Origin of the sequence: Vibrio sp. Y29_XK_CS5 (assembly GCF_024181835.1) — a bacterium.
GTDB classification, from domain to species: Bacteria; Pseudomonadota; Gammaproteobacteria; order Enterobacterales; family Vibrionaceae; genus Vibrio; species Vibrio harveyi.
This window is the reverse complement of the sequence record NZ_JAMZAM010000002.1, coordinates 734,257-791,927: the sequence shown is the minus strand read 5'-3', so window position 1 is coordinate 791,927 and position 57,671 is coordinate 734,257. Positions and strand designations below refer to the sequence as shown.

The 57,671-nt window shown below is 44.5% G+C and carries 54 protein-coding genes (2 of these 54 only partly in view); 27 read left to right on the top strand and 27 right to left on the bottom strand.

The genetic code is table 11. From position 1 onward, the window contains the following. Positions 1–310 carry the 3' portion of a type II secretion system protein gene (locus NL647_RS13750; protein WP_253650278.1) on the top strand. 176 nt of this gene lie to the left of the window's left edge, so 310 of the gene's 486 nt are visible here — the last part of the coding sequence; its start codon lies beyond the left edge, outside the window; the stop codon is at positions 308–310. A 92-nt stretch (positions 311–402) separates the two neighbouring features. Next, complete coding sequence (locus NL647_RS13745) at positions 403–852, top strand: N-acetyltransferase (RefSeq protein WP_005451904.1); 450 nt, start codon at positions 403–405, stop codon at positions 850–852. A 159-nt stretch (positions 853–1,011) separates the two neighbouring features. Here the strand turns inward: NL647_RS13745 and NL647_RS13740 are convergent, their stop codons facing one another. Next, positions 1,012–1,410, bottom strand: a complete 399-nt coding sequence (locus tag NL647_RS13740) for a GFA family protein (RefSeq protein ID WP_005451902.1) — start codon at positions 1,408–1,410, stop codon at positions 1,012–1,014. A gap of 284 nt (positions 1,411–1,694) precedes the next feature. Here NL647_RS13740 and NL647_RS13735 point away from each other — a divergent pair, with 284 nt between their 5' ends. The 4 genes from NL647_RS13735 to NL647_RS13720 all read left to right on the top strand — a co-directional run bounded on the left by NL647_RS13735 (position 1,695) and on the right by NL647_RS13720 (position 5,865). Next, positions 1,695–2,669, top strand: coding sequence for a tripartite tricarboxylate transporter substrate binding protein (locus NL647_RS13735; RefSeq protein WP_009696966.1), 975 nt, complete (start codon positions 1,695–1,697; stop codon positions 2,667–2,669). A gap of 230 nt (positions 2,670–2,899) precedes the next feature. Further along, positions 2,900–3,394 carry a tripartite tricarboxylate transporter TctB family protein gene (locus NL647_RS13730; RefSeq protein WP_005451900.1) on the top strand — a complete coding sequence of 165 codons (495 nt, stop codon included), beginning with the start codon at positions 2,900–2,902 and terminating at the stop codon, positions 3,392–3,394. A gap of 20 nt (positions 3,395–3,414) precedes the next feature. Next, positions 3,415–4,941, top strand: a complete 1,527-nt coding sequence (locus NL647_RS13725) for a tripartite tricarboxylate transporter permease (RefSeq protein ID WP_005451899.1) — start codon at positions 3,415–3,417, stop codon at positions 4,939–4,941. 153 nt (positions 4,942–5,094) lie between these two features. Further along, positions 5,095–5,865, top strand: coding sequence for a sulfite exporter TauE/SafE family protein (locus tag NL647_RS13720; RefSeq protein WP_114092832.1), 771 nt, complete (start codon positions 5,095–5,097; stop codon positions 5,863–5,865). A gap of 97 nt (positions 5,866–5,962) precedes the next feature. On the opposite strand, the gene NL647_RS13715 is transcribed toward NL647_RS13720, so the two are convergent. The 5 genes from NL647_RS13715 to NL647_RS13695 all read right to left on the bottom strand — a co-directional run bounded on the left by NL647_RS13715 (position 5,963) and on the right by NL647_RS13695 (position 12,854). Continuing rightward, entirely contained in the window at positions 5,963–6,934 is a 972-nt protein-coding gene (locus NL647_RS13715) for a TAXI family TRAP transporter solute-binding subunit (protein ID WP_005451897.1), read from the bottom strand. Positions 6,935–7,146: 212 nt separating this feature from the next. Continuing rightward, positions 7,147–10,194 (bottom strand): efflux RND transporter permease subunit, encoded by a 3,048-nt coding sequence (locus NL647_RS13710; protein ID WP_253650277.1) that lies wholly within the window; start codon positions 10,192–10,194, stop codon positions 7,147–7,149. Then, the gene (locus NL647_RS13705) at positions 10,191–10,961 is read right to left on the bottom strand and encodes an efflux RND transporter periplasmic adaptor subunit (RefSeq protein ID WP_009696971.1); all 771 of its coding nucleotides are present in this window, start codon (positions 10,959–10,961) and stop codon (positions 10,191–10,193) included. Before NL647_RS13705 ends, NL647_RS13710 begins: the two co-directional genes overlap by 4 nt. Before the next feature lie 691 nt (positions 10,962–11,652). Further along, positions 11,653–12,219 (bottom strand): threonine transporter RhtB, encoded by a 567-nt coding sequence (locus NL647_RS13700; RefSeq protein WP_172580579.1) that lies wholly within the window; start codon positions 12,217–12,219, stop codon positions 11,653–11,655. After that, the gene (locus NL647_RS13695) at positions 12,219–12,854 is read right to left on the bottom strand and encodes a LysE family translocator (protein ID WP_253650276.1); all 636 of its coding nucleotides are present in this window, start codon (positions 12,852–12,854) and stop codon (positions 12,219–12,221) included. Before NL647_RS13695 ends, NL647_RS13700 begins: the two co-directional genes overlap by 1 nt. Before the next feature lie 403 nt (positions 12,855–13,257). Here NL647_RS13695 and NL647_RS13690 point away from each other — a divergent pair, with 403 nt between their 5' ends. The 8 genes from NL647_RS13690 (at position 13,258) to NL647_RS13655 (ending at position 21,633) form a co-directional block, all read left to right on the top strand. After that, on the top strand, positions 13,258–13,761 hold the full coding sequence (locus tag NL647_RS13690; RefSeq protein WP_223295806.1) for a hypothetical protein: 504 nt from the start codon (positions 13,258–13,260) through the stop codon (positions 13,759–13,761). 88 nt (positions 13,762–13,849) lie between these two features. Beyond that, positions 13,850–14,344 carry a hypothetical protein gene (locus NL647_RS13685; protein WP_005451888.1) on the top strand — a complete coding sequence of 165 codons (495 nt, stop codon included), beginning with the start codon at positions 13,850–13,852 and terminating at the stop codon, positions 14,342–14,344. Between the two features lie 76 nt (positions 14,345–14,420). Further along, a complete protein-coding gene (locus NL647_RS13680) occupies positions 14,421–15,125 on the top strand; it encodes a molecular chaperone (RefSeq protein WP_005451887.1) in 705 nt (234 codons plus the stop codon). 1 nt (position 15,126) lies between these two features. Next, the gene (locus NL647_RS13675) at positions 15,127–15,813 is read left to right on the top strand and encodes a fimbria/pilus periplasmic chaperone (RefSeq protein WP_009696975.1); all 687 of its coding nucleotides are present in this window, start codon (positions 15,127–15,129) and stop codon (positions 15,811–15,813) included. Next, positions 15,797–18,280 (top strand): fimbria/pilus outer membrane usher protein, encoded by a 2,484-nt coding sequence (locus NL647_RS13670; protein WP_253650275.1) that lies wholly within the window; start codon positions 15,797–15,799, stop codon positions 18,278–18,280. Before NL647_RS13675 ends, NL647_RS13670 begins: the two co-directional genes overlap by 17 nt. Beyond that, positions 18,270–19,142: a hypothetical protein gene (locus NL647_RS13665; RefSeq protein ID WP_114321313.1), complete on the top strand. Its 873-nt coding sequence runs from the start codon at positions 18,270–18,272 to the stop codon at positions 19,140–19,142. The genes NL647_RS13670 and NL647_RS13665 overlap by 11 nt, the downstream gene beginning before the upstream one ends. A gap of 107 nt (positions 19,143–19,249) precedes the next feature. Further along, positions 19,250–19,918 (top strand): response regulator transcription factor, encoded by a 669-nt coding sequence (locus tag NL647_RS13660; RefSeq protein WP_005451883.1) that lies wholly within the window; start codon positions 19,250–19,252, stop codon positions 19,916–19,918. A 236-nt stretch (positions 19,919–20,154) separates the two neighbouring features. Continuing rightward, a complete protein-coding gene (locus NL647_RS13655; RefSeq protein ID WP_005451882.1) occupies positions 20,155–21,633 on the top strand; it encodes a carboxypeptidase M32 in 1,479 nt (492 codons plus the stop codon). Positions 21,634–21,764: 131 nt separating this feature from the next. Here NL647_RS13655 and NL647_RS13650 read toward each other — a convergent pair whose 3' ends face one another. Further along, entirely contained in the window at positions 21,765–22,082 is a 318-nt protein-coding gene (locus NL647_RS13650; protein ID WP_253650274.1) for a DUF3861 domain-containing protein, read from the bottom strand. A 203-nt stretch (positions 22,083–22,285) separates the two neighbouring features. Between NL647_RS13650 and NL647_RS13645 the strand changes: the two genes are divergently transcribed. Then, positions 22,286–22,723, top strand: a complete 438-nt coding sequence (locus NL647_RS13645; RefSeq protein WP_017188109.1) for a MarR family winged helix-turn-helix transcriptional regulator — start codon at positions 22,286–22,288, stop codon at positions 22,721–22,723. A 91-nt stretch (positions 22,724–22,814) separates the two neighbouring features. Here the strand turns inward: NL647_RS13645 and NL647_RS13640 are convergent, their stop codons facing one another. From NL647_RS13640 to NL647_RS13625, 4 genes are all read right to left on the bottom strand, one after another. Beyond that, positions 22,815–23,387, bottom strand: coding sequence for a hypothetical protein (locus NL647_RS13640; RefSeq protein WP_049536141.1), 573 nt, complete (start codon positions 23,385–23,387; stop codon positions 22,815–22,817). A 49-nt stretch (positions 23,388–23,436) separates the two neighbouring features. Continuing rightward, positions 23,437–23,967, bottom strand: coding sequence for an RNA 2',3'-cyclic phosphodiesterase (thpR, locus tag NL647_RS13635; protein WP_050936429.1), 531 nt, complete (start codon positions 23,965–23,967; stop codon positions 23,437–23,439). Positions 23,968–24,071: 104 nt separating this feature from the next. Beyond that, the gene (locus NL647_RS13630; RefSeq protein WP_009696982.1) at positions 24,072–25,019 is read right to left on the bottom strand and encodes an LpxL/LpxP family Kdo(2)-lipid IV(A) lauroyl/palmitoleoyl acyltransferase; all 948 of its coding nucleotides are present in this window, start codon (positions 25,017–25,019) and stop codon (positions 24,072–24,074) included. 242 nt (positions 25,020–25,261) lie between these two features. Next, positions 25,262–26,200: a LysR family transcriptional regulator gene (locus NL647_RS13625; RefSeq protein ID WP_009696983.1), complete on the bottom strand. Its 939-nt coding sequence runs from the start codon at positions 26,198–26,200 to the stop codon at positions 25,262–25,264. A 466-nt stretch (positions 26,201–26,666) separates the two neighbouring features. On the opposite strand from NL647_RS13625, the gene NL647_RS13620 reads away from it, so the two are divergent. After that, a complete protein-coding gene (locus NL647_RS13620) occupies positions 26,667–27,296 on the top strand; it encodes a LysE family translocator (RefSeq protein ID WP_009698046.1) in 630 nt (209 codons plus the stop codon). A gap of 147 nt (positions 27,297–27,443) precedes the next feature. Here NL647_RS13620 and NL647_RS27140 read toward each other — a convergent pair whose 3' ends face one another. After that, positions 27,444–27,569, bottom strand: a complete 126-nt coding sequence (locus NL647_RS27140; protein WP_255211851.1) for a hypothetical protein — start codon at positions 27,567–27,569, stop codon at positions 27,444–27,446. A 341-nt stretch (positions 27,570–27,910) separates the two neighbouring features. Between NL647_RS27140 and NL647_RS13615 the strand changes: the two genes are divergently transcribed. Next, positions 27,911–29,338, top strand: coding sequence for an APC family permease (locus NL647_RS13615; RefSeq protein ID WP_005451870.1), 1,428 nt, complete (start codon positions 27,911–27,913; stop codon positions 29,336–29,338). 95 nt (positions 29,339–29,433) lie between these two features. Here the strand turns inward: NL647_RS13615 and NL647_RS13610 are convergent, their stop codons facing one another. The 3 genes from NL647_RS13610 to NL647_RS13600 form a co-directional block, all read right to left on the bottom strand. After that, entirely contained in the window at positions 29,434–29,787 is a 354-nt protein-coding gene (locus NL647_RS13610) for a multidrug efflux SMR transporter (RefSeq protein ID WP_009701012.1), read from the bottom strand. 132 nt (positions 29,788–29,919) lie between these two features. After that, positions 29,920–30,600: a hypothetical protein gene (locus NL647_RS13605; RefSeq protein ID WP_253650273.1), complete on the bottom strand. Its 681-nt coding sequence runs from the start codon at positions 30,598–30,600 to the stop codon at positions 29,920–29,922. Between the two features lie 306 nt (positions 30,601–30,906). Further along, positions 30,907–31,308, bottom strand: a complete 402-nt coding sequence (locus tag NL647_RS13600) for a hypothetical protein (RefSeq protein WP_009698050.1) — start codon at positions 31,306–31,308, stop codon at positions 30,907–30,909. Positions 31,309–31,885: 577 nt separating this feature from the next. Between NL647_RS13600 and metA the strand changes: the two genes are divergently transcribed. The 4 genes from metA to NL647_RS13580 all read left to right on the top strand — a co-directional run bounded on the left by metA (position 31,886) and on the right by NL647_RS13580 (position 35,978). Beyond that, a complete protein-coding gene (gene metA, locus NL647_RS13595; RefSeq protein ID WP_005451864.1) occupies positions 31,886–32,827 on the top strand; it encodes a homoserine O-succinyltransferase in 942 nt (313 codons plus the stop codon). Positions 32,828–32,975: 148 nt separating this feature from the next. Further along, positions 32,976–33,704 carry a type IV pilus biogenesis/stability protein PilW gene (pilW, locus tag NL647_RS13590; protein ID WP_009698053.1) on the top strand — a complete coding sequence of 243 codons (729 nt, stop codon included), beginning with the start codon at positions 32,976–32,978 and terminating at the stop codon, positions 33,702–33,704. Between the two features lie 305 nt (positions 33,705–34,009). Continuing rightward, positions 34,010–35,587, top strand: coding sequence for a S41 family peptidase (locus NL647_RS13585; protein WP_253650272.1), 1,578 nt, complete (start codon positions 34,010–34,012; stop codon positions 35,585–35,587). Then, entirely contained in the window at positions 35,571–35,978 is a 408-nt protein-coding gene (locus NL647_RS13580) for a hypothetical protein (RefSeq protein WP_239969307.1), read from the top strand. The genes NL647_RS13585 and NL647_RS13580 overlap by 17 nt, the downstream gene beginning before the upstream one ends. A gap of 91 nt (positions 35,979–36,069) precedes the next feature. Here NL647_RS13580 and NL647_RS13575 read toward each other — a convergent pair whose 3' ends face one another. From NL647_RS13575 to hrpA, 4 genes are all read right to left on the bottom strand, one after another. Next, positions 36,070–36,585: an outer membrane beta-barrel protein gene (locus NL647_RS13575; RefSeq protein ID WP_009698056.1), complete on the bottom strand. Its 516-nt coding sequence runs from the start codon at positions 36,583–36,585 to the stop codon at positions 36,070–36,072. Positions 36,586–36,780: 195 nt separating this feature from the next. Beyond that, positions 36,781–37,260, bottom strand: a complete 480-nt coding sequence (locus NL647_RS13570) for an outer membrane beta-barrel protein (protein ID WP_005451857.1) — start codon at positions 37,258–37,260, stop codon at positions 36,781–36,783. A 9-nt stretch (positions 37,261–37,269) separates the two neighbouring features. Then, complete coding sequence (locus NL647_RS13565) at positions 37,270–37,410, bottom strand: hypothetical protein (protein ID WP_009703578.1); 141 nt, start codon at positions 37,408–37,410, stop codon at positions 37,270–37,272. A gap of 63 nt (positions 37,411–37,473) precedes the next feature. Further along, a complete protein-coding gene (gene hrpA, locus NL647_RS13560; RefSeq protein WP_301339193.1) occupies positions 37,474–41,490 on the bottom strand; it encodes an ATP-dependent RNA helicase HrpA in 4,017 nt (1,338 codons plus the stop codon). Between the two features lie 196 nt (positions 41,491–41,686). On the opposite strand from hrpA, the gene NL647_RS13555 reads away from it, so the two are divergent. Then, positions 41,687–42,271 carry an FMN-dependent NADH-azoreductase gene (locus NL647_RS13555; RefSeq protein WP_253650271.1) on the top strand — a complete coding sequence of 195 codons (585 nt, stop codon included), beginning with the start codon at positions 41,687–41,689 and terminating at the stop codon, positions 42,269–42,271. Positions 42,272–42,326: 55 nt separating this feature from the next. Here NL647_RS13555 and NL647_RS13550 read toward each other — a convergent pair whose 3' ends face one another. The 6 genes from NL647_RS13550 to NL647_RS13525 all read right to left on the bottom strand — a co-directional run bounded on the left by NL647_RS13550 (position 42,327) and on the right by NL647_RS13525 (position 49,316). Next, positions 42,327–42,824: a 4Fe-4S binding protein gene (locus NL647_RS13550; RefSeq protein WP_253650270.1), complete on the bottom strand. Its 498-nt coding sequence runs from the start codon at positions 42,822–42,824 to the stop codon at positions 42,327–42,329. Beyond that, positions 42,811–43,422: a molecular chaperone gene (locus NL647_RS13545; protein ID WP_253650269.1), complete on the bottom strand. Its 612-nt coding sequence runs from the start codon at positions 43,420–43,422 to the stop codon at positions 42,811–42,813. Before NL647_RS13545 ends, NL647_RS13550 begins: the two co-directional genes overlap by 14 nt. Positions 43,423–43,552: 130 nt before the next feature. Next, a complete protein-coding gene (locus tag NL647_RS13540) occupies positions 43,553–44,404 on the bottom strand; it encodes a DmsC/YnfH family molybdoenzyme membrane anchor subunit (protein WP_253650268.1) in 852 nt (283 codons plus the stop codon). Further along, on the bottom strand, positions 44,404–45,033 hold the full coding sequence (locus tag NL647_RS13535; RefSeq protein WP_005433785.1) for a DMSO/selenate family reductase complex B subunit: 630 nt from the start codon (positions 45,031–45,033) through the stop codon (positions 44,404–44,406). The genes NL647_RS13540 and NL647_RS13535 overlap by 1 nt, the downstream gene beginning before the upstream one ends. Further along, complete coding sequence (locus tag NL647_RS13530) at positions 45,033–47,480, bottom strand: DmsA/YnfE/YnfF family dimethyl sulfoxide reductase (protein ID WP_253650267.1); 2,448 nt, start codon at positions 47,478–47,480, stop codon at positions 45,033–45,035. The genes NL647_RS13535 and NL647_RS13530 overlap by 1 nt, the downstream gene beginning before the upstream one ends. A gap of 522 nt (positions 47,481–48,002) precedes the next feature. Then, entirely contained in the window at positions 48,003–49,316 is a 1,314-nt protein-coding gene (locus tag NL647_RS13525; RefSeq protein WP_253650266.1) for a MipA/OmpV family protein, read from the bottom strand. Positions 49,317–49,606: 290 nt separating this feature from the next. Between NL647_RS13525 and NL647_RS13520 the strand changes: the two genes are divergently transcribed. From NL647_RS13520 to NL647_RS13510, 3 genes are all read left to right on the top strand, one after another. Further along, complete coding sequence (locus NL647_RS13520; RefSeq protein ID WP_005451841.1) at positions 49,607–49,957, top strand: hypothetical protein; 351 nt, start codon at positions 49,607–49,609, stop codon at positions 49,955–49,957. A gap of 22 nt (positions 49,958–49,979) precedes the next feature. After that, positions 49,980–51,920, top strand: coding sequence for an alkaline phosphatase D family protein (locus tag NL647_RS13515; protein WP_253650265.1), 1,941 nt, complete (start codon positions 49,980–49,982; stop codon positions 51,918–51,920). A gap of 143 nt (positions 51,921–52,063) precedes the next feature. Beyond that, positions 52,064–52,504 (top strand): TerB family tellurite resistance protein, encoded by a 441-nt coding sequence (locus NL647_RS13510; protein ID WP_253650264.1) that lies wholly within the window; start codon positions 52,064–52,066, stop codon positions 52,502–52,504. A 203-nt stretch (positions 52,505–52,707) separates the two neighbouring features. Here NL647_RS13510 and NL647_RS13505 read toward each other — a convergent pair whose 3' ends face one another. Together NL647_RS13505 and NL647_RS13500 are read right to left on the bottom strand one after the other, a co-directional pair. Beyond that, positions 52,708–53,238, bottom strand: coding sequence for a 3'-5' exonuclease (locus tag NL647_RS13505; protein WP_005451835.1), 531 nt, complete (start codon positions 53,236–53,238; stop codon positions 52,708–52,710). Between the two features lie 82 nt (positions 53,239–53,320). Beyond that, positions 53,321–54,862, bottom strand: a complete 1,542-nt coding sequence (locus NL647_RS13500) for a sensor domain-containing diguanylate cyclase (RefSeq protein WP_253650263.1) — start codon at positions 54,860–54,862, stop codon at positions 53,321–53,323. Between the two features lie 287 nt (positions 54,863–55,149). On the opposite strand from NL647_RS13500, the gene NL647_RS13495 reads away from it, so the two are divergent. After that, a complete protein-coding gene (locus NL647_RS13495) occupies positions 55,150–55,782 on the top strand; it encodes a DUF2760 domain-containing protein (RefSeq protein ID WP_005434042.1) in 633 nt (210 codons plus the stop codon). Further along, positions 55,782–57,671, top strand: partial view of an Hsp70 family protein gene (locus NL647_RS13490; protein WP_253650262.1) — the 5' portion only. The gene runs 75 nt beyond the window's last position; the window shows 1,890 of its 1,965 coding nt (coding positions 1–1,890); the start codon lies at positions 55,782–55,784; its stop codon lies off the right edge, out of view. Before NL647_RS13495 ends, NL647_RS13490 begins: the two co-directional genes overlap by 1 nt.

Here is a 57,671-nt window from a genome sequence, read left to right as displayed (position 1 = left end):
TAAGAGTCAAGGTGTCGCAGAAATGCCGTTAGCAAAACTGTCAGAACTGAACATTTATGTCAGATTGGGAACGCTAGCGTTGGATGACTTCAATGTAGAGAAAGCGATGGGCGTGCAAGGGTTGAACCTTGCCAATATCGGACCGACCGAGAAACCGTCATTACTTATTTACTTAGGCAAGGAAAAGTCACCTGAACAGATAAAAGAGTCAGGTTGTTTCCTCAGTATCAGCCGCCCATCTCACGGCGCTACGAGTCTAACTGCAACTACGAATAAGTTAACCATCACAAAGTTTTACGACTATTGCTAGAGCTCCATTTTAGAGAGATTAGATTACTACGAAATCTTATTCTTCAATCGGCGTATGCTAGCTAATGTCTTATATACCCTTAAGGTTTTATTATGATCGTCGTGAAAAAAGCAGGTGTCTCTGATGTCAAAAAGGTCTCTCCTCTTTACCTAAAATATCTTGAGTTTTATCAAGTCGATGTTTCAGGTAAAGACCCAGAGTCTTTTATCAAAGCTCGTATTGAGAATGAAGAATCAGTCGTGTACTACGCAACGGATGAAAGTGGGCGGACGCTCGGTTTTGCGCAGCTTTATCCACTCTTTTGTTCGCTAGAAATGCGTAAGATTTGGCTTCTGTACGATTTGTATGTGGATTCATCACAGAGAAAACGAGGGATTGGTGAACGCTTATTGGAACAAGCGGACCAACTGGCAAAAGAGACCGACTCTGCCTTTGTTATGTTAAGCACTGGTATTGATAATAAAACCGCACAATCCGTGTATGAAAAACACGGTTACGTACGAGATGTCGAGTTTTATAACTATGTTCACATGCTTAAGTAATCAAACGAGCACATGAGCAAAGAGCGAAAAGCCGAGTTAATACTCGGCTTTTAATGATCAACTTACACCACTTTGTACTTGCTGATAGACAATCAAAAATAAACCTGCAAATACCGCTACTGTCAGTAAAACCTTTAACCAGAGAAACTTCATTTTTATCTACTCTTCTGGCGCGTATTGGTCAAAAACTTCTTGAGCTGTCATTTTCTTGCTGTGTGGTTGCAGATCATAGTATGCGGGCTTCTCATCAGTGAAGATCTCTAAGCTTAATTTGAAATCTGGCTCATTAAATAATCCCGCAGAAAGAATATATTCATCTGTTGCCAACAAGTGGTAATAGATATTCGTGCCGCATTCACCACAAAAACCTCGTACTGCCCATTGGGATGATTGATAGCGTTTAGGCTCAGCACCGTTAAATGTCACACCGGGACCACAATGCACCGCATGCAGAGGCCCACTTGACCACTTTCGACACATATCGCAATGACAAAAGCTCACTTCATTGTGTTGAGGTGCGGTCACTTCAATAGCGCCACATAAACATGTTCCTTTCATCTCTATTCCTCCCTATTCAACCTCCATCATTATGGCGGTTTTAGACACTCCATTGATGTGACCAACCTAGTCTTTCACCACATTCTTTGATGAGTATATTTGCGTGAACTTTATGAACAAAACGTCGTTTATGCTCAATATTCTCTTTATCTACGCATTAGAGACATCACGTTAACACCTTATTAACCTTTAACTCATCACTAGCGAGTCACCCTACCTTGCTAGGAGAACAAATAATAAGACTCTTCAAAACAAGAGAGTCACCAACATAAGGAACGTGAAACATGTTAAAGGTACTCAAACCAACGCTCGCCGCATCCATCATTGCAGCCTCATTTTCTTTCCACGCTTTTGCTGCTGATGTTGAAAAAATCCACTTTCTAATCCCTGGTGGTGCTGGTGGTGGCTGGGATATGACGGCTCGTGGTACAGGTGATGTACTGGTTAAATCCGACATCGTTGAAAATGTCTCTTTCCAAAACCTCTCTGGTGGCGGTGGTGGTAAAGCCATTGCACACCTCATCGAAACCGCTGAGCGCCAACCTGATACGTTGATGGTGAACTCAACCCCAATCGTTGTTCGTTCACTGACGGGTATCTTCCCGCAATCTTTTCGAGATCTCACGCCAGTAGCTGCGACGATTGCTGATTACGGCGCTATCGTGACTTCCGCGGATTCGAAGTACAACACATGGGAAGATGTGGTCAAAGATTTCGAATCTAACCCACGTAAAGTAAAAATCGCCGGCGGTTCTGCTCGTGGCTCGATGGATCACCTTGTCGTCGCAGCTGCATTTAAAGGCGAAGGTTTTGACGCGCGTAAAGTTCGCTACATCGCGTATGACGCTGGCGGCAAAGCAATGGCAGCGCTTCTGTCTGGCGAAACACAATTGCTTTCAACCGGTCTTGGCGAAGTATTAGAGATGTCGAAATCTGGTCAGGTAAAAGTACTGGCGATTACGGCACCAAAACGTCTAGACGCTGCACCAAACATCCCTACCCTGAAAGAATATGGCAATGAGACTGTGTTCGCGAACTGGCGTGGCTTCTTTGCCGCTCCTGGCACAAGCCAAGCCAAGCTCGACGAATGGAACGCAGCTCTGACCAAAATGTACAAAACGGACGAATGGCAAGTTGTTCGTGACCGCAATGGTTGGATTGACAACTACAAAGCGGATAAAGAGTTCTTCGCGTTCCTAGAAGAGCAAGAGCAGCAAATGGGCGATCTAATGCGCGAATTAGGTTTCCTTAAAAAGTAATAACTCCCATCCGAGTTTGTGGGGTTAGCTATCCCTAGCCCCGTTGTATTTGCACTCTAATTTCACCGTATATGGGCATTGTCGATATTCGACAAGTAAAAACTCCTTTGTTTATTGATTGGTAAACACTAAGTAACTCGACTAGCAGCGATGCGCTTAATTGTTAATGACTTGGTCCTTCTTCATTAACGCCCATATACGGTCTTTTCCTGTTGTTCTAGGAGTTGGATATGTCTCATTCAACCAATATTTTTACCAAAGAGAACTTGCTGTGCCGCGATCGTGTTGGCGCGATGATCTTTTTGTTGTTTTGCCTATGCTATGGCTACCAAACTACGCAAATCCCTCTCTTTCCCGGGGATGAATACGAACCCTTCACGGCTCGCACTTTACCGACCATTCTGACCTACGTCGGGATTGGTTTAGCGCTAATGCTATTGGTCACTGGTCAGCCCGATAAACAAAGCGGCGCTGTGATGTCATTCAACTGGAAATTGCTTATCGCCTTTTTAGTTTTGATGGCGCTTTATGGTCTGGGTTTGACTTACATCGGCTTTGTATTAGCGACAGGATTCTTCCTGCTTGCGGGCTTTTACCTTCTTGGCGAACGACGTAAATCGGTGTTGTTTGGAGCCTCATTCCCGTTCGTTATCGCGTTTTACTTGTTGCTCACTCAAGGTCTGGATATCTACCTTGAGCCTGGTCTGATTTTCACCATCTGGTAGTCAAAAGAAAGGACTGAATTATGTTAGATGGAATTCTACAAGGTTTATCCACCGCCGTGATGCCAATGAACATCATGATGGTGATTGTTGGCTGTTTTGTTGGTACGTTTATCGGCATGCTACCGGGGCTTGGTCCTATTTCTGCCATCGCTCTGATGATTCCTATCACCTATGGTTTGGATCCATCTTCGGGTCTGATTCTGATGGCAGGTGTTTACTATGGTGCGGTATTTGGTGGTTCAACTTCCTCTATTCTTATCAACGCACCGGGTTGTTCTTCAACCGTAGTTACCGCGTTTGATGGCTACCCAATGGCGCAGAAAGGACAAGCAGGTAAAGCGCTTGCACTGGCGGCTTACTCTTCTTTCACTGGTGGCACGCTTTCAGCAATAATGCTACTTGTGGCGGCACCAGCATTGGCTAACGTCTCGTTAAGCTTCCAATCTTCTGACTACTTTGCGCTAATGCTTCTTGGCTTATCCGCAGTGGCTGCGTTCGCTGGCAAAGGACAAGTAATAAAAGCATGGATGATGACCATTCTAGGCTTGATGTTGTCTACAGTCGGCATTGATAAAGGCGTCGGTGTCGAACGCTTCACCTTTGGCCTAACGGATTTGATGGATGGCTTTAGCTTCCTATTGTTGGCGATGGCGACCTTTGCGCTTGGTGAAACGTTGATGGGTATTTTGAAGCCTTCTGAAGATACGCGTGATGAGGAACAAGATAAGCTGAGCAACATTGGCTCGATGAAAGTCACCAAGGAAGAAATCAAAGAAGTAGCGCCTGTTTCTATTCGCTCTTCAATCCTTGGCTTCTTTACAGGTGTTCTTCCGGGCGCAGGTGCAACCATCGCCGCCTTCTTAAGTTACGGCATGGAACGTAACCTTGCTCCAAAGGATAAAAAAGAGCAGTTTGGTAAAGGCAGCATCCGAGGTTTGGTCGCTCCGGAGTCAGCGAACAACGCGGCATCAAGTGGTTCTTTCGTTCCTCTTTTGACTCTTGGTATTCCGGGCTCTGGTACAACCGCAATCATGCTAGGAGCATTAATCGCTTACGGTATTCAACCAGGTCCTCGTCTGTTTGTTGAACATCCAGATGTGTTCTGGTCGGTAATTATCTCCATGTACTTCGGCAACATTGTGTTGGTTATTCTTAACCTACCGCTGATCCCATACATCTCAAAGCTGTTGGCAGTACCAAGAACCGTGTTGTTGCCGATGATTCTGTTCTTCTCCATTACGGGTGTGTATCTGGTTTCTTTCAACACCATGGACGTGTTTGTGATGTTACTTGTGGCAATGGCTGCCATCGCACTAAGGTTAGCAAACTTCCCTCTCGCACCGCTGTTGCTTGGCTTTATCCTTGGTGGATTAATGGAAGAGAACCTTCGTCGTGCATTGATGATTTCCGACGGTGAACTGAGCTTCTTATGGGAACGCCCAATCACACTGACATTCACAGTGCTTGCAGTATTGGTACTTGGCAGCCCACTGTTTGTAAAACTCTTTCAAAAGCTTAAAGCGCAACCAGTGAAAGTTGAGCAATAAGCATTCTATCTCTCCCTCAAGATAGACCTTTGAAACCAAGCCACCCTCTGCGGTGGCTTTTTCTTGGACTAATCGCTACTTTATTTCTTTGGGTGAGTTGCGTAGTGTTAACCGTTCAGAAACAAAAATTATAAGAACAAAAAAGGACTTTTTATGCTGCTGGAATTTGCTCTCTTGTTTGCTGCGGGCGTCGTTGGTGGGATCATGAACTCCGTCGCCGGTGGTGGTAGCTTCATTACCTTCCCTGCATTAATGGCGGTTGGCGTGCCTCCCATCATGGCGAACGCGACGAATACTTATGCTTCTTGCGCAGGTTACATCAGTGGTGCAGTCGGCTTTCGCGAAGAAATCATGAAGAACAAGCAAGAGCTGGCTTTCACTATCTCTTTCAGTTTGATTGGTGGCGCTGTCGGTGCTTATCTTCTGCTGAATACGCCAGAGTCTGTTTTTCTTGAAGCGATTCCATGGCTACTGTTATTCGCAACCGTACTGTTTTTAACTGGCTCACGCATGACTGCGTTGATTAAGTCTATGACCAAAGAGACCAAACACGCCGGCATTTTAGGCGTAATCGCTTTGAGCCTGCTTTTAGTTGGAGTTTCTGCTTACGGTGGTTTCTTTAACGCGGGACTAGGCGTGATCGTGTTGAGTTATTTAGTGGTTGCAGGACACCAAGATATCAACTTAATGAATGGGCTTAAGCTGCTGGTTTCGACCTGTGTTTCTCTGATTGCCATCGTAATTTTTGTTGCTAACGGTTCGATCGATTGGACCAAAGGCAGCGTTGTAATGGTTGGCACATTAGTTGGCGGCTACTTGGCAGCGCGAGTATCTCGCCAGTTGAATCCTAGTCATGTAAAAGGCTTCGTTGCCCTCTCTTCTATCGCGATTACCATTTACTTCTTCTTAGATGTATATGCCTAACTCAATACCACGATATAACCAAAGCCAAGCACTCATTGCTCACAAACAAAAACGCCATCGCAAACTACGATGGCGTTTTTATTAGTTTTAAGTGAAATTACTTAATCAAACCCACTTCTTTGTAGTACTTCTCAGCACCTGGATGAAGCGGCGCAGATAGACCATCTTTCACCATTTCTTCTTTCTTCAAGTTGGCGAATGCTGGGTGTAGACGGCGGAAATCATCAAAGTTTTCGAATACCGCTTTCACTACGTTGTAAACTACTTCGTCTGGCACGGCCGTTGAAGAAACAAACGTCGCACCTACACCAAAGGTTTGTACATCGCTTTCTGAACCGCGGTACATGCCACCCGGTACGTTTGCGATACGGTAGAAGCTGTTATCAGAAACCAACTTCTCAACTTGTGGACCGGCTACCGTTACGATATTGCTGTCACACGAGGTAGTTGCTTCTTTAATCGCACCACTTGGGTGACCGACTGTGTAAACCATCGCATCGATCTTGTTATCACACAGTGCTTTTGACTGTTCTGATGCTTTTAGTTCAGATACCAGCTTGAAATCATCATTCGTCCAACCGTACTCTTTCATTAGCACTTCCATGGTGCCGCGCTGACCAGAACCAGGGTTACCAATGTTCACTCGTTTGCCTTTTAGGTCATCAAACGTGTTGATGTTAGCGTCTTTACGAGCCACAACGGTGAACGGTTCTGGGTGTACAGAGAACACCGCACGAAGCTCTTTGAATGGTCCTTTATCTTCAAACTTGCTCGTACCGTTATAAGCATGGTATTGCCAGTCCGACTGCGCGATACCTAAATCCAACTCACCTGCGCGAATGGTATTGATGTTGTAGATAGAACCACCGGTACTTTCTACTGAACAACGGATGCCATGATCAGCACGTGATTTGTTCACCAAACGACAAATTGCACCACCCGTCGGGTAGTACACGCCAGTTACACCGCCCGTACCAATGGTTACGAACGTATCTTTAGCAGAAACTGAAAAACTTGTACTTAGTGCAGCCAGAGAAGCCGCGACAGCAATTTGCTTGAGCTTTAACATTGAACGTCCTTATTTTTTCCTTTGTTTATGGCTTGGTAAGTATAGCAATCGTTAACAAACTGATAACGTTTAAGATCACATCCTGAGAATTATCACCACGCAGCAAAAGGCATTGATCGGTAAGCAATTATGAACCGTGTTCGACTTTAGTTTTAGCCCAACCAAAAAGCCCGCAGAATTTAACTGCGGGCTGTCCGGAATTTCAATAGTACTTAGTCGGTCGCTAGGGTTCTCTCCTCGCTGCTGTCATTGACGGCGGATGCACTTTCATTTCCTTTCCTGTGTGTCCATAGGTAAATGGATGGGATCACGGTAAGCGTGACGATCATCGAGATCACGCAGCCCCAACCAACCACCAGCGCCATCGGTGACATGTAGTTATCGTAACCACCCAAGCCGTACGCAAGCGGGATAAGACCTGCAACGGTTGTGATTGTGGTTAAGGTGATTGGTCTCACTCGGCTTTGCGTTCCACGAATTACAAACTCCAGCAAGTTGGTATCGTTACATTCCGCTTCGTGTTCTTTGAAGTGCCAAATCAGCACCAAGCTGTTGTTTACCATAATACCAATCAAGGCAATCATCCCGATGATGGAGAAAAAGCTCAGCACCTGATTATGTAAGAACAGAATAAACAGCGCACCAGCGATGCCAAAAGGAATCACCGTCAACACAATTAAGGTTTCGCGCATTCGGTCAAAAAGAAGAATCAGAAGCAACGCAATGCCAATAAACGCCACACTAATCGCGATGACAAAGCCTTGCTGCGCTTCTTGTGTTTCTAAGATCTGCCCTGTCGCAATAATAGAGGCACCGCCGTATTCTTTATTGGCAAAGGCTTCTTGAACCGCAGCAAAAACGGCAACCGGATCAGTCACGGTCGAATCGACACCTGACGAGACACGAATCACTCGCTCTCCATTAAAGTGTTTGATTTGTGCTTCTGCATCGGCATTTCTCCATCGAACCAGCTCACTTAATGGCACCAGCTTGTTATTGCTGGCGCGAACCAAAATGTTATCCAGTTCTTTTAAGGATTTGTCGTCTTCTTCTAAAGCGACTCGGAAGTACACTTCTTCTTCACCATTAAAGATCCGCGTCACGCGTTGACCGTCAATCGCAAACTTAATGATATCCCCGACTTTGTTGGCACTGATGCCGTAGTACTTGAGCCAGTGATGTTGCAGCTCAGCTTGAATCTGTGGTGCTGGTGCATTTAAATCACGTCGTACTCGGCTCGTCCCTTCCAATGATTCAATGTACGCCGTCAAATCATTAGCAAGCTTTTCTCGCCCTTCATCCGTACCGCCAACGACACGCAAGTCCACTGGACGTCCTACCGGAGGACCGCCGCCATCAATATCGAACTCAATTTGAGCCAACCCTGTAATTTGCGTTGCTTTCTCTTCCCACTCTTCGACGATTTGCTCTGCGGTTCTTGTTCGGCTGTTTGGTGGTGTTAATGAAATCACCCAATAGCTATTTGGTGAGCTCACTTCGCCGTACCAATAATTCACCTCTTCAGTGCTTTTGATCAGCGCTTCGAGATGTTGTGTTTCTTTCCAGACGTCATCCAAATCTAACTCTGGATTCGATTCAGCACTGATTTCTATCAAATACGCGCCGTCTGTTGGGAAGAACAAGAAGCTCAAACTCTTATATGAAATCGCTCCTAAAGTCAGAATCACTACGGTAATACATGGCAGCGCTACTTTGCTGTTTCGAATGACAAGTTCAATTAAACGATTCAGTGCGCTTAAATCTAAAAATGGCTTTTTCTTTACCTGACTCTTCTTACTCAAAATGCCTTTTAAATGGGCAGGAATAAAGAACAGCGCGTCGATAAACGAAAAGCACAACGCAATAATGACCGTAAGCGGAATTACATAAACCAATTTACCGCTGTTTCCCGGTAAGAAGAGCAAAGGTATGAAGGCAATCATGGTCGATAAAATGCTTGCTAGGACCGCTGGGAATACACTCTTCACACCTTGCGAGACCGCCTTATCAACTGGATAACCTTCTTCAACTAGTGCCACGATTTTATCGCTCACCACCACGGCATCATCGACAATAATTCCGACAATCAAAATTAAGGCGGACATAGTGAACACATCCAGAATCTGCCCGAAAGGAGGCAGCAAAGCCAGCGTGCCGAAGATACATACGGGAATAGAAACCGCGACCCAAAATGCAATGCGTCTATCAAGGAAAAGCGCCAACGTGATCAGCACCAAGCCAAGTCCAACCAAGCCGTTGTCTTGCACTATGCGCGCTTTCTCTTGGATGTCTTCAGACAAATCAGAACCGATGGCGATAGTGTATTTGTCACCGAGCAGTTTTTGCTGATTTGCAACCAGAGCTTTCACCGCGTTAGAAGTGCTAATAACGTCCGCGCTTTCATTAGTTCTTAAGTCAAAAAGAATACTCTTATTACCGTTGATTGAGCCATAAACCTCGCCTTTTTCAAACCCATCCTCAATGAGACCTGCAACGTCTTTAAGTTGAATATTCGGGCTGAATGAGATGAACATTTCACGCAGCTCTTCAATGCTATCCAGTTCGGCAGAGGTCATCAGTTCTGGGTTGTTCTTTAACGTTTCCAGACGACCACCACTGATCAGCGTATTACGCTCTGCAATCAATGCCGCCACTTGATCCAACGTTAAGCCATAACGTCTCAAAGAAATCGGTTCGAGTTGGATTAAGAACTCTGGCGCACGCAAATCGACGGTGTAAACTTCACCAATCCCCTCAACACGCCGCAAAGCCAACTCTAGGTCTTTGGCTTTATCTCGCAGTGCTTTATAACCAACATCACCAGAAATACCGACCACCATGAAATCCAAGCTGTACGATTTTTTGATCGACAGCGTTGGCGCTTCGGTCACACCAGCGGGTAAATCCGTTACCCTTGCCAGTGCATCTCGAATGTCTTGGTAAACCGTATTCGGATCAGAGACATTGCTATCCAACACCACACTGATGTTTGACACGCCCGTTTCCGACGTAGAGGTAAACTCTTTCAATCCAGAAATAGACAGCAATTCTTTCTCAATTTTACTGGTGATGTTGCTTTCAATATCTTTCGCACTGGCACCAGGATAAACCGTGACGATATCGCCTTTTCCTAAGTCAAATCGAGGCTTCTCAGCAAGGGGAAGATTGTAGGCAGTAAGGGCACCAATGCTGATGATCAAAATGGTCAGGATTTTAGACGCAAACTTTCGTTGAGAGAGCAAATCTAAGAAGAAATTCACAGTGCCTCCTGATCATTGAAATACACGTACGATTCCATTCCCGGATTAAGCTTGCCGTTAGCGTTTTCTACCGTCACTTCAACAAGGAAGCCCGGCTCACTGTTTTGGAAAGCAGGAGAAAGCAAAGTGATGGTGCCATCCAGCGTTTGCTCAACGGAAGGCACTTCGACCTTAACCTTCTCGCCTTTACTGAACTTGTTGAAATCAATCTCTAACAGGTGAAAACGTACTTTCAATCGTTCCATATCTGCAATGGTAAAGAGCGCATCACCCACCGAAACAAACTGCCCTAACTCAACAGAGCGATTAGTAATCACCCCATCAAAAGGTGCATCCGGAGAGGCTTTATCCAGCGTTCGTGCGGCGATTTTGTAGTGTGTATTACTTACGTTGAATTGAGCTCGACCAATGTTGGTTACACGAATTTGGTTGTCCACGTCACTTGCCGAGACGCCATTACTGGTCAGCAAGGATTGATAACGCTTTAATTGCTTTTCTTGAATATCTAACTCGGCACGACTCACCTCTAACTCGTTACGGGCTAAGTCCAAACTCAATGCATAGTCTTCTGAGGACAGAGACAATAGCTCCTGCCCTTGAGTCACAGAGTCACCGTTATCATAACGATAAGAATCCACCACGCCGACGACTTCACTTTTTACCACAACACTTTTTTCAGGAATCAGTTGACCAACAACGTAATCGCTCGCTGCATGAGCAGCGCTTGATAAAAGAAATAAAGGAATTAGTACGGATCTTTTTTTCATTTAGTTATCTCATTTCCGATGAACCAAATGACTTGTGTAACCGTTCCTCCGACAAGTCACCACTGACAGGAACACACAAGCCTTTAGTGTTTACTAAGGCATTAACCAGAAGTACAGCAAACGATTAACGCTCTTATTTATTGATGCTTGATATATAAATTATCAGTGGAGGTGTGGAAAAAAAGTGAGTCCTGAATGAAGCGTTTAACTACTTAAATCGAGGGAGTCCTTTCTGATTTGTTAGTACTTCGTTCAATCAAAACCGTTGCAGGTCTATCGAGAGAAACTAGCCATGATTTGATATATACCCAAGTAACCTCGAGATGCTTGGTTCAGCGAGAATGACTTGGTTTGAAGGCGAGGCAACAATTTGAAGATCTAGTGGTTCTAAATCGAAAATTGTTAACGAAGCATGCGAACCAAGGCAACTCGCCCTTCGGGAGCGTGTCACTGAAGCAATTTCATCGTCAAACAACTTGGAAATAGCTTGCTATTCCGCTTCGTTGTTTTCCTTGAACTTGAATCAGTGACGACGCTCTGAATCTAGCATCTTGAAGTCACTTGGGTATACCTCTATAACCTCGCGATGCTTGGCTATAAAAAAAGAGACAAGCCGATCGACTTGTCTCTTTCTCATTTCATCATATTGTATTTATACCCAGGTCACTCCTAGATACTTAGGTATAGCGCATCAATCTCTGAGCCATTGATGATCTTCACCACCATCTTTCTTATTGAAAAATACAGAGTGCTGCTGTTTGAACTGATCCGCTTTTATCTCTGAAATCGGCCACAATGTAAAATCTTCACGAATAAAGCTATCGTCAATACCAAACTCAAGCGTTCTTAGCTTATTGCCGATAAATCGATAGATGTACGTTTCACCGGTCTTCTCGCACACCATTGGTACATGCGACATCGGCTGACCATTGACTGAAACTGACACCCATTTACTGCTCTTTGGCTCACAAGACGCTTGATTTACTACATCAATTTCGAACTTGTTGTCTAAGGTCGTACCGACAAAGACGACGGTGGAATCTTGCAAATAGACGCGCCTTAATAAAAGCTGTTTAGTATCTTGAGTACGTGTGGTTTGAATACCATTAGAAAATGGTTCGAAGTAAGACCAATGCCAGTTCCATTGCATGCCTTTTTCAACAAAGTGAAGTTGAGGTATGGTTTTCCAAGCCACAATACCAGCAAGCGCCGCAATAAAAGCGATCAGGATAATTAGAATTCGAACAAGTGAGTGCATTAGACTGGTTTTTCTACAAGTAATTTAACACCAAGTGCAACCAGTACCGCTCCAGTTGCCCCTTCCATCCATTTCATAAAACTTGCATTTTTTAACAAGCTTTTCGCGGAATTTAATGCACTAGCCAGACCACATTGCCAAACCATCGCAATCATAAAGTGAATAGACGCCATAAGCATAGATTGCATTAATGGAGAACCTTCTGGGTTAACAAACTGAGGTAAGAACGCCAAATAGAACACTGCCGTTTTTGGATTAAGCACATTAGATAAGAAGCCTTCACGGAAAGAGCGTTTACCGCTATACGCTTGGTGGGTCTGTTCAGAGACAGCAATGCCGCCATTCGATTTCATTAACGCTCTCAAACTACTTAATCCAAGCCAGATCAAATAAGCAGCACCCATCATTTTCACCATTTGAAATAGTTCAGCGGATTGAGCTAAAACAGCAGAGATGCCTACAGCAGAGAAAAATGCATGAACAAACAGACCGAAACAAATACCTAAACTTGTCGTACAACCATCTTTAAGACCTGCACGACTGGTGTTACGAATCACCAAAGCGGTGTCCAATCCCGGTGTAAGCGTCAAAATAGTGATGGCAATGAGGAATGCCTCAAAATTCAAAATATCCATATTCTTGTAGTGAGTGATTGTGCATTACCCATCAATACCGTCAATCCACGCAATTCGCAAGCAACTTTTGTGATCAACATCGTTGAAAATCACATAACGTACAAAGCCATACGCATAAAAGCACTTAATAAGCAGACACACAAATGATTTTAAGATGCAGGGCTCAAAACGTTGTCATTGATTCGAGGTCAAGGAAAACAACGTAGCGTCTACAAACCAAGTCATTCTCGCTAAACAAAGCATCTCGAGGTTACTTGAGCATAAGGCCTTTCTTATATAAAGAGAGTTACTACTATTTCTACAACTTTTATAAAAACGATCAACCTCCTTTACTACTCTTCTATTTCCATCAGGAATTATAGTTTATTTCAACAACACAAAATAAACGAAAGTTGGTGTGCAAATGGGATATATGCTTCTTTTTCATTGCTGCCTGATGATCGCAATTTGGTTATTTATATTTGCGCCACTATTTAGTAACGCAAATACCTTAACGATGAATCTTGTTGGCAAATTAGAAGACCGATGTGAGATAAATTTCACGTCAGGTCAGAAAATCGACTTGTCAGACAGCAATATAAAAACACTACCATTGGACATATATTGCAACCAACCACTCGGCGTAAGCGTATATTCAAAAAATGGCGGACTAAAATTGGATAAAAGAGATGATATTCCACCATTCGAGTATTTATTTGAAATCAACATTAACAAAGCAAATATTCATGAAGAAGTAAAAAGCATTGATTTGCTCTCTGAAAAACGCTTTGACAGTTCAGGTGTTATTCCTTTCTCGGCACTAGGAGAAATAAGAATAACACTAGAAGACCGCTTGCTATACGCAGGCTATTACGAAGACGTGATTGAAATTGATGTATTCCCCTCAATTAACAGCGTCATCAACTAGGAGTTCTGTATTCGATACAGAGAAAGGCTAGCTCGGTGGGATTTGGGCTAAACATGTATGTTATCTCTCAAGTTAAAGGAATCTTTTTATGAAAAAACTTACGATTTGTGCAGCGGCTGTTACAGCAATTTTCGGTTCGCAAGTTCACGCAGGTCCGGGTGATGTTCAATTAGTGGGTTATGTTTCTCCAGTATGTGAAGTATCAGGGCTTGCTACTCAATTGCTCGACTTTGGCGATGTAACACAAGAACAAACTGTTTCTATCGATCTGGATATGAAATGTAACGATGTCGATGGTGCAACCGTTTCTTTGACCAGTTCTGAAGGTGGTCTTGAATCGGATGATGACGAAGATTTCGCGCTAACTTATACCGCAACTTTTGCGCCTACAGGTCTTCCATCATTTGATCTAAATGCACCTGGTGGTCCGGGTTTAAACGATGTCTCTAGTGAGCTGTCATACCCAGGTTCTTCGGGTCTAGCATCTGGTGTTGATGCGACATTGACTGTACAAACAACAGAAGTGGCAACATGGGCGGGTGGCTACTCAGATACGCTAACCGTTAACGTGACTTCTAACTAAGTTCCCCTCCGGGAGGCTAAGCGTATAGCCTCCCTTTCTACACAGCCATACCAAGCTGACATTGATGGAGCTCAACATGACTCGATGGATTATCCTAGTCGCAACATTTTTATTTTGTTCTTACGCTAACGCATACAAGGTTGAACCTATGGTTGCTGAGATTGAACCCATAGGCAATCGAGCCCAAATGTCGATGCGTATCGACAATACATCCCGAGTACCCCTAACTGTTGAGCTCTATCCTTTTTCAATGACCATGGATGAGCAAGGTGTAGAAACAACAAAACCCGCAGACGATGAATTGCTCGTTATTCCAGTAACCGCAATCATAGAGCCAGGTCGCTCTCAATCGGTCATGATTCGTTATTTGGGTGATCCTTCAATCTCTGAATCAAAAGCATACCGTGTCTCCATTAAGCAGGTTGAAGTAGCCCGTGGCGAAGAACAAAGCGCTAAGATGGGGTTATTACTTCAATTCAATACACTAATTAATGTTAAGCCCAAAAATACATCGGCAAACTTAGATATAAAAAGTGTCAAACAAAAAGGAAGCAAATGGATTGTTGAAGTAGAGAATAATGGTAATAGTTATGGCAGGCTAACGAATACTAATTGGCATTTAACGGATGGCAGTAATTCTAAATACCTAAAAGGATTAGATATCAGTAAGTTAATCGCAGGCACACTTGTACTTCCTCATTCAACACGATTTTTTGAAATGAAACCATTGAAAGGGTTTGACGTGTCAGATTTGTCGATAGAAATAGAACAGGATAAATAACATGTTCTATCAATCTATAACATGTCTAATCTTGTTATTATTTAGTGGTTTTTGTAATGCAATCATTATTTCACCGACTGTATTTGAATTGAACACAGATAGAAATACAACATCACAGATCATAGTGACAAATAATTCAACAGAAAAAATGCCGCTAGAAGTAAGTATTCATCAGCTAGTATTTAAGAAAAATGGTCAATATGAAACCAAAGCTTTAAATAGCGACGCACTTTTGGTTTTTCCACCAGCAGCAATGTTAGCACCGAACTCAAAGCAAGTATTTCGTATTCAATGGCTTGATCCTTCTGTACAAAAAACATCCTCTAGCTACTTTATACGCTTTACGCAAGCTCATTTAACGGGTGCTAATGGACAAAGTAGAGCTTTGCCTGTGCAGCAGAGCGGAGTCAAAATTAAAGTGCATTATAACGCACTGCTTCATGTGTACTCCAACAACCAACAACCTGACGTCACCTTGGAAGTGTCTGATGCCGGACAATTGGTTATTCGTAATACTGGCGAACGCTTTACCTACTCTCGACTACTGTATTTTGAGCCGTTAACAGCGACAGAAAATTACTCGCTCCAACAACAAGTCGGTGACCAATTTTTGCCACCATTTTCTACCTTCACCCTGCGTTCACGGAAAGCAATCCCAGTAGGAAAATATCATGGAAGAGAGCAATGAGCGTCGGAGCAGTGCTGTTTGGCTCCTATTCATTTTATTAACGATTTTATGTATCGCTCAAATCAACATCAGTTGGGCACGCGAGGTTGTGCTTAATCCAACAGGTCGAGATATCGAGCTATCCTCTCTTTTAAAAATCAGTGACAGCGTCTTGGGTCAGGCACAAGTCACCATTACCGCTGATGACCAGATTCGCTTACCGAAAGACAGTACCATCGCCCTACTTTCGTCATCTGTCGCCGAGTCAGCCTTAGAGAAATTACGAGACGCCCATTCAGAGACCTTATCTCAAGAAGACTTTCGACGTGCCGGGCTTGGGCTTACCTTTGATTTATCCACCCTAGAATGCATCATTTCAGTTCCTAACGAATTGAGCGTCACGCGACAAATATCGTTAGCTGAAGACAATGAACATTTTAATTATTCTGAACCCAGCTTTTTCAGTGGTTATGTTAATGTCACCGCATCGGCGAATGAAACTCAGACCATAGCAGAGCAAAATGACCGACAAAGTATTTACAGTACAAGATTTGAATCGGGCTTAAACGCAGGTTCTGCAAACCTTGAATACGAAGCCACCTTTGAAAATGGCTCGTCTCAAGACTCAGATTATTACCGCCAAGGCACGCGCTTAAACTATGATTTTCCTTCACAAGGAACGCGCCTTGTATTGGGTGATATGTTTAACTCTGGCAAGAGCTTTCAAGATGGTACCGACATCCTCGGAATCGGCATCACACGTGACTTTACTTTAATTCCTACTCGAAACGTGCGCCCTAAAGCCAATCAGTCTTTTACATTGCAACGCACCTCGAATGTCGACGTTGTTATCGATGGCATTGTCGTTCAGAGGCTGACACTGGGCGCAGGCAGCTATAACTTGAGTGATATCCCTCTCGCACAAGGTACTAACGATGTCGAATTGGTGATCACCGACTCTTCTGGGCAAACCGAAAGAATTCAATTTTCTGTCGCAACGGGGAATGACCTTCTTAACAGCGGAGAGTTTGAGTACAGTTTAATGGCGGGCGTGCCGTCAGAGGTCAATAACAACGAGCTCGATTATCAAACCGATCAAAAATTGATACATGGTTATCTTGATGTTGGTGTATTGCCATGGCTTACGCTAGGCGTAAACGGTCAAAAACGTGAAGACCTGTACCAATATGGTGGGACGGCTTTAATTGCAAGCTCACTAGGTGTCACCGAATTGTCCGCCTCTCAAAGCCATCATCCCACTCTCGATTCTGGGCAAGCATTTCGCATCGCTTTCGATGCAGAATTTGATGATGACAACCCTTGGCAACCACAATTAAGTGTTTTCTATGAATACCAATCGGAAAACTTCGCGGGCGTAGAAAGCTACGACACTATCGACTCTCCTCTCAACCAAACCACTCACTATGCCTCGGCGTTTGGTGCGTTTTATATTAATGACGATTTACGTGCAGCCATGACGGTCAATTACCGCTCTGGCACTGAAGATACTGCGAATTATTGGTCAGTTAGCCCTAGCCTGTCCGGTTCGTTCTTCTCGACACCTGCGACATGGAGCGCAAGGGTCAACTATCAGAACAACGACGTCGGTTCAGATGAATGGAATACGTCTCTCACGTTAAGCTGGCCATTAAGCGATTCCACACGATTAGTCAGCCGCTACAACAGTGAGGTCGATCAAGCAGCACTAGACCTCACTTATCAAAATAATGTAGGTAATACTGGGGGCATGTCAGGCTATGCTTCTGTTGTTACCAGCCGAGACAGCGACGCTGACATTGACCTTGGCGTTAACTATTCTGCCAACCGCTTTCAAGTTATCGCTGACCACGCTACGCGTATGGAGAGTTTGAACGAAGATATAAGAAACCACAGTACGCGTGTAGAAGTCAGTAGTGCGATTGCCTTTGCTGGTTCCTCAATCACAGTTGGACGCCCAGTCCGTGAAGCGTTTGCAGTGGTGTCTAAGCACCCAAGCTTGGAAGAAAACAATGTTGATATCGATCCAACTCTAGACGGTGAAAACGCCCGCGTATATAGCCATAGCGCATCCAATGTATTGATACCGGACTTGGTTGCCTACAACCCTCAATTGATCAGTTATGACGTAGAGAACCTACCGCCCGGTTACGATTTAGGTGACGGGGCATTTTGGCTGAATCCTGGCTACAAACGCGGTTACCAACTCAAGATTGGCTCAGATTCTGTGTTAACCGTAATGGGAACATTACTCGATCGACATACTGGCAGCCCTATCCCACTCATTGCTGGCGTGGCGACTTATTTGGGTAGCGAAACCCAACAGCCCATCGAATTCTTTACTAATCGAAATGGCTTGTTTGCAATCTCCGGCTTACGCCCCGGTCAATACCAACTCACACTCGACACAAAAGAAAAACAGACTGTGGTGATCACTTTAGATGAACGCAGCAATGTTTTAATCAGATTAGGAGAGCTTTATGTGGATTAAACCTTTTATCACTCTAATATTGCTTGCTCCCCCAGCATTAGCGGGTTCTCTTTGCTCAATGAGTAACTTAAGTGTCGAACCTGCTTCTACGCAGGCACGCTATGATGTGTTTGCCTCTGGTGCATACACACTCATTTCGACATATCGACTGCGCGCGAATATTGAAGGCGAACAATGCCAAATTCCGGTCAAGTTAGAGATTGATGATGGTGACTCTTTTTTAAAAGGAGAAGCCAATGCCCAGCTAATTTTCGAATGGCAAGGCGGGAACGGTTACCAAAAAGGTAATCAATGGCATGTCGTCTTAACAGAGAATAACACTGATATCACCTTTCAAATACGTTATCCGGCTCAACAATGGCTCGCCTCAGGTATTTATCAAGGCAAGCTCGAAGCGACAGTATTAACCGAACAACTGCTCAATAACGAATATGTTTTACCAGCTGTGACAAATATCGCAGTCACTGTTTTGCCGATGGCCAAAATACAGTTTTATGGTTTGACTCAACAGCATTACGAATTGGATATGGGGATACTCCAATCCAATAAAGTAGTTACATCCGCGCCCAAACTTTGGATTCAAAGTAACGCCGGATATAACTTGGTTTTTGAATCAACAAACCGAGGTGCGCTCCGACACGAATCTGCGGACACCCAATGGGACATTAGCTACGATATGTATCTAGATTCTAAGCAAATTAACCTAGATCAGGCGAGTGCTAGAGTCAGCGAAAATACGCCATCTAAGGGACACGCTAACAACATGAAATTTATCATCGGCGATACGCTAAATAAACCGGGAGGTACCTACAACGATGTGCTCCAGATCTCAATTGAACCTAAGCTTTCGCAACAACCTTAGGCAGTCGCAAAGTTGAAACAGAGAAAAGTGGCGAGCACTATACCCCTAGACTAAGGTGATTACATTATCAATATTATTAGTACAAAACTATTATATAGGGGCTAGTTATGAATATGGGGACGCGTAGGAATGAATTAGAATCTAACATCCTTCTTATTGGTGAAAACTGTATTCAAAACCAGTTTATTCGCCGAGAGTTGGAAAAGAACCCCCAAAACAAACTTACCCGTAAAAGCATCCATTGCTTAGACGAAGAAATTAACTTGTCCAGCTACAACGTTGTTCTGATTTCTAACTATTTATTGGAAGAAAGACCACTGTCTGACTACATCTCACTCAAAACAAAAAACACCGACTTAGTGGTTTATGACGTACCGAAAACGGGCTCTGATCTTCGGCTTTTTTCTTGTCTCAATCTCAAAGGCGTACTTTATGAAGATTCGCCAATAGAGCATTTAACTCGCTGTATCGATGCCGTCTTAAGTGGCGAATTATGGTTACCTCGAAAACTGATGGCAAAAATGCTGATTCATTTCAGACCTTATGCCATCAGCTCTCAAGAAATCAGCAACACATTAACGAAAAGAGAAAAACAAATCCTCGATCGTATTGTTCAGGGACAATCAAATTTAGAAATTGCTGACGCCCTGTTTGTTGCGGAGAGCACGGTAAAAACCCATGTTTACAAGCTTTACAAAAAACTCAACGTTAGCTGTCGTAAGGAAGCCATTCAAAAATTCAGCCGCCCTCTTAGGCAAGAAACTCAAGAACATTAGCCATCGCTGACTCTAGCTTTGTTTCTCAACGCTCCTTTTGGTTAGGTGTACAAGTGTCTGAATTTGTGCACAATAGACCTGCATTGTTTGTTAATAAATAGTAAATTAGCAACACTTCTCTATCGGCATTCTCTTGATGCGGCACTTTTTCTGCATCGGTGCTGAGGGATTCGAACAGTACGTTCAAGGACCCCGCTTGGGGCGTTTAAGGAAAGAACATAACAAAGAGTAGTCACATGAGCGCATTTCAAAAACTCGTCGAACATTCAAAAAAAGTCTCTAACTTTGGTCACTTAGCCTCCATCGTAGGGTGGGACCAAGCTGCCGTTATGCCATCAGGCGGTGCGGAAGCCCGTTCTAATGCAATGGCAGAACTTAATGTCCACATTCACTCTCTTATGACTCAACCTCATTTAGGTGATCTATTTGCACAAGCAGAAGAAGAGTCATTATCAACGCAAGATCAAGCCGTACTGCGTGAAATGAAACGCGATTGGCAGCAAGCAAATCTACTGCCTGAATCTTTAGTACAAGCCCAATCTCTCGCAGGTTCTAAGTGTGAACATGCGTGGCGTAGCCAACGTGGGAATGATGACTGGACTGGTTTCGAAAAAAACTGGGCAGAAGTCGTTAAACTGTCTCAAGAAGAAGCTCAAATTCGTGCAGAAGCTGCTGGCACATCACCTTACGATGCCATGCTGGAGCTGTACGAACCAGGCACAACATCCGCGTCTCTAGACGTGTTGTTTACGGACGTAAAAACATGGTTACCATCAATGATTGATGAAGCCATCGAGAAGCAAAAAGCCAACAACATCCTGCTTCCGAACGGTCATTACCCGGCTGAAAAACAAAAAGCATTGGGGCTGGAAGTCATGAAACTGCTTCAATTTGACTTCGAACATGGTCGTCTTGATGAAAGTGTTCACCCATTCTGTGGTGGCGTTCCTACTGACGTTCGTATTACCACTCGCTACGACGAAAAAGAGTTCGTGCAATCATTGATGGGCATCGTACATGAAACAGGTCACGCGCGTTACGAGCAAGGTCTGCCAAAATCATTAGCAGGCACTACGGCTGGTGAAGCTCGTTCAATGGGCATCCACGAATCTCAATCTCTGTTCTTCGAGATGCAAGTGGGTCGCAGCCAAGCCTTTGTTGAGCACCTTGCTCGTCTGGCTTCTAACCATTTCGAAGGTCCTGAGTTTGCTCAAGACAACTTGTCGAAAATCTACACTCACGTGGAGAAAGGTTTCATCCGTGTCGATGCTGATGAACTGACTTATCCTGCTCACGTTATCTTGCGTTACGAAATTGAACGCGATCTCATGAATGGAGTTATTAAGCACACTGACGTTCCAGAACTGTGGAATGAGAAGATGAAGGCTTACTTAGGTCTGTCAACAGAAGGTAACTTCAAGAATGGCTGTATGCAAGACATTCACTGGACGGACGGTGCCTTTGGTTACTTCCCTTCCTACACGCTCGGTGCAATGTATGCAGCTCAATTCATGGCTGCAATGAAGCAAACGGTTGATGTAGATGGAGCGATTCGCTCTGGAGATCTATCCCCAATCTTCACTTGGCTATCTGATAACATCTGGAGTAAAGGTAGCTTGTTGTCTACTGACGACTTGGTAAGCCAAGCTACAGGCGATGTATTAAACGCGAAACACTTTAAAGCACACTTAGAAAGCCGTTATCTTGGTAAGTAAGATTTGCTTTTGAAAAACCAAAAAGGCTGGTGAAATACCAGCCTTTTTATTAGTTTTAAATTTATCCCCAAATAACCTCGAGATGCTTGGTTCAACGAGAATGACTTGGGTATAAAACACAGTTAAATCGATCATTGAGCCTGTTGACGCTTCACTGTGCTTTTCAAGTTTTGCATGAAATTTCTAAAGTGCGGCATAAAGTCAATAAACAACGGATGTTTACGATCTTTCATCATCACGGGTCCCAGCAGGCGAAGCGCTACACCAACACGAGTCGCATCAGTTGGCTCTAATCCACTGCCCTGATTAAGCTTCTCAACAATGTTTAGCATGTCTTCACGATCTTGAACTTCAAAACTCAAGCTTCTTGCTTCACACCCTTCTTCAACATTTACTTCTTCAACATTTACTTCTTCAATGGTGATGCGGTAGCAGTTGTCTTTTCTCATCTCATTTCTCCAATCAAAATTCATCAGCTTGTTAAAAAGCGTTCAATCTTTGGTTTGATGGTCACGGATGTTATGGTCATCAACACCATTGCTAAGGATTCTGTTATTCAATTCTAGCTCTTGAAGTTGCTTTCAATTAAGTTGATAATGTCAACTATAGTCATTTAGTTGACAATGTCAACCACTTTCACTTGGAGTGTTATATGTCGAATCCAAAATCGCTGGATAATCTATTCCAACTCGTACACGCTTTGAAGCGTCAACTGCACGAGCAAATAGAGCAACTAGAACTCCCTATCGCACCTATGCATGTGCGCGTTATAAAAATCATCAGCAAGCAGTCACCTTGCACTGCAATGGATGTAGTGAACTTCTTAAATAGAGATAAAGCGCAGGTTACACGCTTAATTAAGACATTGATTGAAGAAGGCTTTATTGAGAAAACACCAAACCCAGACGATAAGCGCAGCCAATGTTTATTAACCACCGAGAAAGGCAATGATGTGTTAGCGAAGATCAAAACGGTCGACGCCAAGATCTTTCAAAAGATGACGCTAGATGTGTCGGACGACGACCTTGCCGCATTTCAGATTACTGCAGGTAAGTTAGCTGATAATTTAGCGAAAAAAGACAGCAAGTAAACTCACGTAGCCTCCAAACTTTTATGAGTATTAGCGGTTATTTTCCATGATCGTGATTGAATAAGAGAGCAACGCGTGCTGCTCTCTCCAATTAAGCTCTTATCCGGCTACGAATTTCTAATGTTTCTTGGTAAACATCTTCAAGGTGATACGGCTCAATTGCTTCATTAGAAATAAGCCACTCACCCAAGATCGAATCATCTTCCGTTTTTACTGCAATACAAGTGCCATCAACAAACATAATGTTGAGCCCATAGTCGTAGATAACAACTTCTGAAGAAGGGACAAACGCTTTATCAGCCAAATTTTCTTTTACTGCTTTACGGCTGCGTAATCGAATGACGTCGATACACTCGATCACTTTAGATTCTTCACAAAACCTCACGCCTTCAAGCTGTGTCAGCTTTACCTCTTGTGGATTCAGCTCATCGACAAACCTTGCTACTGGCAAATGAAAGTCATGACCTTGGGGGCTTGTGTACCATTCGTTTGTCAGCTCAACAAAACCAGTAGGTATCTGAAAAAACAATGGAGATAAGCTTGTCACCGGATCTGATTCAAGGCACGTATTATCAAAACTTGTCATTAACTTGCATTCTAATCCTACAATGCGCTTTAGTGCGTGTATCGAAGCATCATCCATTTGATAGTCGAGTATTTCCATTACTTACCTCCTTACTTCATTGCTGACAGTTTTAATAACATAAACATCATCAAGAAGATGAACAAGCGACTTCTTCGATAACTTGATAGCTCAATTGCCCCTCTATCGTTTTACTTTCCATCAATGCGATGGAGTAAATTGGTATTGTTAGCGGTGAAATAAGGACCTCATCCAAAGGGGCTTGTTTTTCGACATGTCGAGCTAATGTAATGTGAGGGACGTACGTGCGTGACTCTGTCACAAACCCATGGTGCTCTAGAGTTTCTATTAATGCATTTTGTCGTTCTGCTATGGCGGGATTGTTCTTGATGCCTAGCCAAGCTAACTGTCTACCACTTTGATGAAACGTGCCGAGATGATCGACGACAATCTGATCGCAAGAAGGCGTGACTGTGTGGAGAATCTTTGTGAGTTGCAGAGTTTCCTCGTTGGTCGATTCACCAATAAACGCCAAAGTAATATGGAAGTTGTCTTTTCGGGTATAACGCCCTTCTATTCCCTTTTGCTTCAGCTTATCTTGAATCAGTTTGAGCTTTGACTTACTTGCATCGTCAAACGTCATTGCAAAAAACAATCTCATCATAAACGTCCTTAAAGCCAGAATATCCATATTGTGGCAAACAAGCCTATGGAAATGAATCAACAGATAAAAGAAAGCCCAGAACAAACTTCTGGGCTTGGTGTTCACATTGCGGGTGCAAGTTGAGGTTTATACAAACAGCATTCACCATCAGGGCGTGTCTTAAAACGACGGTGCAACCACATATATTGACTCGGACATGCCATGATCGATTGTTCTACGATCTTGTTTACAAACACTGCCGCTTGGTCTGGGGCATTTTTCGGAAAACCTTCAACAGGAGCACGAAGGGTCAATGTATAGTGACCATCGCTACCACGAACCATGGTAAATGGTACTATTGCGCAGTCTGTTGAATCGACGAGCAAGCTTGTTCCTGTCGTAGTGCATGCACGCTTTACTGCAAACAAAGGTGCAAACGTCGAGCGACGCGTACCATAGTCATGATCCGGTGCGTACCAAACGCGATGACCAGTATTGAGTGCTTCGAGCATGCCCTTAACATTTTTACGATCGATCAATGTACGATTCGAACGAGAGCGTCCCTTGTATTGAAAGTAGTCAAAACAGGGGTTGTTGTTTGGTCGGTAAACACCAGAACCAGATTTTTTGATGCCAAACGCACGAGCACCTAATTCTAGGTTCATTGAGTGAACCGCTAGCATTAATACGCCCTTCCCTTGTTTCTCAAGCGCTTCGATGTGCTCCATACCTTCAATTGTCACGTGTTTGTTCACGCGTTTATCCGACCAGAACCATGCCATCGCGGTTTCGAATAAGGCAATACCTGCGTTGTCGATGTTATCTTTTAAAATCGCATTACGCTCTTGTTCACTCATCGCTGGAAAACATAGTTCTAAATTACGTTTGATCGTGACTTGTCGCTTTTTCATTAATCGCATAGCAAGACGACCAATTCCGCTTCCTAGCGCGAGTTGAACACGAAATGGGAGGAGACTAAAAAGGTACATGATGCCGATAATGATCAATGTGCCCCAGTAGCGAGGAGCCAGAAATTCTGCCTTGAATTTTGGTGCAGTATGCTTATTCATGAATGTGTCATCAGACGAGTTCGCCTATAAAGTTCTAAAAACAATGATAGAGATTAAAATCATTGGCTGTGCTTATTACAAAAACTAAAGCGCGCGGATTCTAGGGCTCTTTAACACAACACACAATAAGAACTTTCCGATATTGCGGTCAGACCTATCAACTTGAACATAAAGGTCGTGATTTTCGTCGAATGGACACAAAAAAGCCGCCTTTCGTGGTTACAAAAGGCGACGAGTTAAGACTAGAGTTTTAAAACTTCGCTATCTAATACATTCTCTTTTACTAATTCAGACAGAATAGCGTTTGTTTTCTCTCTAAACAGATCTCTAAGTAGCCTTACCGTTGGCGTTATAGACTGTCGGCTTGGGCAAATTAACCATAGCTCCGTCGGCGTCGGTTTATATTCACTCATGACATTCATTACCTTGCCATCCAGTAAGTCCTGCGACATGTCTAGACAAGATTTAATGGCTAATCCTTTGCCTGAAACACACCAACGTCGAACTAAGTCTCCGTCATTCGAAGCTCGGTTTCCTTTAAGTTTCACTTTGTATTCAGCACTGCCATCAGAGAACCCCCAGACATCTTGCAACGTATCGTGCAACTGATAAAGCAACCCATTGTGCTCAGCTAAATCTTGCGGATGCTTCGGTGTTCCTGCGAGATTGAGATACTCGGGTGTAGCGCACAATAATCGAGGTACGTTACAGATTTTAAAACCATACATACTGGAATCGGTGGGTGCACCATAACGTAACGCCATATCAACCGAATCGCGGTAAAAATCTATGTTGCTGTCACTGATGTTGCTTCGCAATGTGACTTTTGGGTAGCTATCCATGAATTCATCCAACCATGGCGTAACCAAATTGCGCCCTAAATCGGAAGAGAGAGCAATGCGCACCTCTCCATCAATGATATCGAGATCCTCACGCATGTTCTGCTTTGCATGTTCTAACATCTCTAGCGCTTTTTCACATTGAGGAAGGTAACGTTCGCCGGCGCTGGACAAACGTAAATGGCGTGTAGTACGAACGAATAGCTCCGCACCTAAAGAAGCTTCAACCCTTTTCACTGCTGCACTGGCCGTTGCTGTTCTCATATCGAGGGCTGTAGCAGCCCCAGTGATGCTCCGAAACTCAGCGACTTTGAGCACGACTTGCAGATCTTCAAGCAACATATTATCTAATCCTATTTGATAATTTTCTGTCGATTATAATGCTTTAGAAAAGATAAGCATGTTTGAAAACTCACTTTTACTTAAGTCAGTTAACCTACTTGATCTACATTGCCCCTTCTGCCAAATAGAATTCTAATATACCCAAGTAACCTCGATATGCTAGGTTCAGCGAGAATGACTTGGTTTGTAGACGCGGCGGCGATTTAAAGATCTAGTCATTCTAAATCAAGAATCGGCAACAAAGTATACAAGCCAAGGCAGGTCGCCCTTTGGGAGCGTGTCATTGACCCGATTGCTGCGTCAAACAACTTGGAAAGAGCTGGCTATTACACTGCGTTGTTTTCCTTACTCTAGAATCAATGACAACGCTCTGAATCCTGCATCTTGAAGTTACTTGGGTATAGTCGTTTGTTTTTAAACACAAGCAGGTGTATAAACAGCGTGTAACCTTTCTATTGGAATAACCATGAACCTCGATACCTTGTTGGCTTTCGGCGGAATTGTTTTCTTTCTAGCGATAATTCCAGGTCCCAATGCCTTGTTGATACTGTTTACTGCACTGACGCAGAGCCGCCGCTTTGCCATTGCTAACATCCTTGGTGTGGCACTTGGCTTTATGATTCATGCGTTTGTATCCGCAAAAGGGTTGAGCTTGCTGCTTTCTCAATCGGCATTGGCGTTCAACATTCTTAAATGGATGGGCGTTGCGTATTTGGTTTGGTTGGGGATCAACAACCTAAAAAGCGGTCTTAAACTGGCTGACCAGAAGTTAAAGCTCGATCGTAAAGTTGAAGAACAAACTCTTAAACAAGCCTTTGTGAAAGGATTACTCACTAACCTTCTTAACCCGAAGATCGTGCTATTTTATCTGTCGATTTTCCCACAGTTTGTACAACCAGAACATATTCTTGAGCAAAGTATGATTCTAGGAGCACTGCAAGCAGGTATTGTGGCAAGTTGGTATTTATTCGTAATTTTCTTCGCAACGAAATTGAAAGTACTGCTTACTTCTTCGAAAACCAGCAAGTGGTTGAACTACGTTAGCGGTGCATTATTTATCTCTTTCGGCGTAGGGTTAGCAAATACTCGGTTTTAGACACAACGAGTTTTTCTGAACGAACAAAAACACGCTCTTTGGCGTGTTTTTTATTTTATACCGTTTTAACTTACACCTAAGCCCCTCGAAGTGCTTATTTAAAGAGCACGACTTGGTTCAACAGCGTGCGTTCGGTGTCTTTTTATGTTAGCCAAATACCGCAGCCAACAATAAGATCACAACAAACAGTGCTGCGACTAAACCTAATAAATACGATAGCTTTCCAGTGCCACCTTTTGGTGCTTGATTACAACATCCCATCATTTTCTCCATCTTCTACAACTTGTTGGTCGTATCCAATCTAGACCTTCCCCCAAGGTGAGAGTCAAACATTGGCAAAAATCCGCTAAATTTCCATATTTTCGGTAATAAATAATTCGCTATAAACACATTTATTAATATGCATTTTTTAACTCAATTTTGTGTTTTTTGACCAGAGCAAACGATTAAATTGATTACGATTAAGCCACTGAGATTTCGGTTCATTTTTGGGTAAATACATACCATTTTTGGCTATATACCCACAGATTCTTGCAGCCCTACAATACGCCGGTCTTACTTGTAGCACGCGGGTTCGCATCCAGAATTCGTGGCTCAATCATTAAAGGTATCGAATGAGCAATATCGCCAAATCCGCCGTCAAACTCAGTGTCTTTTCTGTCATCATGATTACGGTTACGTCCGTCGACAGTATAAGGAACATTCCGGGTGCCGCCTTATTTGGTAGTCACGCCATCTCTTTCTTTCTATTGGCTGGTCTTTGCTTCTTCGTTCCAACCGCATTAGTTTGTGCAGAATTGAGTACCACTTATCCGCAACAAGGCGGTGTGTATTTATGGGGTAAAGAGACGTTAGGTCCAAACTTTGGTTTTGCGACCGTGTGGTATCAGTATGCCGAGAACATTGTGTACTACCCACCGCTCATTTCATTCATCGTCGCGACTGGTGCGTATCCTTTCTTCCCTGAACTGGCACAAAACAACATCTTTATGTTGATCATGATTAACGTGATTTTCTGGGCTCTGACCTTGGTCAACATCTTTGGTTTGCGTTTGTCTTCGCTCATCACCAATGTGTTTGGCACTTTGGGGCTTATCTTCCCTATCCTACTGATCATCGGCTTGGGCGGTTACTGGGCTTATACCAACCCTAGTGAATCGCATATCTCCCTTCGTCATGCGTCTGACTGGCTACCGGATTTCTCGCAAGATGGTATTGGTGCAGGCTTTACAGCAGTTGTGCTTTCTCTAACAGGACTTGAGATAACCACGTCTTACGCGAGTGAAGTCGACAATCCGCAAAAGACTTACCCTAAGGCGCTGATTGCTTCAACTGTGTTGATTTTAGTCTCTTTGACTGCATGTTCACTTTCCATCTCTTCCGTAGTATCGAGCGATCATTCCAGCTTGAGCGAGGGCGTAATTCTGGCATTCAAAGCGTTCTTTGATGATTTGAACATGTCATTCATGCTGCCAGTTATCGCACTTGCCATTGTGTTTGGCAGCTTAGCGAGCCTAAACAACTGGATCATTGCACCAACCAAGAGCCTACACGTCGCCGCAAAAGACCACTTCATGCCACTGACGCTATCAAAAGAAAATAAGAACCAAGCGCCGGTTCCACTTCTTTTGCTACAAGGTGCGATTGTGAGTGTGCTTTCTTTGGTGTTTATCTTGGTACCAAACGTGAACCAAGGCATGTGGCTATTGAATATTCTAATGACTCAGCTCTACATGGTGATGTACATCTGTATCTTCGTAAGCTTCTTGGTATCACGCCGTAAACATGCAGATATTGAACGTCCATTCCGCGTGCCTGGCGGCAAGTTCGGTATGATGTTAGTCGCAACACTTGGCTTGGTCAGTTGCTTAGTAACTATCTTCGTTTCATTCGATGTACCAGCAGGCATTAGTGCTCAAACTGGTGCTTACGCTTTGATTCTTGGCTTTATCGCCTTCAGCTTGCCAGCAATTGCAGCGGTGATGTACCGCAACCGTAAGCGTCGCCAACAAGGTCAATTGATTGAAGCGATGGCGAATTAATCTGATCAATGTTTCTTTAGATAGCAAAAAAGTGTTTCTTCAGATAACAAAAAGCCGCGAATCATTCGCGGCTTTTTTATTGATAAACTTTTGGATTAGTGACCGACCGTCTTAGACAGCAAGTTCACAATCATTACGCCAGTAAGAATAAAACCAATACCGACGATAGCTGCAAGATCGAGCTTTTGTCCGTATAGGAAGTAGCCAACCGCAGCAACAAGAACAATGCCTGCCCCACTCCAAATTGCGTACACAAGACCAACAGGCATACTTTTCACAGTGACAGACAATAGGAAGAAAGCGATGCCATAACCGATAATAACCACGGTACTTGGCATCAACTTGGTAAATTGTTCAGTTTTAGGGATAGAAGAAGTTGCAATCACCTCACACACGATAGCAATAGACAACGCAACCAATGGAGGCATAGAAACAAGCATTTTGAACATAAGGCAATCAACGCTCAATTAACCTGAACTCGATGACATATCGAATCTCTGAGCGGCGCATTATAATCAAAATCCGTCAGCGCGCTATAAAAAGTGATGCAACTCACATTTACGCAGGTGTAATAATCACACTCAAAAGTCAGAATCTTCCAAATTGATGACGCAACCAGGTGCATCTTTCCGTGCTGTGATCAAAGCGTCTGGGTCTGCATAAACGACATTATTCAGTCCAAGCTTTTGCATATCATCAATATGGTATATCCACGCCGCATCGTCGATATCACACCCTGCTTTGTGTAATTTCTCGCGTTTATTCATATGACCAAACATGGTGATCTTAGGGTTAACATCAACCAAGGCAAAAAACGCGTCCTCATGTTGACGCCATAAGCTGAGCGACTGTTGCCATTGCTCAAGCTCTTTCTGATCAAAGCCATCGACATCCCATTCATCTTGCATGGCACCGCCAAACCAAAGTACATCAGAGCCTTTCATCACTAAGGTGCTCGGTGCTGCGGTTAATACATAATTCGCACAGGCAGACGCACATGTACCATTGACGATCAAATGGACTTGGTTGGTATAAACCCAGCGTCCAAGTTCCATAGCAGGACGATATTCACCAGAGTCACTGTCAATCATCATGGCAACCACACCATTTGGTTGAACATTTGCTAACTCAATTGCCTCTGCTACTTTCTCTGCTGTAATCTCACCGTTAAAGTAAAGAGTTCGTCCTTCCATATAAATCTCATTAGACAAACTGCATCCCGCTAATCCCGCGAGTGTGAGTGCGCTAAGCCACCTTTGCATATCCCTCTCCATGATCTTTGTTCCAAAACTGAAAGCCAACTTCAGATTAGTATTGGACAAGATGAATATAAGCGAGAGAGAAACTGGCACATTTTTGACCAACGTCAAAATATGCACACAGACACGCATGAAAAACTAAAAATACGCTAGCTAAAAAAGGAGATTACGGACTTTTGACAGTACCTTCTAACGAACTTGAGTGAGCGTAACACTCGGAACTTTGTGCCCGCTCATCGAAATACCGCTATTAGCTCTGCTCTGAATGGTGTGGAAAGCCTGCAAGGAAATGAATTTGAAATGATCGCACTAATAACCGCCATCAACACTATCGACGACATTGGCTTCATTACCAACATTGGCTTGACCGCCACTTAAGTGATGTTGTTGAGCAAGCTCAAAGTAAATATGCATATCGATAGGTTCTGGTGTATTCAACAACATTTTACCGACTTCGCGTTGGAAGTGCCCATAATTACCGAGCTCTTGCGTTAAGCCCAACTGCTCGTAACTCGCGAGACTAGTAAACATCCCATACGCATATTGATAGCGCGTCATATCTCGATGTTTCTCATGACCTAGCTCTAATAGCGCCTTATCAACTTCATCTGGTGAGTAGCTGTTCTTATCGCCAAACTCTCTAAGTAAAACATTAGGAACTTGATGTGCGATGCTCTGAATGGTCTCTTTTCTCTTAAAAATACCGAACATGATATCCTCCGCTGACGATGATTATCCAAACTGTGTACATAAGCACGAGTTGGTGAACCCTTTCGTGTTTTTAGTATTAGGGTTCAAAAATTATACTAACTCGATCTCATAATTGCCTTCAAACTCTACGCTCTGTGTTTCACAAAAATGTATTCAGAAATCTTGCAGCAATCACAGTTGGTAGTTTGTGTTTTCTTATCGACATGACCTGACAGCACTGAGCTAAATTTCATCGGCAGTCATGGAACATAGCGTGTCTTATTATTCGCCATTAGATGTATCAAGGTGAGTTATCGATTTCTTGTCGTCGCTCAGATGTATACCCAAGTAATCTCTAAATGCTAGGTTCCGAGAGAATGACTTGGTTTGTAGACGCGGCGGCGATTTAAAGGTCTAGTGGGTCTAAGTCAAGAATCGGCAACGAGTCACTTGGGTTTACAACGCAAGCTTCTGCTGAGATTGAGCCATATGAAAAGAAATCCCGTTCAAAGTCACATTTCATGTCGACATCCGCAAGCAATTACGTTAGCTTTAGAAGTATAGACGTCTAAAAAGTTAAGCTTAGGGAGAGAAAGCCGTGCCAATTAGAATTCCAGATCAATTACCCGCTAGTGATGTATTAAGGACAGAAAACATCTTTGTGATGAGCGAGAGTCGAGCGGCGAGTCAGGAAATCCGTCCATTGCGAGTGCTTATTCTCAATTTGATGCCAAAAAAGATTGAGACCGAAACGCAGTTTCTTCGCCTACTTTCCAATAGCCCTTTGCAAGTTAATGTTGAGCTACTTCGAATCGACAATCGTCCAAGCAAGAATACACCGACTGAACACCTTGATACCTTCTACCGTCAGTTTGAGATGGTAAAAGGTAAAAACTTCGATGGTCTTATCATCACGGGAGCGCCGCTAGGCTTGGTTCAGTTTGAGGACGTCATCTATTGGGACCACTTGAAAACCATTATGGAGTGGGCAAAAGACCACGTCACTTCGACTCTTTACGTGTGTTGGGCAGCGCAAGCTGGTTTGAAGCTTCTCTACAACTTGCCAAAGAAAACACGTAAAGAAAAACTGTCTGGTGTATATCACCATAACATTCACCACCAGTACCATCCTCTTTTACGAGGCTTCGATGATACATTTTTAGCGCCGCACTCTCGCTATGCAGATTTTTCACCGGAGTTTTTAGAAGAGCACACTGATCTTGATATTCTCGCGACATCTGATGTTGCTGGCGTTTATCTGGCAACAACCAAAGACAAACGTAATGTCTTTGTGACCGGTCATCCTGAATACGATTCCCATACTCTTCATAACGAGTACATTCGCGATCTGGGTGAAGGCATGGAACCTGCAATTCCAATCAATTACTACCCAAATAACAATCCAGATAATCCGCCATGCGCGAGTTGGCGTAGTCATGGTCACTTACTATTCTCTAACTGGCTTAACTACTGCGTTTACCAACAAACGCCTTATGATCTGGACCACTTCAGTGAAGATGCATTTACGAAAGACGATTAAGTCGCTGAATTAGAATGTGAACTAAGCCGCCAACTGGCGGCTTTTTTGTACCAGTTTGCTAACCTGATCGCATAGTAATTTTTCCTCATTAGGCTTTTGCGCTGTAATTCATATCATGCTCTGTGGAACAGGGACGCAGGAAAAATAAATGAAAATCGTAAAGCTTGGTGCAGCAGTTCTCGTCATACAGATGGGATTGATGGGATGTGTGACCGTAAATGAAGACGGTAAAAGCCCTGTCGTCAAAGCGGATCCTGTTGCTATGGCTGAATCGCGTATCGCTTTAGGTCTAGGTTACCTTGAAAGCGGAAGTATGATTCGTGCTCACGATAACCTTCAACAAGCCTTAACCCATGCACCTAGCTATTACCGTGCACAACTCTCTATGGCGCATTATTACGAAACTGTGGGAGAAGATGTCAAAGCGGAACAAATGTACAAACGCTCATTACGCCAAAACGCGAAGAACGGAAACGTACTCAATAACTACGGCACATTCCTTTGTAAACAAGGGGAGTACAAACAAGCCGACAAAATGTTTAATCGTGCAATTGAGCAGCCTTATTACTACCTTATCCCTGCAAGTTATGAGAACGCCGGTTTTTGTGCGCTTAAGTCAGACGATGTAGAAAAGGCGAAATACTATTTCACTCGCGCAATCGATCATGACCCTCACCGTCCTAAGTCTATTCTTCAACTGGCTAAACTTGAAATCGATAGTGGCAACTACACCGATGCGCGAATTCGCTTAATGCGCTTTAACCAAATGTACGGTGTTAAAAAGCCTTCCCTTCGCCTCATGGTAGAACTCGAACGTGCAGCAGGAAACGAAGCGTTAGAAAAGAAATATCAGTACCAATTGGACAGAATGTCTTGATGGGTAGTGAACTCTATACTTCGCCCTGAGTCATTCATCCACCCGCCTCTCAGAATAACGATCTCCCATTCATTCAGCAGCTTCTGTATCACACAGAAGCTCGTTGATTTTCCAACATAAACGAGTGTGATCGTCCCCACATTGCGATGATTCCCATTTGCGGTATGCAACCAGTTATTTATACATTCAAGCCTCAGTAAAAGGAATTTATATACAAGGTCAATGTTTATATCCAAGCGACCTCAAGATCCTTGGCTCAACGCGAATGACTTATGTATACAATTAACACAGATGTAAGGGAAACCATGTTTAAGTATAAAAACACAGCAGTATTGGCAGCTCTCCCTATTTTACTGTTACAGGGTTGTGGCGGTGGTGGAGACGGCACGACAACTGCCAGCAGCGCGGCTTGGACAGCAGACGATTTTTCTCAATCAGCAAGTAGCTATGCCAATCAATGTAATAACGTAAGGACGGGGATTGATCCATACACAGGCAAAGCGTACCCGGACCAAGCTGGCTCAAGCATGTACGAAAAAATGTTCTTACGCGCTTTCAGCCACGAGACCTATCTATGGTATGACGAAATTCCAGATAATAATCCAAGCAACTATGCGTCTGTTTCCGATTACTTTAAGTCGCTAGTAACGCCAGCAAGAACCGCAACGGGTCAAAAGAAAGACCGTTTTCACTACATTCGTTCTTATGATGCTTTCATGAAATCTCAACAATCTGGTTTAGTGTCTGGGTTTGGCTTTAATTGGAAGTTTATTCAAGGGACAGAGCCACGAGATATTCGAATTGCCTACACCGAAGACAACTCTCCTGCCGCTCTTAAAGGTGTCGAACGCGGCGACAAACTGATTAAGATTGATCACGTCGACGTGGTTAACTCACCACTTCAAACCGACGTTGATTACATCAACAACACCCTATTCTCTCCAAATAACAATCAAGACTACACCTTTACGTTTCTTGATAAGAACGGTGATGTGAAAGTTGTCAACATCAAAGCGCAAGATGTAGCAACGTCTCCGGTTAAAAACGTTAAAGTATTCAACTACGGAGATAAGACGGTTGGCTATATGCAGTTCAACGCATTCGAAGCAACAGCTCAACAACCATTAATAAATGCGTTTAATCGCCTGTCTTCGTCGAATGTCGACGAAGTCGTGATGGATTTACGTTACAACGGCGGCGGTTTGATTTGGCAGTCGGCACAAGTCGGTTACATGCTATCGGGGGCGAATCAGAATCAAGTCTTTGGGCAATTGGTTTACAACGACAAAATCACAAAGTCAGGTCAAGGCGGTAAAGTTTACAATTTCGTTGATAAAGAAATTAACTGGGCGACAGGCAGATTAACAAGCAAGTCTTTGCCGACATTAAGCGCCAAACGTGTTTATGTCCTAACCACCGACAACACAGCGTCTTCCAGCGAGCTTCTGATCAACGCACTTCGTGGTATCGATGTCGACGTAATTCAAATCGGAACAACGACCACTGGTAAACCTTACGGGTTTTCGCCTGAAGCAAACTGTGGCAGCGTTTACTACACTATTCAGTTTAAATCGATCAACGCAAAAGGCTTTGGTGATTTTGCAGATGGCTTCATCCCTACGGCAAAAAATCTTGTATCGTCTAATATTGGTATAGATGACAAAGTGGAAGGCTGTGTTGTGGCAGATGACATGAATGCACCGTTAGGCGATATCTCTGAAGGTATGCTTTCTGCCGCTCTCAACTATATGGCGACAGGTAACTGCCCTGCTGCGCCTTCAGTGGCTCCTGCTCCTAGAGCAATGCCAATGCTAGGTGGTACTCCACTTAATCAAGGGATTGATCCACTTCGACAAGAGGCTATTCATGTCAACATTAACTAAAACAGTGACCTTGCTTACCGGAGCGGGTATGAGTGTGATGCTATTGGGTTGCTCATCATCAAGTAACAACGATGATATGGTGAATGCATTGAGCATCAAGACTTCTGGTGACACAGTAACAGAGATTCAGCGCGCAATAACTACGATTCAAGGCAATCAAGTTCCACCCAAGATCGCGTCAAATACGTTTGAAACCAACTCTCATCTTTTGATCGTATCTGGACAATTAATGGATGAGCAAGGTGTGTCATTGAACGGAGCTGAAACCGAGTTGCCTGATCAATATACGTTGCAACTACGAGGTGAAGATTGCGGAGTGTATTACGAGAAGAGCGATAAGTTTATTCCTCTGACCAACATACAGTGTCGACCAAATCCGATTCAGGACTAAGTAAAAAGCACGCTGTTACCTCATGTACGTACCAGCGTGCTTTTTTCGTTCTAAGCCTTCAAATACGTTGAAGCACTTCCCACTGTTTCGCTTATAAGAAATGGAAAGTCACGTTACCCGTGATACTACTTACGGTGTCACTGTCACCATTGATATCAACACCAAAAGCTTGATAGCTCGCCCCAACAGAGATGTTATCTAACAAGAAGTACTCTGCGCCGACACCATACATGTAAGACACACCATCGTCTTTATCTAGGTTGCTTAAGTTGCCATTGTATTCAACGTTAAAGGCGTTGATGCCACCTTTCGCGTAAACGTGCAGAGGACCAAAGTCGATACTTGGTTTTGCCGCAAGATAGAAGGATGAGAGATCCACATCACCACGGCTACCCGCTAAATTTAAATCTACCTTGCCATGGTTGAAGTAACCCACTTCGAGACCAATGAGCGGCAAGATGCCAGTACCCACATGTACGCCATAAGTAGTATCGTTTTCGCTGTCGATATCAGACTGACCGATTTGACCACCAGCATAAATCCAAGAGTCAGCAAACGCGGAAGATGAGCATAGCGCCAAAGCCAATAACGAGAGTTTTGTTTTCATAGTTATACCTTTCCTGTTCGATTCCAGAACGGAACATCACGTGATGCATAGTTAGGTAATTACTATATGCGAAAGATTGATGGTTTTAAGGTCAAGAAACGAATAATTTTTGTTCAATGTCTATTTGTGTGATTTACAGACAAAAAAACACCGGCATATTGCCGGTGTTTATCAAACCTTCGAAAGACTCGTCGATTATAGGAAGTGCAGTGTCGCGTTTAGAGAGAACGTACCGATGTCGTCTTTGCCCGCTGTGTAGTTCATGTAGCTTGCGCCAACAGACATAGGACCGAAAATGAAGTATTCCGCACCTACACCGTACATTAGATCTAGATCATCGTCATCTTTGCCGCCAGATACTTTCTTATCCCACTGGTGAATACCGCCTTTCGCATAAACGTGCAGAGGACCGAAGTCGATGCTTGGTTTAAGCGCTGCATAGTATGAAGTCAGCTTAGTTTCTTGACCTGCAATCTTGAATTCACCGTGCTGAGTAATACCCGCTTCGATACCGATAATTGGCAGGATACCTGTACCTACGTGCACAGAGTAAGACGTGTCTGTTTCACCTTTGAAGTCAGACTGACCTACAGAAGCACCACCATAAATCCATGAATCTGCCATTGCTGCAGAAGAAGCACTTAGTAGTGCTACTGCCAATAGAGTTTTCTTCATCATCAACCTTTACTCTTTATTATTACCCACTTCTGCGTCACGCAGAGGTTGGTACTGCAAACATAAGGGAGGCGAACCATTGCCTCCCTCATGACTTAAAAACACTTGTGGGAAAATATCTGCAATTACTGTACCAATCGCGTCTGTCACTGGACAACCCATTGATTAGTCAGTAAACCCCACAAGAAAAACTGCCGCTATTGTACTGATCGATCAGCAAGCATCAATCGCATTTTTGACTCGTTTATCAGAAACCGGATACGGCGTGCCCAATTGTTGAGCAAAGAAGCTCACTCGAAGCTCTTCGATCATCCAACGGATCTCTTTCACGTTCTCTGGAATCACCATGCCTTTCGGAATTTTGTTGAGCAGCTCTTTGTAGTCGCTCGTCACGGATTCCACTTTCAGCATGTGCAAACGGTCTTTGTTTGGATCGATCGGCAGCTTCTCCATACGACGCTCAATCGCACGCATGTAGCGAAGAATATCTGGCAGGCGTTTCCAGCCACATTCTGTCGCGAAGCCCTTGAAGATCAACCCTTCGACTTGTGCTTTGATGTCCGATAACGCGAACGCCATGGTGAAATCGATCTTGCCTTTCAACTTCTTATTGATGTTGAAAGCGGTCGTCAGGATAGTTTCCACTTGCTGTGCAATGTCCACCACTGTATCACCCAGCTCAGCACGAACGTGTTCTTTCAGTGCGTCAAACTTCTCTGGCTCCCAAACCAAACCGCCCTGCTCTTCGATAAGCTTATCGACACCACACGCGATACAGTCATCAATCAGATCCAGCACTTTACCGTAAGGGTTAAAGTACAGACCCAACTTCGACTTGTTCGGTAAGTTAGAGTGCAGGTATTTAATTGGCGACGGCACATTCAGCAAGATAAGACGACGCTGACCCGCTTGCATTGCCGTGACCTGCTCGTATTCGGTCTCGTACAGTTTGATTTCAACACTGTCTTTGGCATCCACAATCGCTGGGTACGCTTTAACGTCGTAACCACCGCGTTTTTGTTGGTATACCCTAGGGAGTTCGCCAAAGCTCCACGTATGCAGACCTTCTTGCTCGATGTCGTCATCCGCAACTTTTGAAAGGGTTTCTTGAACTTTGTCTTTCAAGCTCTCTTTCAATTCGTGAAGGTCTTTATTTTCCTTCAGCTTGCGATTTCTATGGTCAACCGCGCGGAAAGTCACCTTCAAGTGCTCCGGAATTTGATCCATATTCCAATCTTCGCGCAGAACTTCCACACCCGTCATTCGGCGCAGCTCTTTCTCTAATGAGTCAAGCAGTGGCGCTTCCATTGGTGTTGCGCGCGCTAAGAAAGCATCGGCGTAGTTTGGCGCAGGAACAAAGTTCTTACGCACTGTCTTCGGCAGCGATTTAATCAAGCTCACTACAAGCTCATGGCGCAGACCTGGGATCTGCCAGTCAAAACCTGCAGGCTCGACTTGGTTCAAGATCGGTAGCGGCAAGTGTACCGTCACACCGTCACTATCATCGCCCGGCTCAAACTGGTAGCTCAGCTTAAGTTTCAGGTTGTTTTGATGCCAGAAGTTCGGGTAATCCAAATCGGTAACGTGGCTTGCATCGCCCTTGAACAGCATCTCTTTCTCGAAGTTCAGCAGTTCTTTGTTGTCTTTCGATGCTTTCTTCCACCATGTATCGAAGTGTTTGCCAGAGACCACTTCAGTGCCAACGCGTTGGTCGTAGAAATCAAACAGTTCATCGTCATCCACCAAGATGTCACGGCGACGAGATTTGTGTTCAAGCTCTTCCACTTCTTGAAGAAGCTTACGGTTTTGCTTGAAGAACGCGTGCTTGGTTTCCCACTCACCTTCCACCAGCGCACTACGAATGAACAGCTCACGACTGACGGTTGGATCGATACTGCCGTAGTTCACCAAACGCTTCGGTACAATTGGCACACCGTAAAGCATCACTTTCTCGTGTGCCATGACTGCTGCACGTTTCTTCGACCAATGCGGCTCGCTGTAGCTGCGCTTAATCAAGTGCTTCGCTAATGGTTCAATCCACTCAGGCTGAATCTTAGCGATGATGCGACCCCAAAGTTTTGAGGTTTCCACCAACTCAGCAGACATGATCCACTTAGGCTGTTTCTTGAATAGACCTGATGCAGGGAAGATATGGAACCGAGCGTTACGCGCGCCTTGGTATTCATTCTTCTCTTGATCTTTCATACCGATGTGTGACAACAAACCGACCAAGATTGAGCTGTGTACGCCATGGTAAGACGCAGGCTCATCGTTCAGTTTGAATTCCATTTCACGCATCGACTGGTGAATTTGGAAGTACACATCTTGCCATTCACGCACGCGCAAGTAGTTCAAGTAATCTTGTTTACATTGCTTGCGGAACTGGTTACCCGTCAGCGCTTTTTGCTGCTTCTGGATGTAGTTCCATAGGTTCACAAACGTCAGAAAATCTGAGTCTTCATGGAAGAAACGTTTGTGTTTGTCATCTGATGATTGCTGCTTGTCACTTGGACGCTCACGCGGGTCTTGAATCGACAATGCCGCCGCGATGATCATCACTTCTTTCAATGCACCTTGCTTTGGTGATTCCAATACCATACGTGCTAGACGTGGGTCGATAGGAAGGCGTGCAAGCTGACGACCAATGCTGGTTAGGCGTTTTTTCGGGTCCTTCGCTTCTGCGTTAATTGCACCCAGCTCTTCCAACAAGCGAACACCGTCTTGAATGTTACGTTTGTCAGGTGCTTCCACAAACGGGAAAGCTTGAATATCGCCCAAACCAAGTGCCGTCATCTGCAAGATAACCGACGCTAGGTTGGTACGCAGGATCTCAGGATCGGTAAACTCCGGACGTGACTCAAAATCTTCCTCTGAGTACAGGCGGATACAGATACCCTCTTCCACACGACCACAACGACCTTTACGCTGGTTCGCACTTGCCTGAGAAACTGGCTCGATTGGAAGACGCTGAACCTTAGTACGGTAACTGTATCGGCTGATACGCGCCGTACCCGGATCGATAACGTATTTGATTCCCGGAACCGTCAACGAGGTTTCCGCTACGTTGGTTGCCAGTACAATTCGACGACCAGCATGAGGTTGGAAAATCTTGTTCTGCTCACCCGCCGACAAACGCGCGTAAAGCGGCACAATTTCCGTGCTCTTCAGATTACGTTTAGACAGTGCATCAGCGGTATCACGGATTTCACGCTCACCGTTCATGAAGATCAGGATGTCACCTAAACCTTCATCGCACAGTTCGTCTACCGCTTCGAAGATACCTTCAAGTTGGTCACGATCATTATCGTCATCACCACTTAGTGGGCGGTAACGCGTTTCTACTGGGTAAGTACGACCTGACACCTCAATGATTGGTGCGTTGTTGAAGTGTTTTGAAAAACGCTCAGGGTCGATGGTTGCCGACGTAATAATCACTTTCAAATCAGGACGACGTGGCAGCAACTCTTTCAAATAGCCCAAGATGAAATCGATGTTCAGGCTGCGCTCGTGCGCTTCATCGATGATGATGGTGTCGTATTGGTTCAAGAAACGGTCATGCTGAATTTCAGCCAGTAAGATACCGTCCGTCATCAATTTGATTTGGGTGTTTTCTGAGATCTGATCGTTGAATCGAACCTTATAGCCAACAAACTCACCAAGCTTGGTTTCCATCTCTTCGGCAATACGGTTTGCAACCGAACGCGCCGCAAGACGACGAGGCTGAGTATGACCAATCAGACCGAATTTACCGCGACCAAGCTCAGCACAGATTTTTGGTAGCTGAGTGGTTTTACCTGAACCGGTCTCACCCGCAACGATAACCACTTGGTTTTCTTCGATCGCTTTCGCAATGTCGTCGCGTTTTTGGCTGACTGGAAGGATTTCAGGGTATTCAATCGTTGGTTTGTAGCTACTGCGTTGCTCCACAACCATCATGGATTTGGCGATGTCTAATGCGATTTCATCAAACACAGCGTTACGTGCTGCGTCTTTTTTGATTTTGCTTGCACCAGAGATTCGTTTACTCAAGCGGAAGCGGTCACGCATCATGCACTGGTTAAGTGCCTTGCGTAGTGACGCCGCGTTATTTACTTGAGCCTGAGGCGCAGCATTCTGAGAAGCTTGTGCTTGAGATGCATTAGCCTGCTTCGCTTTGGCATTTTGCGCACCATTTGACGGTGCCGCTTGCTCTTCAGCGGGATTCTTTTTTGGGGGCTGTGACGAAGTCAAAGCGTTTCCTATTCTTTTCATTACATAAAACTGCGCGGATTGTAGCACATAAGGGCTAGAACAAGATAACGGAAAGCAGCCTCAAGCAGTCATTCAATTTTTTCGAACAACTTAAGCGAATCCATCGGGTTTTGAGTCGCTAAGCATTACATATAATACATCACATAGCCGAAAGCACTTATTAAAGGAAATCCATATGTCTCGTATACTAGCTCTTAAATCAAGCATCCTTGGCGATTACTCTCAATCAAACAAACTGGTTGAAGACTTCATCAAAAATGTAGACCAAGATAAGCTAACGGTTCGTGACTTAGCTGCAAATCCACTGCCGGTTTTAGACTTTTCCGTTGCGACAGCACTACGTGCAACAGAAGATCTTTCACAAGAGCAACAAGCGGTGGTTGACCTATCTGATACCTTAATTGAAGAAATCAAAGCAGCAGATACTTTGGTTATCGCCGCACCAATGTACAACTTCACGATTCCAACTCAGCTGAAAAACTGGATTGATTTGATTGCTCGTGCTGGCGTGACATTCAAATACACAGAAAACGGCGTTCAAGGTCTGATTGAAGGTAAGAAAGCAATCGTAGTCACCACTCGTGGCGGTCTTCATAAAGACTCACCAACCGACAGCATGACACCATACCTACGCACAGTATTGGGCTTTGTTGGTATCACGGATGTGGAGTTTGTTTACGCAGAAGCGCTAAACATGGGCGAAGACGCAGCAGCAAAAGGCATTTCAGACGCACAAAGCCAATTGGCAACCTTGGCGTAAGATTAAATAGAATTGAGTACAAACAAAAAGGGATTGGTTCGCGCCAATCCCTTTTTTATCGTTTTAAGTCAAAGCTGATCATGCTGTTGTAGCAGCTTTGCGCGCATTGTCCGCAACCTTTGCACTTGGCGGCGTCAATTTTAGGTTTGACATCATCTTGCCATTGCAAAGCATCATATGGGCAACTGTCCTCGCAACTGCCGCAATAACCGTATAAGTTTTCGCAGCTGTTCGAGATAGTTGCTATCAAGCCTGTAGACTCTGTTTGGTTTGAAAGCGCCAATGTAGGGCACGCCGACTTACACGCGCCGCATAAATCACATGCCGAGTAGCTGATGTCTAACGCGGCAACGCCATCAACCGTTTCTATGATTTGGCTCGGACATGCCGAAGCGCACTTTCCGCATCCATCACAAAGCCGAGTGAACATCGACTCTTCCACCGCATAAGGCGGTCTCGCTTTAACACGAGGCTCTTGAGCTTGTTCCACTGGTGCGCGACGAAACGAAAACAGACGTCGCTTACTTAGATCAACCGATTCAGACTGGCGCATCCGAGTAATCTCTCTTTGCAGGCACAACGACTTGGTATTGCTCACTCAGGGATTGAAGTAATTCTTCAGTCAGATTCGACAGTTTTGAGTAAGGCGCAAGAGTCACCGCTTTTTTGAAGCGCTTGTTGAAAAAGCCAAACCATGTCATCAAGTGCTCGCGCAACATTTCAGCCGCCAGTTTTTGTTGATCAGTTTCAATCAACATGCCTAACACCATCAGCATCAAGCCGATCTGGTCTTCTGGCTCACGTTGGTCAGATTCCAAAGCAAAGCCACAACGCTGCAAGAAGTAACGATATTCAATGGTTGATTCACCAAACAACACCGCTTCTTTATCTAGATAAGCCGAACCCCAAGGTGGCGCTGGCATCTCACCAATACCGGCAAGCATGCGGTCGTGCTCCATTTGCAGTGCCTCTTCGCTCTCGTTTTGAAAGCTGCGTAGCATGTCATTAAGCGCTTCAATTGGTGTATCAGTATTACTTAGCAACGTATCGAGATTTGCCGCTGGGTAATCTTTTGGATGGTAGTAAAAAAGTGCACCAAACAGCTTAAGAACGATGCTGGTATCTTGTGGTTCAAGTTGAGAAATTTGCATGAAGTACCTTTGATGACTGGTGTTTTTATTCTTCGATTAAGTAAAACGGAAAAGAGGTGGGACGAACACTCGCCCCACTCTGCTAATTGTTATCAGTACAAATAATGGTTATCAGCACAAATAACGGCTATCAGTACAGACCAGATGTAAAGTGCATACCGTAGAACACATTGCGACCCAGAATCTCTGCGACGAACAATGCAACGAATGCCACGATAACTAGCAAGTTCTTCTGACGACCTTCTGCGGTAAACAACTCAGCGAATACCCAAAGAGCAGCAGCAACCACAAGCAACAACACATGACCAGCAACATAGCCAGATAACATAGTGATTTGATCCAAGCCACTGTGAATCGCCGTTGAGATGCCTGCGAAGTGAATCGTCTGCATCACTGAGAACGCTAGGTTCAGCGCAATCAGGCTTACACCAACCCACATTAGGCGACGATTGGTTTTCTCTGCCGTCACGTCCAATACGTTGATCAGCGTGTAACCGAACATCAGACCCGAAGTCACGACCGTGAACCAAAATGCAACCGTGGTCATTGGTGAGTACCATGCTGGTACCGTTTCGATTTGGTAAACATTCGCCATCGCGAACATGAAAATCACGCCAACTGCGATAGACAACCAGTTCACGATTTTACGAACGCCTTCGCTGCCGATTTTTAGAATCGTTAGCAACCAGTACAAACCCGCTAGAGACAGAAAGCTTGCACCCGTTAAGATCTCGTTAGATAGCGCTGCACTGCCAACACGGTTTAATGCGTTGAAGGCACGAAGCGGGCTACCTAAGTGAGTGGTTGAGAACAAGAAACCCAATCCCATTACAACCAAGATAGCGAAACGAGCGATGTTCATACGAGGCTCTGTCACGCGTGGTGGCTTACCGAATTTCTCGAACGCGTTAACCGTTAAGTGCGCGCCAACCGCGGTTTGAGCAAGAACCGTAAAGGCAACTAATGGTGCTTCGTATAACATTATTTCACCTCTCTTGGATTCTGTAGGAAACCAGTGCGGTCATTGGTTGGACGACCATTTGGATTTAGCTTCACGATCAGGTTCGGACTCGTAATGCGAGAATCTGGCAGTGGTGCCACATCCGCGTTTGAACCGTATTTCGCGCGTAGCTCATCAATTGGACCAAACTCAATCGCACGTAATGGGCAGCTATCAACACACACCGGCATTAAGCCTTCTGCGACACGTTCGTAACAGCCATCACACTTAGTCATGTGACCTTTTTCTTCGCTGTATTGAGGCGCGCCGTATGGGCATGCCATGTGACAAGATTTACAGCCGATACACACGCTTTCATCGACAACAACAAAGCCGTCTTCTTCACGCTTGTGCATTGCACCTGATGGACAAACCTTGGTACACGCTGGGTTAGTACAGTGGTTACAAGAGATCGATAGGTAGTACGCGAACACGTTTTGACGGAACGCGCCGTTTTCTTCCGTCCAGTTGCCGCCAACGTATTCGTAAACACGACGGAAGTTACGGTCGATACCCAGATCTTTGTTGTCTTTACAAGAGAGCTGACATGTTTTGCAGCCAGTACATTTGCTTGAATCAATGTAAAAGCCATACTGCTTCGCTGTGCTCATTATTTAGCCCCCATTTTCTTAATTAGCGTCACTTCAACGAGGTTGGTATGGCTCGGGTTTGATTTTGCCAACGGGCTTGGACGTTGTGTCGTCAGCACGTTGATTGAACCTGCTTGGTCAACACCTTTTGCGTTTGGTGCGTACCATGCGCCCTCACCTAAGCCAACCACATGCGGCATGATGCGTGGGGTCACTTTTACACGAACGTTCATTTCACCAAACTTGCTGCGCACGCTGACCAAATCGCCGTTATCAATGTTGCGAGAAGCCGCATCAACTGGGTTGATCCAAAGCTCTTGTGGTGCTGCTGCTTTTAGGATGTCGACGTTGCCGTACGTAGAGTGCGCACGAGCTTTGTAGTGGAAACCCGTTAACTGAAGCGGGTACTCTTTACGATCAGGAGAATCCCAGCCATTAAACGTCGAAACGTACTCTGGTAATGGCTTGATAGATTCATCTTCGTCCAATTCCCATTCTTCGTTGATCTTCGCTAACGTCTCTGAGTAGATTTCAATCTTACCTGACGGTGAAGGCAACGGATTCGCTTCTGGGTCACGACGGAAATCTTCAAACGCCACATATGGACGGTCGAATTGCTTCTTGTAGATGCCCTGCTTTCTCATCTCATCGTAAGACGGCAGGTTTGGATCGTTGTTTTGTTTAACGGTCTGAGCGTACATCCACTGTAGCCACTCTTCTTGAGTGCGACCTTCAGTAAATTCATCAAACACGCCCATGCGCTTCGCCACACCAGACATGATGTCGTAGATAGGTTTGCATTCGAAACGAGGTTGAATCGCTTGGCTTGCAAAGATGAAGTAAGGCATTGACGCTGCCGCACCATCCATACAGAAATCCGATTGCTCTGACGTTGTACAGTCTGGCAGTACGATATCGGCATACTTCGCAGAAGACGTCATGTGGTTGTCGATCACCACAATCATTTCACACGCTTTTTCATCTTGAAGAATGTCGTGTGTGCGGTTGATGTCTGAGTGTTGATTAATCAGACAGTTACCTGCGTAGTTCCAGATAAACTTGATGTTGTTTTGTAGCTTCTGAACGCCTTTGATGCCGTCGGTCAGATCTGTCATTTCTGTACCGCGGTAAATCGCGTCTGTCCAAAGGAACATTGGGATGGAAGCGCTGATCGGGTTTGGTACTTTAGGGAAGCGTTGGAATGGGTAAGAATGGTTACCCTCACGAGCACCAGTACCACCACCTTGTAGACCAACCTGACCACGAAGCAGAGACAGCATCATGATCGCTTTACACGCTTGCTCACCATTTGCTGAACGTTGTAGACCCCAACCTTGGGTGATGTAAATGCGTTTTGTATCGCCGATTTCACGCGCAAGTTTCAAGATCACATCAGCAGGAATGCCTGTGATTGGCTGTGCCCACTCTGGTGTTTTCTCGATACCATCTGGACCTGTGCCCATGATGTAATCTTTGTAGCTGCCGTTTTCTGGCGCTGACGCTGGCAGAGTTTTACGGTCGTAACCCACACAGTAGCGGTCAAGGAAGTCTTGGTCGACTTTATCTTCGCTGATCAATACATGTGCGATAGCAGCGATCAGTGCTGCGTCAGTACCATGCTTGATTGGTACCCATTGGTCTTCACGACCCGCGGCAGTATCGGTGTAACGAGGGTCGATACAGATCGTACGTGTGTGGCTGATGTTTTTTGCGTCCACGTAGTTATGAACCTGACCACCGCCCGACATACGAGTTTCTGCAGGGTTGTTACCAAACATCAGACAAAGATCTGCGTTTTGTACGTCGTCAATCGAGTTGTTGTCTACCCAAGTGCCGTAGAAATACTCAGACATACATTCAATGTTCGCTGCTGAGTAGTCACCATAGTGGTTCAGGTAGCCACCACACAGGTTCATCATACGTGCAACCAATGTCGCGCTTGGATCCCAACTCTTAGTTACCGTACCACCTAAGGTACCCGTACCGTAGTTTAGGTAAACCGCGTCATTACCGTAGTCTTTAATGATACGTTTTAGATTGTCACCAATGAGGTCAAAGGCTTCGTCCCAAGTGATACGTTTGAACTTACCTTCACCACGTTTACCAACGCGAAGAAGTGGGTATTTCAAACGGTCTGGCGAGTAAACACGGCGACGCATAGAGCGACCACGCAAACAAGCACGAACTTGATGGTTGTGGTTATACACATCATCACCCGTGTTATCGGTTTCTACCCATTTGATTTCACCGTCGACCACGTGCATACGAAGCGGACAACGCGAACCACAGTTAACGGTACATGCCGACCAGACAATTTTTTCATTTGGTTTCGCTGGCGTTTCTTTAGCAACTGCTTTAGTTGCAAACGGGAGAGAAAGTGCGTTTCCTGCTAGCGCTAAAGCGCCAAGTGCAGAACCACCCTTTAAAGCATCACGCCGAGTAATATTAAACTTACCATTTTGACTCATGGTTTTTTCCTAAATTACGTTTTTGAATTTGGTAGTGGCGCTTAATTAATGGCTATAAGTGGGGAAAGAACACTCATTAGAAATAAATGACATAGAGATTGTATTTTCAAAATAGGCATTCATTGAAAATATCTAATTTCATTTTGATTAATACACAAAGCAAATCAAAATAACATTTCTACAAAACCATCAATTAAGCCAGAACGCATAAGCCTTGAGCAACTAAGGCATGACGAGCTACCACTATCGATATCCTTGTAGATTTAATGGTTAATAAGTTTGACCCCCATCAATTTATAAAAACGATTAAACGTAATCTTATATTTCATTTCGAGCTTTTTTATTAATGGAATATTAATAGGTCAGAAGGGTGTCAATTCGATTAAATATAGAAATGATTTTTGAATTAAATAAATAAAAAATACAAATACAAAAGAATGGGAATAAGAATAATTACCAATTGATAAAATTAAAAAAGCCTCATGTCAATATGAGGCTTTTGGTATTTATTTTGAGCTGAGATTAAAAATCGTACTGGAAGTAGATCGTATTGTAGTTACTCCCGCCTTTAATGCGACCAAACTGGGAAGCGTTCTCGAAAATCGCACTGCGATGATGCAATGAGTAACCCACCCACATGTTTTCCCAATCTTTTTGGTTGAACAGGTCGCCAACGTTCACATCAACTGAAAAATCTAAATAGTTAAGTAAGTTACTTGGCGTATAACCCTTCTCTTCCATTTCTGTTGCTTCTATGTAAGTAATATTATCGATGTAAGACATACCTTCTGCCACACCAAATCGCCACTTCGTCGGCCAATTAAAGGTGTAATACGCTTTAATCGCCATCACGTATTCAGTGCTAGAAGATTGCACGTCTGACGACCAATGGTGAACAAGACCTGGGGTTAGATAGATATCTAGAGGTAAGCCAAATAGCTCGTCTGTCAGCGGATGCCCGTAGAAGAACGACGTCAGTTGGTTATTGTATTCATCTTTCTCTGCATTGAACTTAAAGATGTCACCCATGTTCGAAGGTGTCGCCCAGCCATGTGCAATTCGAAGATACGGACGATTACGCAGATCTGACTTGCGCTCTTTGCCTTTATCATTGAAGAAGCCAAAACCAACGAACACTTCACCTTGGTAACGGTCTTCTACGATTTGGCTATGGTATGCTTCACTGTCTAGGCGAGTAACGCTAGTTTCCCCCAAGAGATACAAGTTAGAAATCACGTGGTAACGTGCTTTGATACCTAAGTTAGCATCAATACCCGCACCAATTTTCTCTCCCGTCGCGTCTTTGAATGAGTAGTACGAGCTGTTGAAGTCGGCGTCTTTATAACGAATTGTAAAAGAGGGCTCTAATTCCCAATCGCCAAACTCATAGTTAGCAGCGATTCGGTAGTTAGAATGAAACTGGAATTCGTCATCCGCCATCACTTCAAATTCAGCACGCCAGTTTTCGTCAAAGTTGTAACGAATCTGACCACCAAAATCGACGCGATCCCCTTCGAAGGCATTTTGAATGGACTTCGGGATATCTACAAAGCGCAGGCGCATAATCGCACTTGCACGCCAATCGGAGTCACTCTCATCATACAAGAACACCCCACCTTCAATACCGTCAATGTAGAGATGCTCGTTTTCAAAGAACATCATCGGCACAAACGTGCTCACTGTTGAGTCGTCATTGGCAGTATAAAATGGAATTGAAGCAGTACGGTACATCGCTGCAATCCCCCACTCTTGCTCTGCGTTTTTTGACTCCGCTAAAGCAGCACCACTAAGCAATAAACCAGAACATGCCAGCGATACTGTTAATACGTGTTTCATAGTTCCTCTATGTCACTGTTATTTGAGAAGGTCTCGAATGAGAAAGAGTATATCTGACTTTACCCGCCTATCTGTGAAAATTTTGCTTTATACACTAAAGAGCAAGCCCTACCAGTAAACACTGGCAATAAGTTAAGCTCCTACACACTGCACTTTTGGCTAAGTTGATTACTCTGCACACAATCAAACGGGAAACGGTCAAATTTCTCTCTTCTCTCGTCAATGAGATTTAGATTTTTGCCAGATTCGCCGATACAATAGAAAACCAATGATCAAAGCCGCAGTTAATCGTGAAAGCATCTGAACTCATCTCCATTATCAACAACTTGCCGGAAGGTAGCGACCCCGATATCGTGATGGGTGAAGAATGGCTACCAGAACGCTTGGAAAACACCACACTCGATGGTGATATGCTGTTTTTACACTTCGATAATGCACCGGAAGATGGTCAGGGTGAAGAAGAAGGCCGCGGCTTCGTTGAGCACGAAATTGACTTGATTCGAACTCGCCTACAACAAATTCTTGATGAAGACAGCGACAACGCTTCAAAAGCCGACGCAATGTTGGGTTTATTTCTAATGGGACATGAACTTAGCAGCTCACAAGTTATCGAAATACTCGAAGAAGACTCAGAACACTGATCCAGAATAGTAAGGTACCACTTTGCCAACATCGCTCAATACCAACGAACTTTCCTCCCTTCCTCTGGTTGTTGCCGGTCCAATTTTAAGAAAAGTTACCGCGACGGAAGTGAATATTTGGTTGGTGACCACGCAACCTCTCGAAGGCTTGGTTGAAATCAGCGATGCGAACACTGGTGAACAATACTATTCCAAGCCCGTATCAGTAGAACATCTATTGCAAGTAGGCAAACGTGCTTGGGTTTGCATGCTGACGTTACAAGGCGAATTTCCTACCCATAAAGCATTGCGTTATCAACTCCATACTCAATCCGGTTTATTGACCGAATTGATGCCCCAATTGGTCTACGGTGAAGACACAGATTCAGTGCAAGGTGTCGAATTCCTAATCAGTGAAAAAGCCGATTATGTTCTTCATGGCTCTTGTCGTAACCCACATCATTTTAGTAAAGACACTTTGGTCCAAGCTGACGCAAAAGTTGCTAGCCAACCGATAGAAGACCGCCCTGATATGCTCATCATGAGCGGCGACCAAATCTATGCCGATCATGTCGCAGGTCCGATGCTTGATGCTATTGAACAATTGGTCAAATTATTAGGCTTGCCTGAAGAAGAGTTCGACCAAGCGCCAATTAAAAACACGCAAGAGCTTTATCAAAGCCCAGATTGTTTTTATGGCAGGGATAACATTCTTCCCCACTATGTTGACGATGGAAGCATACTCACCAAGCTCTTCCCGCATCGTGGCACACCTATTTTTAGCTCACGCGAATGTGAAAACCACCTCATCAGCTTTGCCGAGCTTTTTGCGATGTACCTACTCGTTTGGTCTCCAGTACCTTGGACATTAGTCAATCGTGAACGTTTATTGGATAGAAAATTCACGACCGGCGGAAAAGCTTTAGAGCCGAAATGGCAACAACATTGGCGCGATGAGAAGATTCACATCGATGCATTTGTCGCAGGGTTAGATAAAGCTCAGCGTTTGCTAGCTCACGTACCGACCTACATGATCTTTGATGACCATGACGTCACCGACGATTGGAACCTAACGGTTGGCTGGGAAAAAGCAGCGACTGAAAATCTCTTCTCGCGCCGAATCATCGGCAACAGTCTGATCGCTTATTGGTTGTGCCAAGGTTGGGGTAACGCGCCAGAAAAATTTAACGCCCCTTTTATGGATCACGCTCGCCGTTACTTTGAAGAACTGACTTCAGAGTACCAAGATGACTTCATCCAATACCTATATCGATTCGAAGATTGGCATTACACCATCCACACGTCACCGAAAGTTGTTGTTTTGGATACACGTACTCGCCGCTGGCGTTCAGAATCACGCATGAATAAACCATCGGGTTTGATGGATTGGGAAGCTTTGATTGAGTTCCAACAGGAGCTGATGCATCAAGACAAAGTGATCATCGTCTCTGCCGCACCCATGTTTGGTGTGAAGTTTATTGAAACATTGCAACGCATCATGACCAGTTTTGGTCAGCCGTTGCTGATTGACGCAGAAAACTGGATGGCGCATCCAGGCAGTGCGAATACCTTGATCAGTATTTTCACTCACACCAAAACCCCGACTAACTTTGTCATTCTGTCTGGTGATGTGCACTACTCTTTCGCTTATGACATCAAGTTGCGTTTCCGTCGCAATAGTCCAAATATCTATCAAATCACATGTAGTGGGATCAAGAACCAGTTCCCAGCGCAACTGCTGACAGCGTGTGATGCCATGGACCGTTTGCTTTATAGCCCCCGTTCACCGCTAAACTTCTTCACAAAACGTAAGCGTTTGAAGATTTTTAAGCGTGCGCCAAGTAACCACAATTTTTACCGATTAGTGAACCAAAGTGCAATTGGCGAGCTGAGATTGGATAACGACGGAAAGCCATGCAATATCAGTATTTTAACTGGTGAAGGTGATTCAATACATTTCCCGCCTACAAAGGTTGAGGAATAAATCCGCTTTTTGGCGGTCAAATACTGTATTGAGCAAAAATGTCATCTCAATCGTATGAGATCTTGATCAAATTCAATCAAGACCTTGAGATTTGCTCAAACCATTACCATCTTAAATAAATAGATAACAGCTTGGTGCTCAACATGTTTAATTCGCTTACTTCATTATTTAAACAACTTATAGAAGGCTCGGACCTTAGCCAATCCAACACACTGTCACCCAATATGGCGATAGCATGTTTGCTTTGTGAAGTAGCTGGTGCGGACCATCAAATCGATGAAAGAGAGCAAGCAACCAAACGCTCTTTGATCATGAAATTGCTTTCCCTAACAGAAGAAGAGACCGACACCCTGCTAAATCAGGCTCAAAACCGATCGAATGAGTCGACTTCCCTTTATGACTTTACGTCCCAACTGCGTGAGCTTTCACAAGAAACCCGCTATGAACTGATCAAGAGTATGTGGGAAGTGGCGTACGCTGACGGTGAAATTGACCCATTGGAAGATGCCGTAATTCGCAAAACAGCGGAGCTGCTCTATGTAGACCACAGCGATTTTATTCGAGCGAAATTGCAATCTCAGTGAAGCCCAGTCTCCATAAACAGTAAGAACCAATAAAAAACGCGCTACATGAGCGCGTTTTTTGTGTCTCTAGTCTGGATTAGGCCGAATCAAACATCGTCATCTCCGCAAGAGACTAGCCAACATTGTTGTTATTTAAAACTAACTTAGTACTGGCTTATGACGAGCAGACTGAAATCCAATGAAAGATTTATGAAAACAGAAACTTATAGCATGGTCAGTGCTAGTTTCGCCAAGTTGTAAGCGTCAACATAGCCCGAGTGCTGGCGACCTTCCCACTCAATGCCTTTTGCTTCTTGCGCCGCTTTATGACCAATGCGCTTATCTTTAAGACGGTTTTGGATTCGGTACAACGTCGCTAAGTTGATGAACTCGGTAAATGGCGCGTCAATGCCCTTTTGTTGGCATTCTTCAAGCAAGATAAGGTCATCGCGCCCCCATGAAGCATAGATCTTATTACGACCACCAAAGTTCTTTAGCATCGACTTAAGCACTTCTTCCAATGGTCGACCTTGCTTTTCAATCTTACGTGGTGTGATGCCAGTTAACTCTGCACAAAACAGGGACACTTCATCATGCTCAGGTTTCACGTAGTATTGCGCGCGCTTAACGATTTCACCTTTCGACAAATCTATTTCCGCCAAACCAACTTCAATGATCTCGCCTGTACGACCCACGCCGTTTTCATTCCAGCAGCACATTTCTAAATCGAAGCAGACGATACGGTTATGGTTCATAGTTTGTCTTGATTCCTAACGTAAATTTGAAAGCGTGAGATTCTACCGTAACGAATCTCAAAACTCGAATTTGCTCGCTGAATTAATCGCCGATCGATACAGAGTTTCGACCATTTTTCTTACTTTGGTAAAGTTGCACGTCCATTTTATGGAATAAGCTCTCAGGATCTTCGTTGTCATGTACCGCAGCGCCAATGCTCAAAGAACAAATGATTGGTGTACTTTCATATTCAAATGGCGAGCTTGCGACAATACCGCGTAACTTCTCCAGATAGGCGGCTAGTTCTTCCTTGTCCGTCACTCTAGATAAAATGCAGAACTCATCGCCACCTGCTCGGTAGAAACGATCACCATCGAGCAAGTTAGCATTCACAAGCTTGGTTACGTGCAATAACGCTTCATCTCCGGCTAAATGACCGTACTTATCGTTAATCACTTTAAAGCGGTCAATATCGAAACCCACTAAAGAAAACTCAACGCCACTATTGATGTAGTGCAGTAAGTTATCGTTAAATACGCGTCGGTTAAGCAATTGGGTCAATGGATCCAACTCCGCCATGCGTTTTAGCTCAACCGTTTTGTTATCAAGCATCACCGCAAGACGTTCTTTTTCACGTGATTGAAGATTGACGATATAGCTAATCAAGATAGCAATGACTAAACCCGCAATACCGGTTCCATAAAGGACAGAACGCTCCCACGCCGAAACGGATTCAGACAGCTTAAACTCAACACGCCATTCGCGATTTGGCAGTTGAATCGTGCGACTAATGACTTTGCCATGCAGCTCATCCCAGTTTGAGCTTTTGAACAATAGAGGGTCGTCGTAAGCATCAAAGCCCTTGTCTTCAACTTTTACAGACATATCCAATTCCGTCGCAGTTTTGGTAATCAATTGATCAAAATAGACAGTACTGCGCACTACCCCAACAACGACACCAAGTAGCTCGAGTTTGTCATAGCTAAATACCGGGTGGTAAACCAACAGACCACTTTTCTCTAATGACTTGTCGTATCCGTCTTGAAGCAATCGGACTTTGTCTGAAATGTTAGCTCGATCGTGGGTAATAATGTCATCTAGGATCAGTTCGAAACGCAAACGTGAAGAATAAAAGCCAAGCAAAGACAAGTTAGTTTCAGTTCTTGGATAAATATCAGTCGCTATGTATGCAGGAGCTTGATCTTTCAAGATGTAACCAAACGTCTTCTCACCATCTTTCGGTACTGTAAAGATGTCAAAATCAGGGAAAATTTGACGAGTTTTCGCCAAATAGACCTCGAGCTCACTTGGTTCAACACGTTGCATCCATTGTAAGCCAACCAAGCTCTGTGAACTTTCGACGACTTGTTTTGCGTAGTAAGGAAATTGTGTCCAGTATGACTTATCAACGGAATGGAAAAAGTTTGCACCAGCGCCGATGAACTCAAGATCGTTTTCTACTGCCAGTTTAAGAGATTCCGCTTGGCGATCTGCCAGGGTATCGAAAATGGTCATGGTGTAACGCTGTTGTATTTTATAAGCGACACCAACCATGCCCGCAGTGACAATAACGACTGCAATAAAAGCTACAATAGAAGCAGAGTACCGTTTGAAAATGCTCTGTTGAGCCGTGCTATATGTCATTTACTGTTCCACGTTTTTTGCGTGTCATGCTTCGATAATGATGGAAATACTGCGCCACATGTGGGTAAACATCAAGCAACAACGTTTGCGTCCCCATCTAATCGTTGATTTTTCATGCTAATCATGCGGTATATTCACGAATTATTACAGTCTTAAGCCTTGAATATGCTACCATCCACCATCATTTTAATGTCTAAACTTGGTGCAGGTCGCAAAGCAGATCTCTTTAGTAAACATGTGTGAGCCAATACTAAGCGCCAATAAATCAATAGAAAGAGAAAAATGTCATGAACATTGATTTGAACCTAATTCCTCAAACGTTCGATATGCTTCACGCAGGTCTAGCGGCTTCGAGCGTTTTGCTTCTTCTGATCGCAGTATCTCGTAAATCTAAAGTGATTGAGAAAGTGGTAGAAAAACCAGTCGAGAAAATCGTCGAGGTTGAGAAACCAGTTGAGAAGATCGTTGAAGTAGAAAAAGTAGTGGAAGTTGAGAAAGTCGTAGAGCGTGTTGTAGAAGTTGAATCAAAACTTGCGACAGCGTCAACGGACTCTGCAATGCAGCTGCTTTCTATCATGCAGCAAGAAGCTCGTCTGATTGACTTTCTAAAAGAAGACCTAACGTCATTCTCTGATGAAGAAGTCGGCGCAGCCGCTCGCGTAATCCACACTGGCGGTCAGAAAGTACTGAACGACTACGTGACGCTAGCGCACGTTCGTAACGAAGACGAAGAAACTCGCATTACTGTTGAAGAAGGCTTCAACCCACAAGAAATCCGCCTAACTGGCAACGTAACAGGCAGCGCGCCATTCAACGGCACGCTAGTTCACAAAGGTTGGAAGGCAACATCAATGACGTTGCCAAAACTAGCGGAGAACTACGATGCATCTGTGATCGCTCCAGCTGAGGTTGAGCTGTAATGGAACACATGAACCAAGAAAACCATTCTCAAGAAGCGTCTGTTGAAACTCAACAGACGCCTAAATTCAGTGTTGGTATCGACTTAGGTACAACACACTGTGTGATGTCTTTTGTTGATACTCACGACGAAGACGCTCGCGTTGAAGTAATGCCTATCCCGCAACTTACGGCGCCGGGCACGGTAGAGACTCGCAGCCAATTAGGCTCTTTCTTATACCAACCGCACGAGCACGAAATGAACCCGCAATCACGCGTTCTTCCATGGTCTAGCGAGCCAAAAGCTCTGGTTGGTGCTATTGCACGTAACCTAGGTTCAAAAACACCAATTCGTCTTGTTGCAAGTGCGAAATCTTGGCTTTGCCACGCTGGTGTGAACCGTCGTGATGCATTCCTGCCAGCAGGTAGCCCAGAAGAAGTGGAAAAAGTATCCCCTCTTCGTGCGACAGAGCTTTACCTAGAGCACCTAAAAGATGCTTGGAATCACACGAACCCAAATCACAACCTTGCCGATCAAGACGTAACTATTACAGTTCCTGCTTCTTTTGATCCTGCTGCTCGCGATCTAACAGCAGAAGCAGCACGCAATGTTGGTTTTGTGCACCTAACGCTTCTAGAAGAGCCACAAGCTGCACTTTACAACTGGATCGATAACAGCAACGACAAATGGCGCGACGAAGTTGAAGTTGGCGACATCGTGCTTGTGGTCGATATCGGTGGTGGTACAACCGACCTTTCTTTGGTTGAAGTAACTGAAGACGATGGCAACCTAACTCTGAACCGCATCGCGGTAGGTGAACACATCCTACTTGGCGGTGACAACATGGATCTTGCACTTGCGTACCGCTTGAAGATGAAGCTAGCGCAAGAAGGCAAAGAGCTACAGCCATGGCAAGTTCAGGCGATGACGCACGCATGTCGTGACGCGAAAGAAGCGCTATTGAACGACAGCGAACTTCAGTCAGTGCCAATCGTGGTACCAAGCCGTGGTTCTAAACTGCTTGGCGCAACGCTGAAAACAGAACTGACTCAAGAAGAAGTACAACAAACACTGGTTGACGGCTTCTTCCCTCAAGTTGCGATTACTGACCACCCTGTTCAACGTAACCGTGGTGCACTAACGCAAATGGGTCTGCCTTACGCACAAGATGCAGGCATCACTCGTCACATTGCTGCATTCTTGTCTAAGCAAGCTAATGCCCTTTCTGCTTCAGGAAATGGCGCAGAAGCAGCAGCTCAAGATTTCAACCCATTCGCTAACATGCCTGGTATGCCAGGTGCGGATGCAGCGCAGTCAGCTGACTTCATCAAGCCAACCGCAATCCTATTCAACGGTGGTGTTCTGAAATCGAAACTTCTAGCAACTCGTCTAGAAGACACGATCAACGAATGGCTAATTGAAGCAGAAGCTGAAATGGCAAAACGCCTAACAGGTGTGGATCTAGACCTTGCGGTTGCTAGCGGTGCGGCTTACTACGGCTCTGTACGTCGTGGTCAAGGCGTTCGTATCCGTGGTGGTATTGCTTCGGCGTACTACGTGGGTATCGAAAGTGCGATGCCTGCGATTCCGGGCATGGCGCCTCCAATGGAAGCACTGTGTGTTGCACCATTTGGTATGGAAGAAGGCTCAAGCGTTGACGTCCCAAGCCAAGAGTTTGGTTTGATCATCGGTCAGCCGGTTAACTTCCAATTCTTCGGCTCAACGGTTCGTCGTGATGACCTAGCAGGTACTCACCTAGACTACTGGGCACCAGAAGAGCTTGAAGAGCTACCAGAAATCCAAGTAACGCTGCCTGTGTCTGAAGGTCGCCGTGAAGGTGAAGTGGTTCCGGTAACCCTAGCCTCTCGCGTCACAGAGCTTGGTACGCTTTACTTAGAAGCCATTGCCGCT

Excerpts from the sequence above, each read along its gene's own strand:
- NL647_RS13670 (WP_253650275.1), top strand. The coding sequence starts at position 15,797 with ATGGAAGAGAGCAATGAGCGTCGGAGCAGTGCTGTTTGGCTCCTATTC.
- NL647_RS13665 (WP_114321313.1), top strand. The coding sequence starts at position 18,270 with ATGTGGATTAAACCTTTTATCACTCTAATATTGCTTGCTCCCCCAGCA.
- NL647_RS13630 (WP_009696982.1), bottom strand. The coding sequence starts at position 25,019 with ATGAATAAGCATACTGCACCAAAATTCAAGGCAGAATTTCTGGCTCCT.
- NL647_RS13695 (WP_253650276.1), bottom strand. The coding sequence starts at position 12,854 with ATGGATATTTTGAATTTTGAGGCATTCCTCATTGCCATCACTATTTTG.
- NL647_RS13525 (WP_253650266.1), bottom strand. The coding sequence starts at position 49,316 with ATGAAACACGTATTAACAGTATCGCTGGCATGTTCTGGTTTATTGCTT.
- NL647_RS13580 (WP_239969307.1), top strand. The coding sequence starts at position 35,571 with ATGTCAACATTAACTAAAACAGTGACCTTGCTTACCGGAGCGGGTATG.
- NL647_RS13505 (WP_005451835.1), bottom strand. The coding sequence starts at position 53,238 with ATGAACCATAACCGTATCGTCTGCTTCGATTTAGAAATGTGCTGCTGG.
- NL647_RS13585 (WP_253650272.1), top strand. The coding sequence starts at position 34,010 with ATGTTTAAGTATAAAAACACAGCAGTATTGGCAGCTCTCCCTATTTTA.
- NL647_RS13660 (WP_005451883.1), top strand. The coding sequence starts at position 19,250 with ATGAATATGGGGACGCGTAGGAATGAATTAGAATCTAACATCCTTCTT.
- NL647_RS13745 (WP_005451904.1), top strand. The coding sequence starts at position 403 with ATGATCGTCGTGAAAAAAGCAGGTGTCTCTGATGTCAAAAAGGTCTCT.
- NL647_RS13555 (WP_253650271.1), top strand. The coding sequence starts at position 41,687 with ATGTCTCGTATACTAGCTCTTAAATCAAGCATCCTTGGCGATTACTCT.
- NL647_RS13685 (WP_005451888.1), top strand. The coding sequence starts at position 13,850 with ATGAAAAAACTTACGATTTGTGCAGCGGCTGTTACAGCAATTTTCGGT.
- NL647_RS13605 (WP_253650273.1), bottom strand. The coding sequence starts at position 30,600 with ATGCAAAGGTGGCTTAGCGCACTCACACTCGCGGGATTAGCGGGATGC.
- NL647_RS13645 (WP_017188109.1), top strand. The coding sequence starts at position 22,286 with ATGTCGAATCCAAAATCGCTGGATAATCTATTCCAACTCGTACACGCT.
- pilW (WP_009698053.1), top strand. The coding sequence starts at position 32,976 with ATGAAAATCGTAAAGCTTGGTGCAGCAGTTCTCGTCATACAGATGGGA.
- NL647_RS13700 (WP_172580579.1), bottom strand. The coding sequence starts at position 12,219 with ATGCACTCACTTGTTCGAATTCTAATTATCCTGATCGCTTTTATTGCG.
- NL647_RS13500 (WP_253650263.1), bottom strand. The coding sequence starts at position 54,862 with ATGACATATAGCACGGCTCAACAGAGCATTTTCAAACGGTACTCTGCT.
- thpR (WP_050936429.1), bottom strand. The coding sequence starts at position 23,967 with ATGAGATTGTTTTTTGCAATGACGTTTGACGATGCAAGTAAGTCAAAG.
- NL647_RS13735 (WP_009696966.1), top strand. The coding sequence starts at position 1,695 with ATGTTAAAGGTACTCAAACCAACGCTCGCCGCATCCATCATTGCAGCC.
- NL647_RS13570 (WP_005451857.1), bottom strand. The coding sequence starts at position 37,260 with ATGAAGAAAACTCTATTGGCAGTAGCACTACTAAGTGCTTCTTCTGCA.
- NL647_RS13680 (WP_005451887.1), top strand. The coding sequence starts at position 14,421 with ATGACTCGATGGATTATCCTAGTCGCAACATTTTTATTTTGTTCTTAC.
- NL647_RS13740 (WP_005451902.1), bottom strand. The coding sequence starts at position 1,410 with ATGAAAGGAACATGTTTATGTGGCGCTATTGAAGTGACCGCACCTCAA.
- NL647_RS13690 (WP_223295806.1), top strand. The coding sequence starts at position 13,258 with ATGGGATATATGCTTCTTTTTCATTGCTGCCTGATGATCGCAATTTGG.
- NL647_RS27140 (WP_255211851.1), bottom strand. The coding sequence starts at position 27,569 with ATGGAGAAAATGATGGGATGTTGTAATCAAGCACCAAAAGGTGGCACT.
- NL647_RS13625 (WP_009696983.1), bottom strand. The coding sequence starts at position 26,200 with ATGTTGCTTGAAGATCTGCAAGTCGTGCTCAAAGTCGCTGAGTTTCGG.
- NL647_RS13650 (WP_253650274.1), bottom strand. The coding sequence starts at position 22,082 with ATGAGAAAAGACAACTGCTACCGCATCACCATTGAAGAAGTAAATGTT.
- NL647_RS13545 (WP_253650269.1), bottom strand. The coding sequence starts at position 43,422 with ATGCAAATTTCTCAACTTGAACCACAAGATACCAGCATCGTTCTTAAG.
- NL647_RS13600 (WP_009698050.1), bottom strand. The coding sequence starts at position 31,308 with ATGTTCGGTATTTTTAAGAGAAAAGAGACCATTCAGAGCATCGCACAT.
- NL647_RS13575 (WP_009698056.1), bottom strand. The coding sequence starts at position 36,585 with ATGAAAACAAAACTCTCGTTATTGGCTTTGGCGCTATGCTCATCTTCC.
- NL647_RS13610 (WP_009701012.1), bottom strand. The coding sequence starts at position 29,787 with ATGTTCAAAATGCTTGTTTCTATGCCTCCATTGGTTGCGTTGTCTATT.
- NL647_RS13535 (WP_005433785.1), bottom strand. The coding sequence starts at position 45,033 with ATGAGCACAGCGAAGCAGTATGGCTTTTACATTGATTCAAGCAAATGT.
- NL647_RS13720 (WP_114092832.1), top strand. The coding sequence starts at position 5,095 with ATGCTGCTGGAATTTGCTCTCTTGTTTGCTGCGGGCGTCGTTGGTGGG.
- NL647_RS13655 (WP_005451882.1), top strand. The coding sequence starts at position 20,155 with ATGAGCGCATTTCAAAAACTCGTCGAACATTCAAAAAAAGTCTCTAAC.
- NL647_RS13640 (WP_049536141.1), bottom strand. The coding sequence starts at position 23,387 with ATGGAAATACTCGACTATCAAATGGATGATGCTTCGATACACGCACTA.
- NL647_RS13550 (WP_253650270.1), bottom strand. The coding sequence starts at position 42,824 with ATGCGCCAGTCTGAATCGGTTGATCTAAGTAAGCGACGTCTGTTTTCG.
- NL647_RS13705 (WP_009696971.1), bottom strand. The coding sequence starts at position 10,961 with ATGAAAAAAAGATCCGTACTAATTCCTTTATTTCTTTTATCAAGCGCT.
- NL647_RS13540 (WP_253650268.1), bottom strand. The coding sequence starts at position 44,404 with ATGTTATACGAAGCACCATTAGTTGCCTTTACGGTTCTTGCTCAAACC.
- NL647_RS13715 (WP_005451897.1), bottom strand. The coding sequence starts at position 6,934 with ATGTTAAAGCTCAAGCAAATTGCTGTCGCGGCTTCTCTGGCTGCACTA.
- NL647_RS13620 (WP_009698046.1), top strand. The coding sequence starts at position 26,667 with ATGAACCTCGATACCTTGTTGGCTTTCGGCGGAATTGTTTTCTTTCTA.
- NL647_RS13675 (WP_009696975.1), top strand. The coding sequence starts at position 15,127 with ATGTTCTATCAATCTATAACATGTCTAATCTTGTTATTATTTAGTGGT.
- NL647_RS13730 (WP_005451900.1), top strand. The coding sequence starts at position 2,900 with ATGTCTCATTCAACCAATATTTTTACCAAAGAGAACTTGCTGTGCCGC.
- NL647_RS13530 (WP_253650267.1), bottom strand. The coding sequence starts at position 47,480 with ATGAGTCAAAATGGTAAGTTTAATATTACTCGGCGTGATGCTTTAAAG.
- NL647_RS13725 (WP_005451899.1), top strand. The coding sequence starts at position 3,415 with ATGTTAGATGGAATTCTACAAGGTTTATCCACCGCCGTGATGCCAATG.
- NL647_RS13510 (WP_253650264.1), top strand. The coding sequence starts at position 52,064 with ATGTTTAATTCGCTTACTTCATTATTTAAACAACTTATAGAAGGCTCG.
- NL647_RS13615 (WP_005451870.1), top strand. The coding sequence starts at position 27,911 with ATGAGCAATATCGCCAAATCCGCCGTCAAACTCAGTGTCTTTTCTGTC.
- NL647_RS13495 (WP_005434042.1), top strand. The coding sequence starts at position 55,150 with ATGAACATTGATTTGAACCTAATTCCTCAAACGTTCGATATGCTTCAC.